The organism is Stenotrophomonas sp. NPDC078853, from assembly GCF_044901215.1.
Taxonomy (GTDB): Bacteria; Pseudomonadota; Gammaproteobacteria; order Xanthomonadales; family Xanthomonadaceae; genus Stenotrophomonas; species Stenotrophomonas lacuserhaii.
In genome coordinates this window covers 56430-112847 of record NZ_JBJDOQ010000009.1, presented here as the reverse complement: position 1 = coordinate 112847, position 56418 = coordinate 56430, and the positions used below count along the sequence as shown (strand labels likewise).

Annotated in this window: 49 protein-coding genes (2 of these 49 running past the window's edge); 21 read left to right on the top strand and 28 right to left on the bottom strand. The window is 66.8% G+C overall.

The features are described from left to right. Nucleotides 1-114 carry the 3' portion of a TIGR03571 family LLM class oxidoreductase gene (locus ACI2JH_RS11210; RefSeq protein WP_404736217.1) on the top strand. The gene continues 852 nt to the left of window position 1, outside the view, so the window shows 114 of its 966 coding nt (coding positions 853-966); its start codon lies beyond the left edge, outside the window; the stop codon is at nucleotides 112-114. On the opposite strand, the gene ACI2JH_RS11205 is transcribed toward ACI2JH_RS11210, so the two are convergent. Next, on the bottom strand, nucleotides 80-1219 hold the full coding sequence (locus ACI2JH_RS11205; RefSeq protein ID WP_404736216.1) for a metallophosphoesterase: 1140 nt from the start codon (nucleotides 1217-1219) through the stop codon (nucleotides 80-82). The two genes, ACI2JH_RS11210 and ACI2JH_RS11205, sit on opposite strands and share 35 nt — an antisense overlap. Nucleotides 1220-1754: 535 nt before the next feature. On the opposite strand from ACI2JH_RS11205, the gene ACI2JH_RS11200 reads away from it, so the two are divergent. Then, on the top strand, nucleotides 1755-2597 hold the full coding sequence (locus ACI2JH_RS11200) for an oxaloacetate decarboxylase (protein WP_101098250.1): 843 nt from the start codon (nucleotides 1755-1757) through the stop codon (nucleotides 2595-2597). A 26-nt stretch (nucleotides 2598-2623) separates the two neighbouring features. On the opposite strand, the gene ACI2JH_RS11195 is transcribed toward ACI2JH_RS11200, so the two are convergent. From ACI2JH_RS11195 to ACI2JH_RS11150, 10 genes are all read right to left on the bottom strand, one after another. Continuing rightward, nucleotides 2624-3328 (bottom strand): MOSC domain-containing protein, encoded by a 705-nt coding sequence (locus ACI2JH_RS11195; RefSeq protein WP_182655877.1) that lies wholly within the window; start codon nucleotides 3326-3328, stop codon nucleotides 2624-2626. Continuing rightward, nucleotides 3325-4032, bottom strand: a complete 708-nt coding sequence (locus ACI2JH_RS11190) for a FadR/GntR family transcriptional regulator (protein ID WP_101098248.1) — start codon at nucleotides 4030-4032, stop codon at nucleotides 3325-3327. The genes ACI2JH_RS11195 and ACI2JH_RS11190 overlap by 4 nt, the downstream gene beginning before the upstream one ends. A gap of 82 nt (nucleotides 4033-4114) precedes the next feature. Beyond that, nucleotides 4115-5962: an NPCBM/NEW2 domain-containing protein gene (locus tag ACI2JH_RS11185; protein WP_404736215.1), complete on the bottom strand. Its 1848-nt coding sequence runs from the start codon at nucleotides 5960-5962 to the stop codon at nucleotides 4115-4117. Between the two features lie 11 nt (nucleotides 5963-5973). Then, entirely contained in the window at nucleotides 5974-7536 is a 1563-nt protein-coding gene (locus tag ACI2JH_RS11180) for a sodium/sugar symporter (RefSeq protein ID WP_101098246.1), read from the bottom strand. Between the two features lie 82 nt (nucleotides 7537-7618). Then, the gene (locus tag ACI2JH_RS11175; RefSeq protein WP_404736214.1) at nucleotides 7619-8497 is read right to left on the bottom strand and encodes a 2-dehydro-3-deoxygalactonokinase; all 879 of its coding nucleotides are present in this window, start codon (nucleotides 8495-8497) and stop codon (nucleotides 7619-7621) included. Next, nucleotides 8494-9411: an SMP-30/gluconolactonase/LRE family protein gene (locus tag ACI2JH_RS11170; protein ID WP_404736213.1), complete on the bottom strand. Its 918-nt coding sequence runs from the start codon at nucleotides 9409-9411 to the stop codon at nucleotides 8494-8496. Before ACI2JH_RS11170 ends, ACI2JH_RS11175 begins: the two co-directional genes overlap by 4 nt. Nucleotides 9412-9413: 2 nt before the next feature. After that, nucleotides 9414-10562 carry a galactonate dehydratase gene (dgoD, locus tag ACI2JH_RS11165; protein ID WP_404736212.1) on the bottom strand — a complete coding sequence of 383 codons (1149 nt, stop codon included), beginning with the start codon at nucleotides 10560-10562 and terminating at the stop codon, nucleotides 9414-9416. After that, on the bottom strand, nucleotides 10559-11173 hold the full coding sequence (locus tag ACI2JH_RS11160; RefSeq protein WP_319274786.1) for a 2-dehydro-3-deoxy-6-phosphogalactonate aldolase: 615 nt from the start codon (nucleotides 11171-11173) through the stop codon (nucleotides 10559-10561). The genes dgoD and ACI2JH_RS11160 overlap by 4 nt, the downstream gene beginning before the upstream one ends. Nucleotides 11174-11180: 7 nt before the next feature. Further along, nucleotides 11181-11948 carry an SDR family oxidoreductase gene (locus ACI2JH_RS11155; RefSeq protein WP_404736211.1) on the bottom strand — a complete coding sequence of 256 codons (768 nt, stop codon included), beginning with the start codon at nucleotides 11946-11948 and terminating at the stop codon, nucleotides 11181-11183. Then, a complete protein-coding gene (locus tag ACI2JH_RS11150; RefSeq protein ID WP_404736210.1) occupies nucleotides 11945-12952 on the bottom strand; it encodes an aldose epimerase family protein in 1008 nt (335 codons plus the stop codon). The genes ACI2JH_RS11155 and ACI2JH_RS11150 overlap by 4 nt, the downstream gene beginning before the upstream one ends. Nucleotides 12953-13383: 431 nt before the next feature. Between ACI2JH_RS11150 and ACI2JH_RS11145 the strand changes: the two genes are divergently transcribed. After that, nucleotides 13384-14922, top strand: a complete 1539-nt coding sequence (locus ACI2JH_RS11145) for a M4 family metallopeptidase (protein ID WP_404736209.1) — start codon at nucleotides 13384-13386, stop codon at nucleotides 14920-14922. 73 nt (nucleotides 14923-14995) lie between these two features. Here the strand turns inward: ACI2JH_RS11145 and ACI2JH_RS11140 are convergent, their stop codons facing one another. Continuing rightward, nucleotides 14996-16000, bottom strand: coding sequence for a LacI family DNA-binding transcriptional regulator (locus ACI2JH_RS11140; RefSeq protein WP_404736237.1), 1005 nt, complete (start codon nucleotides 15998-16000; stop codon nucleotides 14996-14998). A gap of 97 nt (nucleotides 16001-16097) precedes the next feature. Between ACI2JH_RS11140 and ACI2JH_RS11135 the strand changes: the two genes are divergently transcribed. The 5 genes from ACI2JH_RS11135 to ACI2JH_RS11115 are packed head-to-tail and all read left to right on the top strand — an operon-like array spanning nucleotide 16098 to nucleotide 20730. Next, entirely contained in the window at nucleotides 16098-17150 is a 1053-nt protein-coding gene (locus tag ACI2JH_RS11135; protein ID WP_349999146.1) for a sugar phosphate isomerase/epimerase family protein, read from the top strand. Between the two features lie 27 nt (nucleotides 17151-17177). Then, the gene (locus ACI2JH_RS11130; RefSeq protein ID WP_404736208.1) at nucleotides 17178-18395 is read left to right on the top strand and encodes a nucleoside permease; all 1218 of its coding nucleotides are present in this window, start codon (nucleotides 17178-17180) and stop codon (nucleotides 18393-18395) included. A gap of 12 nt (nucleotides 18396-18407) precedes the next feature. Beyond that, the gene (locus tag ACI2JH_RS11125; RefSeq protein WP_404736207.1) at nucleotides 18408-19532 is read left to right on the top strand and encodes a Gfo/Idh/MocA family protein; all 1125 of its coding nucleotides are present in this window, start codon (nucleotides 18408-18410) and stop codon (nucleotides 19530-19532) included. 19 nt (nucleotides 19533-19551) lie between these two features. Further along, nucleotides 19552-20415 carry a sugar phosphate isomerase/epimerase family protein gene (locus ACI2JH_RS11120; RefSeq protein WP_404736206.1) on the top strand — a complete coding sequence of 288 codons (864 nt, stop codon included), beginning with the start codon at nucleotides 19552-19554 and terminating at the stop codon, nucleotides 20413-20415. An 18-nt stretch (nucleotides 20416-20433) separates the two neighbouring features. Next, complete coding sequence (locus tag ACI2JH_RS11115) at nucleotides 20434-20730, top strand: c-type cytochrome (protein WP_404736205.1); 297 nt, start codon at nucleotides 20434-20436, stop codon at nucleotides 20728-20730. Nucleotides 20731-20759: 29 nt separating this feature from the next. Here the strand turns inward: ACI2JH_RS11115 and ACI2JH_RS11110 are convergent, their stop codons facing one another. From ACI2JH_RS11110 to ACI2JH_RS11090, 5 genes are all read right to left on the bottom strand, one after another. Continuing rightward, nucleotides 20760-21503: a DUF1080 domain-containing protein gene (locus tag ACI2JH_RS11110; RefSeq protein ID WP_404736204.1), complete on the bottom strand. Its 744-nt coding sequence runs from the start codon at nucleotides 21501-21503 to the stop codon at nucleotides 20760-20762. 11 nt (nucleotides 21504-21514) lie between these two features. Further along, complete coding sequence (locus tag ACI2JH_RS11105; protein WP_101098233.1) at nucleotides 21515-22090, bottom strand: gluconate 2-dehydrogenase subunit 3 family protein; 576 nt, start codon at nucleotides 22088-22090, stop codon at nucleotides 21515-21517. Beyond that, complete coding sequence (locus ACI2JH_RS11100; protein WP_404736203.1) at nucleotides 22090-23778, bottom strand: GMC oxidoreductase; 1689 nt, start codon at nucleotides 23776-23778, stop codon at nucleotides 22090-22092. Before ACI2JH_RS11100 ends, ACI2JH_RS11105 begins: the two co-directional genes overlap by 1 nt. Nucleotides 23779-23808: 30 nt before the next feature. Continuing rightward, nucleotides 23809-24651, bottom strand: a complete 843-nt coding sequence (locus ACI2JH_RS11095; RefSeq protein ID WP_404736236.1) for a hydroxypyruvate isomerase family protein — start codon at nucleotides 24649-24651, stop codon at nucleotides 23809-23811. Between the two features lie 293 nt (nucleotides 24652-24944). Next, nucleotides 24945-25499 carry a single-stranded DNA-binding protein gene (locus ACI2JH_RS11090; RefSeq protein WP_404736202.1) on the bottom strand — a complete coding sequence of 185 codons (555 nt, stop codon included), beginning with the start codon at nucleotides 25497-25499 and terminating at the stop codon, nucleotides 24945-24947. Nucleotides 25500-26202: 703 nt separating this feature from the next. Between ACI2JH_RS11090 and ACI2JH_RS11085 the strand changes: the two genes are divergently transcribed. Beyond that, complete coding sequence (locus tag ACI2JH_RS11085) at nucleotides 26203-27231, top strand: LacI family DNA-binding transcriptional regulator (RefSeq protein WP_182655859.1); 1029 nt, start codon at nucleotides 26203-26205, stop codon at nucleotides 27229-27231. A gap of 96 nt (nucleotides 27232-27327) precedes the next feature. Here the strand turns inward: ACI2JH_RS11085 and ACI2JH_RS11080 are convergent, their stop codons facing one another. From ACI2JH_RS11080 to ACI2JH_RS11065, 4 genes are all read right to left on the bottom strand, one after another. Beyond that, nucleotides 27328-27708: an SseB family protein gene (locus ACI2JH_RS11080; RefSeq protein WP_101098255.1), complete on the bottom strand. Its 381-nt coding sequence runs from the start codon at nucleotides 27706-27708 to the stop codon at nucleotides 27328-27330. 263 nt (nucleotides 27709-27971) lie between these two features. Beyond that, nucleotides 27972-29690 (bottom strand): alpha-amylase family glycosyl hydrolase, encoded by a 1719-nt coding sequence (locus ACI2JH_RS11075; RefSeq protein ID WP_404736201.1) that lies wholly within the window; start codon nucleotides 29688-29690, stop codon nucleotides 27972-27974. Then, entirely contained in the window at nucleotides 29690-31189 is a 1500-nt protein-coding gene (locus tag ACI2JH_RS11070) for an MFS transporter (RefSeq protein ID WP_404736200.1), read from the bottom strand. The genes ACI2JH_RS11075 and ACI2JH_RS11070 overlap by 1 nt, the downstream gene beginning before the upstream one ends. Next, nucleotides 31186-33390 (bottom strand): Six-hairpin glycosidase-like protein, encoded by a 2205-nt coding sequence (locus ACI2JH_RS11065; RefSeq protein ID WP_404736199.1) that lies wholly within the window; start codon nucleotides 33388-33390, stop codon nucleotides 31186-31188. Before ACI2JH_RS11065 ends, ACI2JH_RS11070 begins: the two co-directional genes overlap by 4 nt. A 237-nt stretch (nucleotides 33391-33627) precedes the next feature. On the opposite strand from ACI2JH_RS11065, the gene ACI2JH_RS11060 reads away from it, so the two are divergent. Both ACI2JH_RS11060 and ACI2JH_RS11055 read left to right on the top strand, forming a co-directional pair. Then, on the top strand, nucleotides 33628-35703 hold the full coding sequence (locus ACI2JH_RS11060; RefSeq protein ID WP_404736198.1) for a glycoside hydrolase family 97 protein: 2076 nt from the start codon (nucleotides 33628-33630) through the stop codon (nucleotides 35701-35703). A gap of 190 nt (nucleotides 35704-35893) precedes the next feature. Next, nucleotides 35894-38659, top strand: a complete 2766-nt coding sequence (locus ACI2JH_RS11055; protein WP_404736197.1) for a TonB-dependent receptor — start codon at nucleotides 35894-35896, stop codon at nucleotides 38657-38659. A gap of 376 nt (nucleotides 38660-39035) precedes the next feature. Here the strand turns inward: ACI2JH_RS11055 and ACI2JH_RS11050 are convergent, their stop codons facing one another. Beyond that, nucleotides 39036-40652 carry an alpha-glucosidase family protein gene (locus tag ACI2JH_RS11050; protein WP_349999083.1) on the bottom strand — a complete coding sequence of 539 codons (1617 nt, stop codon included), beginning with the start codon at nucleotides 40650-40652 and terminating at the stop codon, nucleotides 39036-39038. 227 nt (nucleotides 40653-40879) lie between these two features. On the opposite strand from ACI2JH_RS11050, the gene ACI2JH_RS11045 reads away from it, so the two are divergent. After that, nucleotides 40880-41878, top strand: a complete 999-nt coding sequence (locus ACI2JH_RS11045; protein ID WP_042612709.1) for a polyprenyl synthetase family protein — start codon at nucleotides 40880-40882, stop codon at nucleotides 41876-41878. Nucleotides 41879-41962: 84 nt separating this feature from the next. Here ACI2JH_RS11045 and murD read toward each other — a convergent pair whose 3' ends face one another. The 3 genes from murD to ACI2JH_RS11030 form a co-directional block, all read right to left on the bottom strand. Then, nucleotides 41963-43369 carry a UDP-N-acetylmuramoyl-L-alanine--D-glutamate ligase gene (murD, locus tag ACI2JH_RS11040; protein WP_404736196.1) on the bottom strand — a complete coding sequence of 469 codons (1407 nt, stop codon included), beginning with the start codon at nucleotides 43367-43369 and terminating at the stop codon, nucleotides 41963-41965. Continuing rightward, nucleotides 43350-44702 (bottom strand): UDP-N-acetyl-alpha-D-muramoyl-L-alanyl-L-glutamate epimerase, encoded by a 1353-nt coding sequence (gene murL, locus ACI2JH_RS11035; RefSeq protein ID WP_101098263.1) that lies wholly within the window; start codon nucleotides 44700-44702, stop codon nucleotides 43350-43352. The genes murD and murL overlap by 20 nt, the downstream gene beginning before the upstream one ends. Nucleotides 44703-44800: 98 nt before the next feature. Beyond that, on the bottom strand, nucleotides 44801-47395 hold the full coding sequence (locus ACI2JH_RS11030; RefSeq protein WP_182655848.1) for a bifunctional aspartate kinase/diaminopimelate decarboxylase: 2595 nt from the start codon (nucleotides 47393-47395) through the stop codon (nucleotides 44801-44803). A gap of 75 nt (nucleotides 47396-47470) precedes the next feature. Between ACI2JH_RS11030 and ACI2JH_RS11025 the strand changes: the two genes are divergently transcribed. Beyond that, nucleotides 47471-48343 carry a PhzF family phenazine biosynthesis protein gene (locus ACI2JH_RS11025; RefSeq protein ID WP_404736195.1) on the top strand — a complete coding sequence of 291 codons (873 nt, stop codon included), beginning with the start codon at nucleotides 47471-47473 and terminating at the stop codon, nucleotides 48341-48343. A gap of 29 nt (nucleotides 48344-48372) precedes the next feature. After that, on the top strand, nucleotides 48373-49248 hold the full coding sequence (locus ACI2JH_RS11020; protein ID WP_404736194.1) for a PhzF family phenazine biosynthesis protein: 876 nt from the start codon (nucleotides 48373-48375) through the stop codon (nucleotides 49246-49248). 66 nt (nucleotides 49249-49314) lie between these two features. Here the strand turns inward: ACI2JH_RS11020 and ACI2JH_RS11015 are convergent, their stop codons facing one another. Then, complete coding sequence (locus ACI2JH_RS11015; protein ID WP_042612715.1) at nucleotides 49315-49746, bottom strand: OsmC family protein; 432 nt, start codon at nucleotides 49744-49746, stop codon at nucleotides 49315-49317. A gap of 350 nt (nucleotides 49747-50096) precedes the next feature. Here ACI2JH_RS11015 and ACI2JH_RS11010 point away from each other — a divergent pair, with 350 nt between their 5' ends. The 4 genes from ACI2JH_RS11010 to ACI2JH_RS10995 all read left to right on the top strand — a co-directional run bounded on the left by ACI2JH_RS11010 (nucleotide 50097) and on the right by ACI2JH_RS10995 (nucleotide 52622). Continuing rightward, on the top strand, nucleotides 50097-50495 hold the full coding sequence (locus ACI2JH_RS11010) for an HU family DNA-binding protein (protein WP_042612716.1): 399 nt from the start codon (nucleotides 50097-50099) through the stop codon (nucleotides 50493-50495). 266 nt (nucleotides 50496-50761) lie between these two features. Further along, complete coding sequence (locus ACI2JH_RS11005) at nucleotides 50762-51070, top strand: DUF3861 family protein (protein ID WP_101100786.1); 309 nt, start codon at nucleotides 50762-50764, stop codon at nucleotides 51068-51070. Between the two features lie 350 nt (nucleotides 51071-51420). Then, nucleotides 51421-51948: a hypothetical protein gene (locus ACI2JH_RS11000; protein ID WP_404736193.1), complete on the top strand. Its 528-nt coding sequence runs from the start codon at nucleotides 51421-51423 to the stop codon at nucleotides 51946-51948. A gap of 77 nt (nucleotides 51949-52025) precedes the next feature. After that, on the top strand, nucleotides 52026-52622 hold the full coding sequence (locus ACI2JH_RS10995; RefSeq protein WP_101100942.1) for a DUF1439 domain-containing protein: 597 nt from the start codon (nucleotides 52026-52028) through the stop codon (nucleotides 52620-52622). A 94-nt stretch (nucleotides 52623-52716) separates the two neighbouring features. Here the strand turns inward: ACI2JH_RS10995 and ACI2JH_RS10990 are convergent, their stop codons facing one another. Both ACI2JH_RS10990 and ACI2JH_RS10985 read right to left on the bottom strand, forming a co-directional pair. Next, entirely contained in the window at nucleotides 52717-53259 is a 543-nt protein-coding gene (locus ACI2JH_RS10990) for a type 1 glutamine amidotransferase domain-containing protein (RefSeq protein WP_101100788.1), read from the bottom strand. Between the two features lie 87 nt (nucleotides 53260-53346). Further along, nucleotides 53347-53814 (bottom strand): SET domain-containing protein-lysine N-methyltransferase, encoded by a 468-nt coding sequence (locus tag ACI2JH_RS10985; protein ID WP_346591076.1) that lies wholly within the window; start codon nucleotides 53812-53814, stop codon nucleotides 53347-53349. A 195-nt stretch (nucleotides 53815-54009) separates the two neighbouring features. Here ACI2JH_RS10985 and ACI2JH_RS10980 point away from each other — a divergent pair, with 195 nt between their 5' ends. The 3 genes from ACI2JH_RS10980 to sufC form a co-directional block, all read left to right on the top strand. Next, nucleotides 54010-54465 carry an SUF system Fe-S cluster assembly regulator gene (locus ACI2JH_RS10980; protein WP_042615235.1) on the top strand — a complete coding sequence of 152 codons (456 nt, stop codon included), beginning with the start codon at nucleotides 54010-54012 and terminating at the stop codon, nucleotides 54463-54465. Between the two features lie 16 nt (nucleotides 54466-54481). Then, the gene (sufB, locus tag ACI2JH_RS10975) at nucleotides 54482-55957 is read left to right on the top strand and encodes a Fe-S cluster assembly protein SufB (protein WP_182655843.1); all 1476 of its coding nucleotides are present in this window, start codon (nucleotides 54482-54484) and stop codon (nucleotides 55955-55957) included. A gap of 81 nt (nucleotides 55958-56038) precedes the next feature. Then, nucleotides 56039-56418, top strand: the beginning of a protein-coding gene (gene sufC, locus ACI2JH_RS10970) for a Fe-S cluster assembly ATPase SufC (RefSeq protein WP_404736192.1). Its footprint extends 385 nt past the window's final position; the window shows 380 of its 765 coding nt (coding positions 1-380); the start codon lies at nucleotides 56039-56041; the stop codon falls past the right edge of the window.

The window sequence follows — 56418 nt, the reverse complement described above, 5'->3', positions numbered from 1 at the left end:
CTCGGCGTGGACCACGTGATGTTCAACCTCAGCGGCAGCCGGCCCGCCGCCGAGGTCATCGAACAGATCGGTGCGGAGATCATTCCCGCGCTTTCGGCGCAGCCTTCAGGGTGATCAGGGTGATCTCCGAAGGCACGCCGATGCGCGCGGCGAAGCCCGGCCACAGGCCCGCACCGTTGCTCACGTACAGGGTCATGTCGCCCACCTGGTAGCGGCCGGACACATAGCCGCCATTGGCCCGCTTCACCAGCTGGTCCATGCCGATGATGTGGCCGCCATGGGTGTGGCCGGACAACTGCAGCTTCACCCCCAGCGCCGCGTTGGCCTGCGCCTCGCGCGGACGATGGTCGAGCAGGATCACCGGCGCCTGCGGATCGGCGCCCTGCAGGGCGGCTGCCAGGTCCGGCTGCGGCAGGTCGTAGCGCTGTGCCACCGGGTCGGTGACACCGGCGATGGTCAGCGCCGCATCGCCGCGGCGCACCTCGGTATGGGTGTTTTCCAGCACCTGCATGCCCAACGCGCGGAAGGCCTGCATCCATTCGGTGTACTGGGCGTAGTACTCGTGGTTGCCGGTGATGGCGATGACGCCGTCCGGTGCCTGCAGCTCACCCAGCGGAAGGAAATCACCTGCACGGGCAGTGACCGTGCCATCGATCAGGTCACCGGTGATGACGATCAGGTCCGGCTTCAACGCGTTGCTTTCGGCCACGACCCTGCGCACCCAGTCGCCGGTCAGGAGGCGGCTGGCATGGATGTCGGTCAGCTGCAGCACGCGATAGCCATCGAAGCTGGCTGGCAGTCCGGCGATCTCCACCTCGATGCTGCGCGGCTTGGGCACCGCCATGCCTTGGCTGACACCGAAGATGCCCAGCACCAGCGCGGTGAGGCCGGCCGCCGGCCGCAGCCAGCGCGCGCGCAATGCAGCGGTGGCCCTGGCCGAGCGCAGCAGGCGCGCAAGCAGCAGCGCGGCATCCAGCAGCAGCAGGAACAGTGCCCCCAGCAGCAGGGCGGTGAAGCCGGTGGCGAGCACGGCGATGGCCATCTTCGGGATTTCCGGCGATGCCATGGTGCCGGCGAACTGGGCGACGATGCGATGGTGCAGGGCCATGCCGAACACCAGCATGGCAAGGAAAAGGCGCGCGGCCAGTGGCAGGCGCAGGGGCCAGACCAGGCGCAGCACGATGTACAGCGCGAGAACGGAAGCGATGACACTCAGCACGATGGGGGTTCCAGGGGGAGCAGTGGGGAGGTTGGCCGTGCATCGTGACTGATTTCGTATCCGGGGTTCCAGTGCGGGAAGCAGTGTTCTGCGGCGAACGGCTGCGCCCCTCGCGGGCGGCGTTTTGCGCTGGGTCTGGGGTGGGGGGCCGGGCGGGTGGGGTTGGCAGGACACGCCGCAAGTACATCCTTGTAGCTCTTCGCGGCTCCTGCCGCTCAAGGTCCCGCACAGCCTCCCCGCCCGGCCCCTGACAGGTTCCGGAGGCCGCCCGCCCCGTATGAAAAAGAGAAAAAAGCGGTAGCGCCGACCCATGGTCGGCGAGCGCAGCGGGCCGTTGGCTGGAACATTCCGCCGACCATGGGTCGGCGCTACCGAAGGTTCCATCGCCGCCATGGACCTGTCGAAGGTGGGGCGGGGTGGGTTGGCGCGGGCGATCATCGAGCTGACCGCGGGCACCACGCCGGTAGGCGATGCGCTGCACTATCTTGCTCCGCAGTCCTGACACCTCCCTCCACCGCCCACCGGGACTCCATCCATGCCCACGCCAGATACCAGCGAACGCCGCCGACAGTTCCGCGCGCTGCACCAGCACGGTTGCTTCGTACTTCCCAATCCGTGGGATGCCGGCAGCGCGCGCTACCTGCAGAGCGCCGGCTTCAAGGCACTGGCATCGACCAGTTCCGGCCATGCCTGGAGCCAGGGCAAGGCCGATGGGGCTGAGGACCTGGAGCAGGTACTGGCGCATCTGCGCGACATGGCCGATGCCACGTCGCTGCCGTTGAATGCGGACTTCGGCGATGGCTTCGGCGCGACGCCGGCCGATGTCGAACGCGCCGTCCTGCGCGCGATCGACACCGGCGTGGCAGGCCTGTCCATCGAAGATGCCAGCCCGGATCCCTTCCAGCCGCTGCGGCCCTTGGATGAAGCACTGGCCCGGTTGCGCGCCGCGCGCGTGGCGATCGACCATTCGGGTGCGGACGTGATGTTGATCGGTCGTGCCGAGAATTTCTTCGTCGGCCAACCTGACATAGACGACACCCTGCTGCGCCTGCGCGCGTACGCTGATGCGGGCGCGGACTGCCTGTATGCGCCCGGCATCGTGCAACGTGCGCACATCGAGGCGGTGGTGGCCGCAGTGGCGCCGAAGCCGGTCAACCTGCTGGTCGGCGGCCCCAGTGCGTTCACCCTGCAGGACATCGCCGCGATGGGCGTACGGCGGGTCAGCCTGGGCGGCGCACTGGCACGCGCGGCCTGGGGCGGTTTCATGCAGGCCACCCAGCAGCTGCAGGAACAGGGGAGCTTCGCCGGACTGGAAGGTGCGACGTCGGGGGCTACGTTGAACGCACTGTTCGAGCGGCCCATGCAGCGCGATGCCTGATGCAAGCCGCCGAGCATGGCGTGGCGCTACCGGGTTTCAGGCCCCTGCAACCGTGACTGCCAGGATTCCACTTCGTTGCGCTGCAGCCGGTTGGACAGCAGCTTCTTCCACGATTCGGTCAGCGGCAGTTGGCTGGCTTCCTCCAGCACGCTGCGCTCCAGGGTACGGTCGAACAGCACATGGCCGAGCCGGCGCAACGACCAGTCCGGGCACAGCCGCTCCACCACGGTCATCGCATCGCCCGGCGCCACACGGCCACCTTCCAGCACGCGGTAGTACCAGCCGGTGCGGCCGCTGGACTGCATGCTGCGCGCCATGTCCGGCAGGCCGAAGCGGTCGTTGAGTTTCCAGCAGGGCTGGCGGCCCTGCGACACCTGCAGCGTGGCCGTGCCGACCCGGATCACGTCGGCCAGGTGGATCGTATCTTCACTCCACCCCGTGCTGGAGAAGTTTTCGCCGAAGGCGCCGCTCGCCGCCAGCAGAGGATGCGGATGTCCTTGGCGCCAGAAGGCATAGTGGTCGAACGGATAGTGGTGGATGGCTTTTTCCGGGCCGCCGTGCACCCGGCGGTCGCCCTGTTCATCACCTTCGATGCCTTCGGCATGGATGCGCACCGGCCCGCTTACCGGCACTTTGGCGATCGCGCTGCAGCTTCCCGGCCGCGTGTACGGCACCGCGCGTCCGGTATGGATCGCAGCCAGTGCCACCGCAGGCGGAATCGCGCAGATCATGGAGAGGTCGCCTCGCTGCGCAGGTTGCTGCGGGAGTCGGCAATCATCTCCAGCATCGCCTGGCGGGCCTGCTCGGGCTGCTGCGCCGCGATGGCCTCATGCACGCGCGCATGTCGCGGCAGCGAATACTTGAAGTCCGCATCGGCCTTGCGCGCGGACAGCAGCAGGTAACTGCCCAGTGCGGTTTCGATCACGCTGAACAACGGCCGCAGCAGCGCATTGCCGGTCGCGTCCAGCACGGCGTGGTGGAAGCGCAGGTCCGCCGCCGCCCAGGCCTCCATGTCCTCTGCCGCTGCCATCGCGCCGTACGCCTGGCCGATACGCGCCAACTGTGCATCGGTACGCCGCTGCGCGGCCAAGGCGGCCGCTGGCGGCTCGATCAGTTCGCGCATCTCGGCCAGTTGTTCGACGAAGGCCAGCGTGGGCAACGCCGCGCCGTGCCAGGACAGCACGTCCGGATCCAGCAGGTTCCAGTGTTCGGACTCCCGCACCCGCGTGCCGATCTTCTGGCGGGTTTCGATCAGCCCCTTGGACCCCAGCACACGCAGTGATTCGCGAAGCGCGGTGCGGCTGACCTGCAGCTGCACCGCCAACCGTTCTTCGCGCGGCAGTATTTCCCCGGGCTTGTACTGGCCGGCCACGATCAGCTTGCCGAGCTCGTGCACGATCTGCCCATGCAGGCTACGACTGGACGTCGCCATCATGTCCGGACCTGGTCGGGAGCGCGTGGTGGTTGCATGGCGCAAGTATAGACCGCCCCCGTACGCGCCCCCTGCAGGCCTCTGGTCACTGCAGGCTTCCGCCGGCCCAGGCCACCACCGGCGTGCGCGCGCCTTCTCCCGCGGTGGCCTCTTCGGCCACCAGTTCCAGCACCTGCACGCCCTGCACTGCTACCTCGATCCGTGCCGGCGCCTGCCCGCGTCGCAGCGGCGCGCTGGTGAACAACGGCTTGCCGTCCCCATAGACCTTGAACACCACGCTGCCGGACGCAGCCGCCGCACTGTCGTCCACGCCCGCCAGCGCGGTGAAACGCTTGAAATCGCGCGATGCCAGCACTTCGAGCCGCGAGTTGGCGTGGATGCCGATACCCCGCGGGTATGCCGTGCCGGCGATGCGCAACGGCCCGCCCTGCGGTGTGCGGTCCACCCGCGGGGTGCCCGATACCTCGGCCGGCCGGGCGCTGTAACCGGGCAGGCCGTCCACCGCCACATGGATGCGGCCGGTGATCTCGCCCAGTGACGTGCCGCCGCCCGTATCCGGCGTCCCGCTGACCTTCAACAGCACCGCGCCGTGGGCTGGCAGGGTGAATGCCAGCGCGCCTCCGGTGGCTGTGACGTCGCGTTGTTCCCACAGATCGCGCGCCCGGATCGGGGCGGCGTCGCTGAGCAGCATCTGCGCGGCGCTCACCCGTGCCTCCACCGTTGCTTCGCCCCGGTTGAACAACAGCACGCCGCGTTCGCCACGGGTGGACAACGGTTTGACCAGCACCTGCAGCGGCCCCTCGCTGGCGACGATCCGGCCCTGGTTGCCGGCCGGATCCTGGTTCAGTGCGATCACCTCCGGATTGGACAGCAGCGCCACCTGCGCCGGGGTGGCGTGGTTCAGGTCGAAGCCCACCAGCAGCGGCGCCGCCAGGATGGCCCACATCGAAAAATGGGTGCGCGCTTCGGTCATGTGGTCGGCACCGAATTCGCCCAGTCCCACCGCCAGCATGTCCGGATCATTCCAGCGCCCCGGACCGGCATACAGTTCCCGGCGCGATGCGGTATCGAAGTTGTGCAGCATGCTTTCCCAGGTCATTTCGATGTCCGGGCTGGTGCGCCACAGGTTGCCGTGGCGGCCGCCCCAGTTGCCCACGCCGGCCTCTCCCCATGGGCAGATCGACAGCACGAAGTCGTTGTCCGGGTTGACCTGTGCCAGCAGCCTGCCGACCCGCGCATACGCGCCTTCGACCTTGTCCGCATCGGTGGCCTGGGCATCGGCACGCACGATCAACGGACGCCCTTCGCGGTAGGTCGCGCTCGCCAACGCCTTGCTGCCCTGGCCGAAGTCGGCCAGGCCACAGGCATCGACCTTGATGTAGTCGAACCCCCATTCCCCGAACATCGTGGCCAGGTCGCTGGCCTCGAAGCCTTCCAGGCCGATCTCGCGCTGCGCCGTCGTGCCCACCGGCAGGTTGGGGCTGTGCGCATCATGCGCCTGCGAGCAGGCGTTGCGTCCGACGTCGGTGTACAGCCCGGCCTTGAAGCCCATCGCATGCAGGTGGTCGGTCCACGGCCGCAGGCTGGGCACGCCGCTGCGGCTGGCCGCCATCGGGAACATGCTGGTGCGGATCTGGATGCCGCCGTCGGCGCGGCGCTGCAGCCACCAGCCATCGTCGATGTTGATATAGCGGTAGCCGGCCTGCTGCATGCCATTGCGCTTGATGGTTTCGGCCACCGACAGGATCTTGTCCTGGGTGACTTCGGTACGGAATGCGTTCCACGGGTTCCAGCCCATCGGCGGCGTCGCAGCAGCACCATGCCCATAGACGCTGAAGCGCCCGCTGGGTTGCAGGTCTTCGCGGGGCTCGGCGGCGATGCCGGACAACGGAGCCAACGCCAGGGCGACGGCAAGCAGGGTCTTGCGGGTCATGCTCTCTCTCCTCACCAGAACAGGGTGTACAGGGCAACCAGGATCGCGACGACCGCCATGGCCCCCACGTTGAAGGACGTGCGTGTTGCGTACTGCACGTCGTCGGTGCGCACCACGTCCTTGGCCGGCGCTGCTGGCGTGGCCAGCGATACGCCCACCGCCAGCAGCAGCGCCAGCAGGAACACCAGGCCGACGCGATCGATGAACGGCAAGGAAGGCCACGCCAGCTTCAGCACCACCGACAGCACGAACGAGCCCACCGCCGCCGCCAGCGCACCGGCTTCGTTGGCCCGCTTCCAGAACAGGCCCAGCAGGAAGATCACCACGATGCCCGGGGTGAAGAAGCCGGTGTACTCCTGGATGTACTGGAAGGCCTGGTCGAAGCTGCCCAGCAACGGCTTGGCGGCCAGGATGCCCAGCACCACCGTGACCACGGCGGCGATGCGGCCCACGCGTACCAGCGTGGCCTGGTCGTGCGGGCCCTTGCGCTGGGCGTAGAAATCCAGCGTGAAGATGGTCGCAACCGAATTGATCTTGGACGCGAGCGAGGCCACGATCGCCGCTACCAGTGCGGCGAACACCAGTCCGAGGATGCCGGTAGGCAGCAACCGCATCATGGTCGGGTAGGCCTGGTCCGGCGCGTCCAGGCCCGGCGCCAGCATCACCGCGGCGATGCCCGGGACCACCACGATGACCGGCATCAGCAGCTTCAGGAAAGCAGCGAACAGCACGCCCTTCTGCGCCTCGCCGATGTCCTTGGCGGCCAGCGCGCGCTGGATGATGTACTGGTTGAAGCCCCAGTAACTGATGTTCATGATCCACAGCCCACCCACCAGCACGCTGATGCCTGGCAGGTCCTTGTAGAACGGGTTGTCCTTGCTCAGGATCATCTCGAAGTGGCCCGGATGGGCTTCCCACAGGCGCTGGAAGCCGGCCACGATGCCTGCGCCCTCGCCCAGCTGGCTGAGCGTCAGCCCGGTCACCAGCAGCCCGCCCAGCACCAGCAGCGAGACCTGCACGATGTCGGTCAGCGCCACCGCCTTCAGGCCGCCGTAGAGCTGGTACAGCAGCGCGAACACGCCGATCAGCACCACCGCCAGCATCTGGTCCATGCCAGTGACCTGGCTGACCGCGATCGCGCCCAGCCACAGGATGGAGGTGACGTTGACGAACACATACAGGCCCAGCCAGAACACTGCCATCAGCGTACGGATGCGGGTGCCATAACGCTGCTCAAGGAACTGCGGCATGGTGTAGATGCCATTGCGCAGGAAGATGGGCAGGAACCACTTGCCGACGATCAGCAGGGTCAAGGCGGCCATCCACTCATAGGAGGCAATGGCCAACCCGATGGCATAGCCCGAACCGGACATGCCGATGATCTGCTCGGCGGAGATGTTGGCGGCGATCAGCGAAGCCCCCACCGCCCACCACGGCAGCGACTTGCTGGCCAGGAAATAGTCCTTGGCATCCTTGGTGTGGCCGGCCTTTTCCCGCGAAACCCACTGCGCCAGCACGAATACAGCAGCCAGGTAGACCAGTACGATGGAGGTATCGAGCAGCGAAAGTTGCATGTCCTGCTTCCTTGAGGCGGGTGCCGGGATCTGTCACCGGCGTTCGGAGTGGAAAGAAGTAACCGTTGCGCCTGGCTTCCGCTTACATCGGCAGCTCACGTGCACGCGCGAGCAGGTACAGGCCCTGCGCCACGCTGTCTTCGGCGTGCCGCGTTGCCGGTCGCCCCAGCAGTGCCAGCGCGGAGATATAGGCATCGGCCAGGCCATCGGCGGCCATCACGTGCAGCGGGCCGCCCTCTGCATCGATGTCCTGCAGTTCACTGCCGATCAACAGGCCGGACAGATAGCTGGCCAACTGCGCAGGCTGCAACTGGTCGAACAGCGCGCGGGTGCGCACGCTGAACAGCCGATGCAGCAGGCTGCCTTGGCGCCCGGCCAGTGCGATGCCCTCGGCAAAGGCGGCGGCATCATCCGGCGCCTCCACCATCATCCGGCCGAGCAGGCTGTGCTGGCGCAGCACCGCGAACAGCTCACCGGTCATGAACGTGCTGAACCGCTCGATGCGCCCGTCCACCACGTGTGCGTGCTTGCTATGCGTGCCCGGCAGCACGACACGGTGCGTGCCCGGGCCCAGCAATGGCAGCAGTGCGCACAGCTGGGTCTCTTCGCCGCGCATGACGTCCGGTACGCCGTGCACATCCACGCAGCTGAGGCCCGGCACCAGCCACAGCTCGCGCTCGATGGCAGCATCGTTCAACCGCTGCATTCCCGCCGCGATCTCATGCAGCCCTGCCGGGGCCTGCACATAAGGCACCTCCCTCCAGCCCTGGCGGCTGCCCACCATCCCCGCCATCACCACCAGCGCATCGTCCCAGTCGTGGATCAGTGCCTGCAGCACCTCGGCAAACCGACCATTGGCGTTCAGCAGCCCCTGGTCGGAGCGCCGGCTGTCCACTATCTGTCCTTTACGGTCCAACCAGAACGCGCGCAGGCTGGAGCTGCCCCAGTCGATGGCGATCATGCGTCTGCGAACCGGGGTTCGGACAGGCCGCGCACGCCTTCCAGCGCGGCCCGGAACACACCTCCGCTGGCCGGCAGCGCGTGCAGTGCGGCAGCGTCCAGTCCATCCCGCGCGGAGGTGACATACAACGTGCCCAGGTCGTCGCCGGCAAATGCCACGCAGGTCGGTTGCGATGCAGGCACAGGCACGCGCAGTTCGACCTCACCGGCGGCGGAGTAACGCACCACCTGCCCCGCCCCCCATTGCGCACCCCACACGCGGCCTTCGGCATCGACCGCTGCTCCATCCGGCTCGGCGTCCCCTGCAATCAGCGCGAACACGCGCGCGTCAGTGATCGTGGCGGTGGCTGCATCGTAGCGGGCATGCATGATGCTTCGCTGCAGCGAATCGCAGTAGTACATGCCCTGCCCGTCGGGATCGAAGCCGATACCGTTGGCGATGGCCACCGGCGCGATGTCCAGCGCACGCAGGCCCTGCCCGAGCGAGTACTGATGGAAGCGCGCCGTCCGCGCATGCGCGGGATCTTCGTTGATGCAGCCGAAAACGAAGTTGCCGCTCCGGTCCAGGCGGCCATCGTTGATGCGCATGGCCGTCCCCTCCATCGGCACGTCGGCCAGGTGCTCACAGGACAGACCGGTGCCGGCAGCGTGGCGGGTGGGATCAACGAAGTACAGTGCGTCCTCCATCCCCAGCAGCAACCGGCCCGACTCACACAGCGCAAGCGACCCTACCCGCCCCGGCGTGCTCCACCACTGGGTGCTGCCCGCCTCCGGGCTGCCGCGCCAGATACGCCGGCCCTTGATGTCGGTCCACCACAGCACACGTTCGCGCGCGCACCAGACAATGCTTTCGCCCAGCGTGCAGCGGCTGTCGAAGGCCAGCGCAGCGGTCGGCAGGGTGCGGCCCTCGCCCATGCTTACCATTCGGCCACGCTCCCGTCTTCGTGACGCCACAATGGGTTGCGCCACTCACCGGCGCTACGCGCGCGTTCGACCACCACCTCTTCGTCGATCTCAACGCCCAGGCCCGGCTGGGTGAAAGGCAGGATCGAACCGCCGTGCATGGTGAAGGCGTCCTTGTTCTTGACGTAGTCCAGCAGCTCGCCGTCGGCGTTGTAATGGATGCCGATGCTCTGTTCCTGCAGTACTGCGTTCCAGCTGGCGAAGTCCACGTGCAGGCAGGCCGCCAGTGCTACCGGCCCAAGCGGGCAATGCGGGGCCAGGGCCACGTCATGGGCTTCGGCCATCGCGGCGATCTTCATGCATTCGGTGATGCCACCGGCATGCGACAGGTCCGGCTGCACGATCGACAGGCCGCCGGCGGCGAACACGCTCTTGAACTCGGTGCGCGAGAACATCCGCTCGCCGGCCGCCAGCGGAATGGCGGTGTGTGCGGCCAGGCGCGGATAGTATTCGGCCTGTTCGGCCAGCACCGGTTCTTCGATGAACAACGGGCGGTACGGCTCCAGTTCGCGGATCAGCGTCTTGGCCATCGGCCAGCCCACGCGGCCGTGGAAATCCAGCCCGAACTCGATGCTCTGGCCGAACGCCTCGCGGATTCCGGCCACCTTGGCTATGGCCGCATCGATGGTGCGGCTGGGCGCCAGCAGCGGCATTTCCTCGCAGGCGTTGAGCTTGAAGGTGTCATAGCCCAGCGCCACCCGTGCCCGGATCTGTTCGATGATGTCCGCTGGCCGGTCCCCGCCCACCCAGCAATAGGTCTTCATGCGGTCACGCACCAGCCCGCCCAGCAGCTGGTACACCGGCACGCCCAGCGTCTTGCCCTTGATGTCCCACAGTGCCTGGTCGATGCCGGCCAGCGCGCTCATGAACACCGCACCGCCGCGGTAGAAGCCACCGCGGTACATCACCTGCCAATGGTCGTTGATGCGCGCCGGATCCTTGCCGATCAACTGCTCGCCCAGCTCATGCACGGCGGCTTCGACCGTGCGCGCACGGCCTTCGACGACCGGCTCGCCCCATCCGGCCACGCCTTCGTCGGTCTCGATCTTCAGGAACATCCAGCGTGGCGCCACGCGGTAGGTGCTCAGGCGGGTGATCTTCATGCGTTCGCACTCCGCAGGGCGGCAACGAAGGCATCCGCATGGCGCGCCGTGGTGGCTGCATCCTGGCCCGGGCGATACAGCTCACCGCCCAGCCCGGCACCGGCGCAGCCGGCCTGCAGGAACGCGGCCAGGTTCTCCGTCCCGATGCCCCCTACCGCATACAGCGGCACGTCTGCAGGCAGTACGGCTTTCAGCGCACGCACATAGGCAGGACCAAACTGTGCCGCAGGGAAAAGCTTCAAACGCTGTGCACCGGCGGCCAACGCCGCGAAGGCCTCGCTGGCGGTGGCAAACCCGGCGGCGATGTCCAGTCCGCGCGAACGCGCATGCGCGATCACCTGCGGGTCGGTGTTCGGCGTCACCATCAGCCGCGCGCCGCTGTCCGCCAGGCGGTCCACATCGGCGATGTCCAGCACCGTGCCGGCGCCCACCTCGGCGTGGCCGTCGGCTTCCTGCAGGGCCAGCTGCACGCTGCCCAGCCAGTCCGGGGAGTTGGTGGGTATTTCGATCTGGGTGATGCCGGCATCGATCAACACGCGCACGTGCGCGCGCACCTCGGCCGGGGTGATGCCGCGCAGGATGGCGATCAGCGGAAGGGGGGAATGGGTCATGGCGGGCTCAGTAATAGAGTTGGCTGCGGCCGCCATCGATCAGGATGTCGGCGGCGTTGATGAAACGGGCTTCGTCACTGGCCAGGAACAACGCGGTCTGCGCGACTTCCGACGCTTCGCCGATGCGTTTGGGTGGCAGCAGTGCTTCCTGTTCCAGGCGCGCCTGGGCAGGATCGGGCTGTGATTCGAACCAGCGTTCGATGCGGTCCACCAGGATCAGCCCGGGCGATATGGAGTTGAACCGGATGCCCTTGTCGGCGTACTCCAACCCGAGCGCCTTGGTCAGGCCGATCAAGGCGTGCTTGGCCACGTTGTACGGGAAGGCGCCCTGGATGATGCGATGGCCGTGCACCGAGGCGATGTTGACCACCGATCCGCTGCCCTGCGCCAGCATGCAGGGCAGCACCGCGCGGGCGAAGTTCCAGTGGCCGCCGAGGTTGACGTCCAGGTTGCGTTGCCAGGTCAGCGAAGACAGCTCCAGCGGTGCGGAAAACACATCCATGCCCGCATTGCTGACCAGCACGTCAACCTGGCCGTGGGCTGCCACCACGCGTTCAACGAAGGCTGCCACCGCATCGGCATCACTGACATCGCCCTGCTGGAAGAGCGCGCACACCGTATCCCCGGCGCAGGGCGCGGCCTGGTCGTAGCCGGCCACGAGGGCACCGTGCGCCTGGAACAGTCCGGCGATGGCACGGCCGATGCCGTTGGCCGCACCGGTGACGATGGCCACTTTGCCGGCCAGCCGCTGTGCGGGGTCAGTCACTGCACTCATTGGGTGTCCTTGCTGAAGCGATAACGGATGCGATTGCGGTACACCGCGCCGGGCTGCAGCGTGATGTCAGGAAAGGCGGGCTGGTTCATCGCATCGGGATAGGCCTGCGGTTCGATGCAGAGGGCAGCACGTGCCTGGTACGGCCTCCCCGATGCGCCCTGCAGGCTGCCATCCAGGAAGTTTCCCGAATACACCTGCACGCCGGGCTGATCGCTCAGCACGTCCAGCACGCGGCCGGAATGCGGCTCATGCAGGCGCGCCGCCGGGCGCACGCCGGCGTCTGCCGGGGCATCGAGAATCCAGTAATGATCCAGGCCCCCGGCGACCTGCAACTGGGCATCGCCAGCGGCTGACAGCGCGTGGCCGATCGCGCGTGCGCGGCGGAAGTCGAAGGCGCTGGCGGCCACCTCCGGGCGTTGTCCGGTGGGCGTGAGCGCTGCGCCCAGCGCCACCATGCGCGATGCAGGCAGCGTCAGAAGATGCGCGTCCACCACGCCCGCCCCTTCGCCGGCCAGGTTCCAGAACGGATGATGGGTCAGGTTGACCACCGTGGGGCGGTCGCAGGTGGCGGCGTAGTCCACGTGCAGGGTGTCGGTATCATCCAACCGATAGTCCACGGTGACCGTCAGCGCGCCCGGGAAACCCTGATCGCCATGCGGGCTGACCAGTTGCAGCCGCGCGCGGTCACGGCGCACGCCCAGCCATTGCCAGTCACGGGCATCGAAGCCGTCCGGTCCGCCGTGGTGGGCGGTGAGGCCATCGACCGAATCGAGCCGATGATGCTGGCCGTCGAGCACGAAGCCAGCGGTGCTGATGCGTCCAGCTACCCGGCCGATGCTGGCACCAAAGAATGACCGACCCGACGTCCGCTGGCTCTGCTCGGCATGGCCGAGCACCACATCTGCGAACTGCCCGTCACGGTCCGGCACCCACATGCCCGCCAGGGCGGCGCCGCGCTGCGCGATCTCTGCCCGCAGCCCATGGGCGTTTTCCAGCATCACCATGCAATCCACGCTCCACGCCAGGGAACTCCAAGGGCACCACGATTCCACAGTTCGGAGGCGGTGCGACGCGGCCATCGGCCTGGATTTCAATTAAACAAATAATACTACAATTGAAAAGTTGCACTGCAGCATGGTCTGCGCGCTGCATGCCTGCCTTTCCTGGCCTCCCGAACACCCCAGCCAGGCCTCCGGATTTGCTGTCCCGCAGGTCAGGCATTCAAGTACACGAGGGTAGGGAAAAACGAGAATCACGCCGGGCCTGGAGGCCGATCCCTCCTGTCACGGGGCGGCGCAGGCCCGGCCGTCGCATCCTCCGCCGTTGCTGCAGCGCTCACCCCGAACCACGGTGTCCTCGCCGGCGGTGCCTCCCCTGGAAGCGCGATCTTCCTGCAGGGCTACCGCTCCGGCATCCATCCAGCGAGGAACCACCCATGATCCGCCTGCCATCCCGCAGCCTGCTGTCCCTCACCCTGCTTTCCGCCGCGATACTCGCCGCACCTGCGGGCGCCGCCGAGCGCATTGCGCTGCATCGACTCGACCGCGTGGCGATCGCGGCGTTCGCCACCGGCAACGCCGGTGCCTCTGCATCGCCGTCGCTGCTCGGGCTGGATGCCGGTTCCAGCTTGCGACTGCTGTCCAGCCATGTCGACCGCAACGGCGTGCAGCATCAACGCTTCGAGCAGTTGCACCAGGGCGTACCCGTGTTTGGTGAACATGTGGTGGTCGCCACCGCCGCCAGGGGCCAGGTGCGGAGCCTGTTCGGTACCGCAGTCGCCGCACTGCAGCCGGAGGTTCCCGACGTGGCACCCCGCATCGACGGCGCGCGTGCTGCGGCCATCGCCAAGGCCAGTGCCCCCGGGATGCGTGCCGGCGGCATGCAGATACAGAACCAGAACCAGCGGCTGATGATCCATCTCGATGCACACTCGGTCGCACGGCTGGCCTGGGTGGTGGATTTCCTGGCCGAGGGCGAGGGCCACGCGTCCAGCAGGCCGTTCACCATCGTCGACGCGATGAACGGCGACGTGCTGGAGCAATGGGAGGGCCTGGCCACGGCGAAGATCGGCATCGGTCCCGGCGGCAATGAAAAAACCGGCCAGATCGCCTACGGCGCGACTGCTCCCTATTTCGACATCACCGCTGATGGCGCAACCTGCACGCTGGAGAACGAGAACGTAAAAACCATCAACCTGGACCACGGCCGATCAGGCTCGGTCACGGCAGCACACAGCTTCAGCTGCCCGCAGAACACAGTCAAAGCCATCAATGGTGCCTACTCCCCATTGAACGATGCGCACGCCGCTGGCGGCGCCGTGTTCGACATGTACCGCGACTGGCTGGGCACCGCACCGCTGCGGTTCCAGCTGGTGCTGCAGGTCCATTACGGAACGGGTGTCGAGAACGCAGGCTGGGATGGCCGCACCATGTCGTTCGGCGATGGGATGTTCGAGTTTTATCCGCTTGTTGCACTGGATGTAGTCGGTCATGAGGTCTCCCATGGTTTTACCGAACAGAACTCCGGGCTGATCTACAACTCGCTGCACTCCGGCGGCATGAACGAGGCGTTCTCGGATATCGCAGGCGAAGCCGCCGAGTATTACCTGAAAGGCAGCAACGACTTCCTCGTGGGTGCCGAGATCATCAAGGGTGACGGTGCGCATCGCTACTTCGAAGACCCGACGCGCGACGGCAGTTCGATCGGCCACGCGCGCGATTTCCGTCCGGGCATGGACAATCATTACTCGTCCGGCGTCTATAACAGGGCCTTCTACCTGCTTTCCCATCGCGAGGGCTGGGATATCCGCAAGGCGTTCACTGCGATGGCGACGGCCAACCAGAACTACTGGACGCCAAGCAGCACGTTCGAAAGCGGCGCCTGCGGCGTCATTGCCGCCGCACGGGACCTGGATTACCCGGTCGAAGACGTGGTGATCGCATTCGATGAGGTCGGCGTGCGCTGCGATGCCTGAGCGCGCCGTGGCGTGATGCAGGCAACCGGATCCGGCAGGCATCGCGCCTGCCGGGCCATCCCCACGCCCGTCATCACTTCGTTGGCGCACTCGTCGAGCCGCGCACCATCAGGCTGAAATCCAGCGTCTGCTGAAGCGGCACATCCCGACCTTCGATGATGGCCAGCAACAGGTTGACCGCGCAGGCGCCGATTTCCCGCATCGGTTGCCTGACGGTCGTCAACGCCGGCGTCAGGTAGCGGGACGAGGCCAGGTCGTCGAAGCCCACGATGGACAGGTCATCGGGCACACGGACGCCCAGGTCCCGGCAGGCCGCCAACGCCCCCAGCGCCATCTGGTCGCTGACGCAGAAGATCGCCGTGGGTGCGGGCGTGCGGGCCAACAACGCCAGCGCCGCCGCATGGCCGGATTCCACGGAAAAGTCGCCCGGCTCGACGGTAAGTTGGCGCAGACGACCGTGCGCCTTGCCAGCCGCACGCACGCCTTCCAGCCGTTGCTGGTGCAACGGATTGCCGGGCGGCCCACCGATGACCGCGATCCGCTCGTGGCCCAGTGCATACAGGTGTTCCATCACCGCCCGCGCGGCGGCCGCGTTATCGATGTGGACGCTGGGGATGCCCAACGCGGGATCGAACTCGCAGCCATTCACCACCGGCGCGCCGGCACCCCGTTGCTGCACGATCGCGCGCGCCGTCGGCGGCAGGCGATGCCCCAGCACGATCAGGCCGTCGGCCTCGTTGCGCCGGAGCATCTGCGCATAGCGCTCCTCGCGATCGGGCTGATGCTGCGTGTCGCCCAGCAGCACGGCGTAGCCGATCGCCTGCGCCGCCTCCTCCGCGCCCTGCAGGATCTGCGCGAAGAACGGATTGGCGATATCCGGAACGGTGACCAGGATCTTGCCGCTGCGCTGGGTCTTCAACGTCCGGGCCACCGTGTTGGGCACATAGCCCAGGGCGGCGGCGGCCTGTTCGATGCGGCTGCGCGTGGCCGGCAGGACCTTGTCCGGCCGGGAAAGCGCGCGCGACACCGTTCCGGCGGAGACGCCGACGTGTTTTGCGATGTCGTAGATGGTGGCCATGGTTTTTTGGTCTTCGGTGCCGCTGTGCACTGCACAACAGCTCCTGCAGGAGGCCCTGCTAGGATAATGCAATCGATTGCATCGAGGGCGAATCACCTTGAAGACGGTCAAAGGTCCCGCGCTGTTCCTGGCGCAGTTCATCGGTGACACCCCCCCGTTCGATCAGCTGGACACGCTGGCCGGATGGGCCGCAGGGCTGGGCTATTCCGGCCTGCAGGTACCGACCAGCGATCCGCGTCTGTTTGATCTGGCCGAGGCGGCGCGCAGCCAGGCGTACTGCGATGACATCGCCGGCACGCTGGCCGCGCAGGGCGTGCAGGTCACCGAGTTGTCCACCCATCTGCAAGGGCAACTGGTCGCCGTCCATCCCGCCTACGACAGCCTGTTCGACGGCTTCGCGCCACCGGACAAGCGCGGCGATCCGCCCGCGCGCCAGGCCTGGGCAGTAGAGCAGCTGCTGCTGGCCGCCAAGGCCAGCCAGCGGCTGGGTCTGAAGGCGCATGCCACGTTCTCCGGCGCGCTGGCCTGGCCCTACTTCTATCCGTGGCCACAGCGTCCGCCCGGGCTGGTGGAAGAAGCCTTCGCCGAACTCGGCCGTCGCTGGCGCCCCATCCTGGATGCCTTCGATGCCTGCGGGGTGGACCTGTGCTTCGAAATCCACCCGGGCGAGGACCTGCACGATGGCGCGACCTTCGAGCGCTTCCTCGACGTGGTGGACCACCATCCGCGCGCGAAAATCCTGTACGACCCCAGCCACCTGCTGCTGCAGCAGATCGACTACCTCGGCTTCATCGACCGTTATCACGCACGCATCGGCATCTTCCACGTCAAGGACGCGGAGTTTCGCCCCAGCGCGCGCAGTGGCGTGTATGGCGGCTACCAGGACTGGATCGATCGTCCTGGGCGGTTCCGCTCGCTCGGCGACGGCCAGATCGACTTCAAGGCGATTTTCTCGAAGTTCGCCCAGTACGATTTTCCGGGCTGGGCGGTGCTGGAGTGGGAATGCTGCCTGAAGCACCCGGAAGACGGAGCGCGGGAGGGCGCCGCCTTCATCGGCGACCACATCATCCGCGTGACCGAGCGCGCCTTCGACGACTTCGCCGACAGCGGCGCGGATACGCAGTCACTGCATCGCATGCTGGGGATCTGAGCCACCACCGCCCTGGGAGGGGTAGCCATGACGTACGCCATGTCGCGCTTGGGCGCGATGATGTTCCTGCAGTTCTTCATCTGGGGCGCATGGTTCGTGACCCTCGGTACTTACCTGGTGCAGGGCCCGCTGCAGGCCAGCGCCAGCCAGGTGGCGACGGCCTTCCTCAGCCAGTCCATCGGCGCCATCGTGGCGCCCTTCCTGGTCGGCCTGGTTGCCGACCGCTACTTCGCCGCCCAGCGCATCCTCGCGGTGCTGCACCTGGCCGGCGCGGTGCTGATGTGGATGGCCTCCACGGCGACCGACTTCGGCACGTTCTCCGCCTGCGTCATGGGCTACATGCTGCTGTTCATGCCGACCCTGGCGCTGGCCAACAGCGTGGCGATGCGGCACATGCAGTCGCCCGAAAAGCAGTTTCCGCCCGTGCGTGTCGCCGGCAGCGTCGGCTGGATCGTGGCGGGCGTGCTGATCGGCTGGCTGGGCTGGGAGCAGGCACATCGTCTCGAGCTGACCTTCCAGATGGCGGCCATCGCCTCGCTGGTGCTGGGCCTGTACGCCTTCACGCTGCCGCACACGCCGCCGCTGGCCCGGCAACGCGACGCCGGGCTGGGGCAGATCCTGGGGCTGGATTCGCTGCGGCTGCTGAAGTCGCGCTCCTACCTGGTGTTCTTCCTGGCTTCCATCGCCATCTGCATCCCGCTGGCGTTTTACTACAACTTCACCAACCCCTACCTCAACGACCTGGGCGTGCGCGGCGCGGCGGGCCTGCAATCGCTGGGCCAGGTATCCGAAGTGCTGCTGATGCTGGCGATGCCGTTCCTGTTCGTGCGGCTGGGCGTCAAGGCGATGCTGGCCGTGGGCATGGCCGCGTGGGTGCTGCGCTACGTCATGTTCGCCTTCGGCGATGCAGGCGGCGGCTTCACCCTGCTGGTGATCGGCATCGTGCTGCATGGCATCTGCTACGACTTCTTCTTCGTCACCGGGCAGATCTACACCGATGCCCATGCCGGCCCCGCCGCGCGCAGCAGCGCGCTGGGTTACAACCCCCTCCCCACCTACGGCGTGGGCATGCTGATCGGCACCTTCCTGTCCGGCGCGGTGGTGGAGCACTACACCACCGCGGCCGGTCCGGACTGGCAGAAGATCTGGCTGTTCCCCGCAGGCGTCGCGCTGGTCGTGCTGGTCGCCTTCCTGCTGCTGTTCCGCGACCGGCCGGTGGTCGCGGCCGCCCCTTCCACACCCTGAGGAGCACAGACGATGCGCACGCTTGGAATCGCCATTGTCGGCACCGGCATGATCGGCGCGGTGCACCGTCGCGCGGCCCTGCTCGCCGGTGCCACGGTACGCGGCGTGGCCGCCTCATCGCCGCAGCGCGCACACGAAGTGGCGCAGTCGTGGAATGTCCCGCGCGCCTACCGCGATATCGACGAAGTCCTCGCTGATCCGCAGGTCCAGGTGGTGCACGTCTGCACGCCCAACCACCTGCACCGCCGCATGGCGCAGGCGGCACTGGAAGCGGGCAAGCACGTGATCTGCGAGAAGCCGCTGGCGACCACGCTGGAAGACGCGCAGGCGTTGGCCGCAGTGGCCGCTTCGAGCGGGCTGGTCGCCACGGTGCCCTTCGTCTACCGCTACCACCCGGTGGTGCGCGAGGCGCGCGCACGCGTCGCCCAGGGCGAACTGGGCCCGCTGCACCTGATCCACGGCAGCTATCTGCAGGACTGGCTGCTGGATCCGGCCAGCAACAACTGGCGCGTGGACCCGGCACTGGGCGGCGCCTCACGCGTCTTCGCCGACATCGGCTCGCACTGGTGCGACCTGGTGGAATGGGTCGGCGGCGAGCGGTTCGTCGACGTCAGCGCGGCGTTCGCCACGGTGATAGGCGAGCGCGGCACCCTGGCCGGGCAGAGCTTCAGCACACCGGCGGCGGGCGGCGCGATGCAGCCGGTGGCGAGCGAAGACGTGGCCGCGGCGATGTTCAGGACCAGCGCCGGCGCCCTCGCCTCGCTGACGGTCAGCCAGGTCTCGGCGGGCCGCCACAATCGTCTCTGGTTCGAGATTGATGGCGCCAAGGCGAGCGTGGCGTTCAACCAGGAAGATGCCGAGCGGCTGTGGATCGGCCTGCCCGACCAGCGCGAAGAAATCTTCGTGCGTGGGCCGGGCGCCGGCAGTGCCGAACAACGCCGGCTGTCGGCCTTGCCGGCCGGCCACGCGCAGGGCTACGGCACCTGTTTCGAAGCCTTTGTCGCCGATACCTATCAGGCCATCGAAGGCGAGCAACCGCAGGGCCTGCCCACCTTCGAAGACGGCCTGCGCTCGGCGTTGATCGTCGACCGCGTCATCGCATCGGCCAGGACGCGCGCCTGGGCCCCCATCGGTTGAATCCCCGGAGGATCTGTTGATGAACATCGCCGCACGCACCGCCCCTCTTGTCCTGCTGTTGTGCGCTGTCCTGCCCGCCTTCGCCGGCGAAGCCGCCGCCCCGCAGAAGCCCATCGCGGTGCAGATGTACACGCTGCGCGACGCCGGCACGCTGGACCAGCAGTTGCAGATCGTCCACGACGCCGGGGTACACGCGGTGGAGACCGTCGGCACGCAGAACGTAAGCGCGGCCGAACTCAAGCAGCTGCTGGACCGGTATGCCATCAAGGTGGTGTCCTCGCACGTGCAGCTGGCAGAGCTGCGCAACGACCTGGACAGCGTGATCGCCTTCAACCGCTCCATCGGCAACACGACGCTGGTGGTCCCGTACCTGGACGAGAAGGAACGCCCGACCGACGCCGTCGGCTGGACCGCACTCGGCCAGGAACTGGGCCGCATCGCCAAGCGGGCGCGCGCCAAGGGCATGCGCATGGCCTACCACAACCACGATTTCGAACTGGTCGACTTCGACGGCACGACCGGCCTGGAGCTGCTGTTCGCCGCGGCCGGGCCCGATCTGCAGACCGAGCTGGACCTGGCCTGGGTAGCGCGTGCCGGCCATGACCCGGCGCTCATGCTCGGGAAGTTCCGCGGCCGGGTGTTCGCGGTGCACGCCAAGGACAATGCGCCCAAGGCGCAGGCCGAAGACGAAGGCGGTTTCGCGGCGGTCGGCCAGGGCGTGCTGGACTGGAACACGATCCTGCCCGCTGCGGCGTCTGCCGGCGTGCAGTGGTACATCCTCGAGCACGACCATCCGCGCGATCCGGCCACCGTCATCCAGACCGGCGCGGACTATCTGCGCAACCACCTGACCGCCACCCTGCCAGCCAGCGCAGCGCGCTAGCACGCCAAGGAAACCCACTTGAAAAAGATCCTGACAACCGCCGTGGTTCTATCGGCGGCGACCTTTGCGAACGCGGCCTGGTCCAAGGACGACCCTGCCGCCGGCGAGAAACTCTACGCAACCCACTGCACGGCCTGCCATGGCGCCGATCGTGCGGGCATGCCGGGCGCGTTTCCCGCGCTCACCGACGTCGGCAAGCGCCTGCAACCGGCGCAGATCAAGGAAAAGATCAGCAAGGGCGGCGGCCTGATGCCGCCCTTCTCGCAGCTTTCCCAACAGGAGATCGACGACATCACCAGCTTCCTGGCGAAGTAGGATCGCCGCGACGGGATGGCGCCGTGCGCTTACAGTTCGCGCACCCAAATGTTGCGGTAGCTGACCGCCGAATCGTGTTCCTGCAGGGAGATCGGCGCGCAGTCATGCGGCGCATATGAAGGCGCCCCGATGTACTCGGTCTTCCCCGCCAGCACCGTGTCATCCTGCACCAGCACGCCGTTGTGCAGCACGGTGATGCGCGCGGGCGAGGTCAGCCCGCCGCCCTGCGAAAAGCGCGGCGCCTTCCAGATGATGTCGTAGGCCTGCCACTGGCCCGGCGCCCGCGAGGCATTCACCAGCGGCATGGCCTGCTTGTAGATCGAGCCGGCCTGGCCGTTTGCGTAGGTCGGGTTGTCGTGACTGTCCAGCACCTGCAGTTCGTACAGCTCCTGCAGGAAGATGCCGCTGTTGCCGCGGTCCTGGCCGTCGAAGCCGGCCGTTGCGCTGGGCGAGCGCCATTCAACGTGCAGCTGCATATCGCAGAACCGCTGCCGGGTGCGGATGCCCTTGCTGCCCGGCACCACCGTCAGCGCGCCATCGTCGACGCGCCATGGCACGCGTCCGCCCTGCTCGGATTCCCACGCGGAGACATCCTTGCCATCGAAGAGCACGATTGCATCGGAGGGCGCGCCGCCGATGGGGGTGGCCACGCTCGCAGGCACCGGTTTCCACACCTCGGTCCTGGTGGGATCGCGCGCGGGGTCGCCGCTGGCCTGCGAGAACACGGGCGCGGTGGCCAGCAGGCAGGCGGCAGCCAGCAGCGGTCTGGTCATTATGTTTTTCATCAGCTGGTCGCCCACGCGGGCGTGCCGGGCACATAGGCGAGATCGCCCTCATAACGGCCCGGTACGGCGACGTACTTCAGGACTTCGGTCGCGCCGACCTTCGAGGTGAAAAAGCCGAAGATGGTCAACTGCTTGAACATCGTGAAGTAGTGCGGCACCGCGTCGGTGGCTTCTGCGGCGCCCGTGTCATCCACCTCGACGATGCGTTTCCCGGCCTCCGCATCCAGCGTGCGCAGCAGTTCGGTGCGGTCCTGCGCGGTGAGCGCCACGAAGCGGCCACCGGCGCGTTTGTCGATATCGGCCAGGCCGGCGCGGAACGCCGCCTGCTGCGCGGCGGTGTAGCAGTCGCTGACGAATGTCGCCATGAACGCGCCTGCGCCGGCGTCCTTCGCCCCCGGCGTGCCGGTGCGCGGCAGGATGGTCTCGGCGATCTCGTCCAGCGTGGCGACATCGGCGGCGGAGAAGGCGCTCTTCGAGCCCGTGGAGGGCACCTGTCCGTTGGCCAGCGCAGGCACGCCGACCATCGCCGCACCGGTGGCGGCAACGATCATCTTCAGCAGTTCGCGGCGGTCCATCAGAGATTCCCCGCTTTCAGTTCACGCACCGCGTGGTCGGCAGCCCGCGCGGTCAGGGCCATGTAGGTCAGCGAAGGATTCACGCAGGCGCTGGAGGTCATGCAGGCGCCGTCGGTTACATAGACATTGGGCGCATCCCAGACCTGGTTGTGCTGGTTCAGCACCGAACTGCTGCGCTCCCGGCCCATGCGCGCGGTACCCATTTCGTGGATGCCCTTGCCCGGGGCGTAGTCGTTGTCGTGCATCTTCACGTCCTTCACGCCAGCGGCCTCCAGCATCTCGGCGGCGTCTGCGGCCATGTCCTTGCGCATCGCCGTTTCATTCGCGCGCAGGGAAACGTCCATCGCCAGCACCGGCAGCCCCCACTTGTCTTTCTTGTCGCTGTCCAGGCGGATCGTATTGTCATGGTGCGGCAGCATTTCCCCGAACCCGGTCATGCCGATACGCCAGTCGCCCGGCACGGTCAGCGCTTCCTTCAGATCGGCGCCGATGTTCATTTCGGCGATCTCGCGCGACCAGCCGTTACGGCTTGCACCGCCCTGGTAACCGAAACCGCGGGAATAGCCACGCTTGTCATCGGTGCTGACATTGCGGAAACGCGGGACGTAGAAGCCGCAGGGGCGGCGACCGAAGTAATACTTGTCATCGTAGCCTTCGACCCGGCCGGAGGCCCCCGCGCCGAAATGATGGTCCATTACGTTGTGCCCAAGCTCACCGGACGAAGACCCCAGCCCGCCTTCCCAGACATCGGTGGCCGAGTTCATCAGAAGCCAGGTCGAGTTGAACGAGGAGGCATTGAGGAAGATGACGTTGGCGGTGTACTGGTACGTCTGTCCGTTTTCCGCGTCTATTATCTCCACCCCGCGCGCCCGCTTGCGGTCCTTGTCGTACAGCACTTCCTTGACGATCGAGAACGGCCGCAAGGTCAGGTTGCCGGTCTTCATCGCCGCCGGCAGCGTCGCCGACTGCGTCGAAAAATACGCGCCGAACGGACAGCCCAGGATGCACTTGTTGCGGTACTGGCAGTTGACGCGGCCCTGTTCGACCTTCGGCTGGGTGATGTTCGCGGTGCGCGAGTGGATCATGTGGCGGGTACCACCGAATGCCTTCTCGATCCGCGCGGCCACGTCCTTCTCGACGATGTTCAACGGGATCGGCGGCAGGAACTCGCCATCCGGCAATACGTCCAGTCCCTCGCGCGTGCCGGCGATGCCGGCGAACTTTTCCACGTGGTCATACCAGGGCGCGATGTCGGCGTAACGGATCGGCCAGTCGGTGGCGATGCCGTCCTTCAGGTTCGCCTCGAAATCCAGGTCCGACAAGCGATAACTCTGCCGGCCCCACATCAGCGAGCGACCACCGACGTGATAGCCGCGGAACCAGTCGAACCGTTTGGTCTCGATGTAAGGCGAGTCTTTCTCGTTGGCCCACATGCCCTCGAGATTCTCGGCAAGGCCGTAATCACGCATCAGCACCGGGAAGTCCGCCTTCATCGCCTGCGTGGGCCGGTTGCGATGCGGGAAATCCCATGCCTCCTTCATCGCGTTGACATAGCCCTTGACGTGCTCGATGTTGCGTCCGCGTTCGAGCATCAGCACCTTCAGGCCTTTTTCGGTCAGTTCCTTTGCCGCCCAACCGCCACTGATTCCGGAGCCGACGACGATCGCGTCGTAATGATTGTCTGCCATGGGTTCTGCTTCACCTTGGTGGATATCGTTTCAGACGTCGCAGAGGCGTATCGCCTCGCGCAGCGAGCCAACGGGATCGGGCGCTGCAGGCATGAATTCCTGCGCCAGATACCCATCGAAGCCGGTGTCGCGGATCGCGCGACAGATGGCGGGGTAATGCAGTTCCTGCTGGTCTCCTATCTCGTGTCGGCCAGGCACGCCTGCGGTGTGGTAATGCTTGAACCACGCGTGATGCCTGCCGATGGTGGCGATGATGTCGCCCTCCATGATCTGCATGTGGTAAATGTCGTAGAGCAGGCCGAAATGCGCCGAACCGATCCGCTGGCACAGGTCCACGCCCCAGGCGGAGTGGTCGCACAGATAATCCGGATGATCGACCCTGGAGTTCAGCAGCTCCATCACCAGCACTACGCCGCGCTTCTCGGCGTGCCGGAGGATGCGCTTGAGGCCAGCCTCGGCATTGGCCATGCCCTCCTGCGTATCCATGCCGTTGCGGTTGCCGGAAAAACAGATCAGGTTGCGATAGCCGGCATCGGCCACCAGATCGATGTGCCGCGTGTAGCGCGCCACCAGTTCATCGTGGAACCGGCGATCGGCGAAGCCCTTTTCCAGGCTGATCTCCGCGCCGTTGCACATGGAGCTGTCCACGCCGTGGGCCTTCAGCGTGGGCCAGTCGTTCGGGCCGACCAGGTCGATGGCGGAAAAGCCGAGGTCCTTGACCGTCTGGCAGAGCTGGGCGACCGACTGCTGCGGGAACGTCCAGCGGGCGACGGAATGCTTGAGGTTGCCCTTCAGCGATGTGCTGGCGGTGTCTGCGGCGCGCGCGGGCAGGATGCTGGCAGCGCCGAGGCCGACGCTTCCGGCGACGGCCATGCGCAGGGCGTCACGTCGCGTCAGCATTCGGCCTTGGATCGATCCAGTCGGATGGCTGGGCATCTGCTTTCCGGCCTCCCAACCGGTATCAAACGCAACGATTCATCTAAATGCAATCGATTGCACCATAGGACAGGCCATCGTTTTTTTGCAAGACGCAGTGCACGAAAATGGATGCTGCAAGGCACAACGCGGCGCATGCCGGACGGCTCTGGCCGGTCCGTCGGCCACAAAAAAGCCCCGTCGGAACGGGGCTCTTTCAAACGTCTCGAAAGCTGGCAGCAGACGCTGCGTCAGAACGGAATATCGTCGTCAGCGAAGTCGTCCATCGGCGGCGCCTGCTGCGGCTGCTGCTGCGGACGCTGCTGGCCGTAGCCGCCGCCCTGACCACCCTGGCCGCCCTGGCGCTGACCGCCGCCGCCGCCGCCGTATTCCTGGCGCGGGGCCTGCTGGCGCTGCGGACGATCGCCGCCGTAGTTGCCACCGCCCGCGCCGCCACCGCCGCCGCCTTCACCGCGGCCGCCGAGCATCTGCATTTCATCGGCGATGATGTCGGTCGAATACTTTTCCACACCGTCCTGGCCGGTGTACTTGTCGTAACGCAGGCTGCCTTCGACGTACACCGAGCTGCCCTTGCGCAGGTATTCACCGGCGATCTCGCCGAGCTTGCCGAAGAACACCACGCGGTGCCATTCGGTCCGCTCCTGCTGGTTGCCATCCTTGTCCTTGCGGACGCTGGTGGTGGCCAGGCTGATACGGGTGATGGCCATGCCGCCCTGGGTGTACTTCACGTCCGGGTCGTTGCCGAGGTTGCCGACCAGGATGACTTTGTTGATGCCACGCGCCATAGGAGTGTTCTTCCGTTGTCCGGGGACGGTCCGGGCGGGCCTTGGGGGCGCCGGCGCGGGACCGCCCCAGTGAATTGGGGGGATTGCAGAACGCCCCATGTTACCACCGGACGGGCGCTGGACTCGGGCGGGATTGGGTCTTGCGGGGTCGGGTTCTGCCCGTGTGGGGGCCGGGCGAGCGGGGTTTGGCGGTTTGGGGTTTCCGGGGGCCGGCGGGGATGTCGGCCTGCGGGGGGATCCCGCCGAGCGTGGCTCGGCGCTACCGGTTTATGAGGGCGGCAGGATCATGGGGACGGCAGGGGCGCGCGGGCGGCTGGGGTCGGTAGCGCCGAGCCGTGCTCGGCGGCGCACCTGCAGATTGCAGCTTTGCCCATGGCCGCTCGGGGCCGTCCTGCGCAGGATGGCGGCGCTGGTCCAGCGAGGCCCGCGGGGATCACAGTCCCCACTTGAGCAACACCCCCCGCGCTTTGCCCATGCTTCTTGGCGTCCGGGCAGAGAATGCATCGTCCCGTCGGTTCCATGGCGGGCGGTGCGCGGGGATCTTCGGATCCACCGGGAAAATAGCGGGGTAGCGTCCCCGGTACTGTGACCCGCACCGTCCGCCACCTCGTGCTCCGGCGCAGGTGGCCTTCCGGCGTGGCTCAAACCAGCGACCTGCGACAGCCCGTGGCATCATGAAGACCGTCACCCCAGCGCCGCGTTCATGACCATCAAAGGCAAAGCCACGTCCCTGGACATCGCCCACCTGGCCGGGGTTTCCCAGCCCACGGTGTCGCGTGCCCTGCGTGGCAGCCCGATGGTCAATGCCGAGACCCGCCAGCGCATCATCGCCATCGCCCGCGAGCTGAACTACAAGGTCGACAAGAACGCCTCCAGCCTGCGCCTGCGCAATGCCGGCACGCTGGCGCTGCTGTTCTTCGAAGACCCCACCACGGACGATTCGCTGATCAATCCGTTCTTCCACGCCATGCTGGGCTCGATCACCCGCGCCTGTGCCCTGCACGGCCGCGACCTGCTGGTGTCGTTCCAGCAGCTGTCCACCGATTGGCATACCGATTACGAAGACAGCAACAAGGCCGACGGCATCATCCTGTTGGGCTATGGCGACTACCACGAATCGCTGACCCGCCTGCAGCGACTGGTCGAGCAAGGCACGCACTTCGTGCGCTGGGGCGCCGCCCTGCCCGGCCAGCCCGGCGTATCAATCGGCAGCGACAACTACCAGGGCGGCTTCGACATCACCGCGCACCTGCTGGACCAGGGCTGCACGCGCATCGCCTTCCTCGGCCATGCCTCCAGCCATTATCCGGAGTTCCAGGAGCGTTACCGCGGGCACGTGGCGGCGTTGGAAGCACGCGGCCTGGCGGCCGATCCGCAGCTGCAGGTCGACGCCATCACCACCGAGGAATACGGGCAGACCGCCTGCGAGCTGCTGCTGACACGCGGCGTGCCATTCGATGCCATCTGCGCGGCCAGTGACCTGATCGCCATCGGCGCGCTGCGCGCCCTGCGCGAACACGGCCTGCGCGTACCGCAGGATGTGCGCGTCACCGGGTTTGATGATATTCCGTTGGCCGCTTCGGTATCGCCGCCGCTGACCACCGTGGCGCAGGACACCAAGCAAGCCGGCCAGCTGTTGGTGGAGAAACTGCTGGCGCTGGTGGCCGGCGAAACCGCCGAAGGGATGAGCATTCCGGTGAAACTGGTGCTGCGGGAGTCATCGCAGCGCTAGCGATCGTTCACTGGTATCGAGCAAGCTCAATACTACCCAAGCTCCAGACGCGCCCGTGCACTCGAAGTGTCGAGCTTGCTCGACACCTACCATGCGTCAAGCGAAATCCTTCAGGATCTCGCCCACGCCGGCCGGTGAAATCTCAAAGCCCAGCGTGGTGCCGGGATTGATCACCACACCGTAGCCGCCCGGTACGCGGCGCAGCACGTCCAGCATCAGCCAGCGGATCTGGTGCGGGGCCTGTTCGGAATGGAAGCCGACGCGCGCCGGATCGGTGAACACGGCGACGTGCAGCACGCCTTGCTTGTCGAACAGCAGGGGATCGAAGCCGCTGCCGTCGGGAGTGACCAGGCTGCCGGTGAGCAGCAGCACCTCGGAGGCAACGAAAGCCTGCATGAAGGCTTTGATCGGCAGTTGGCCGGCCATGGCGGTCTGCAGCAGGGTCTCGATCGGGGTCTGGGGCGGGAGGTCGGTCATGGCGGGTGGAGCGCGGCGGGCGGAAGCGTGATTGTACCTGCGGTAGTGAGGGCCGCTGGCGCGCTGTGGTGGGTGACGACCGTTGGTCGTCACGCTCTTGATTCAAGGGCAACAGCGTGACGACCAACGGTCGTCACCCACCGGAGCAGGAGCAGGAGCGTGACGACCAACGGTCGTCACCCACCGGCGCAGGAGCAGATGCATGACGGCCAGCGGCCGTCACTACCGAAGCGTAGGCACCCACAGACGCCGGTGCGGGGTGGTCAGGGGGTGGCGAGTCTGTGGGTGCGGGCGTGCTGGTCGGACATGGCGCGGTCGAGTTCGGCGCGCAGGGCGTCCTGCTGCACTGGGGCATCCAGTACGAACACCCTGATGCCGTGCGCGGGGACGTCGGCCTGAAGGGCGCCGGAGACCTTCACGCTGCCGCCGTCCAGGGCGTCGCGCCAGCTACCGGGCTGCACGTAACGTTTCACTTCGATGCGCGTTGCTGCATCGCCCTTGTTCAACAGCACCAGCGCGGTCTGGCTGACCCCGCCATGCTGCAGCACGCGGAAGAACACCGCTTCGTTGCCCTGCAGGCGCTCGTTGACCTGCAGCCCGCGCTGCAGCGCCGGGGTGGCTTTCCGCAGTTTCGCCACGCGCTGCAGCGGGGCGAAGATCGGGCTCTGCGGAGCGGCGTCCACGCGCTGCTGGCCGAAATACGCACGGTTGCCGGCGTGCTCGGCGCGGCCGCGCATGAAGCCGGTTTCCGATCCGTAGTACAGCACCGGGATGCCGCGCGCGGTGAACAGCCAGTTGTTCGCATCGATGAAGCCGGCATCGCTGGCATCCAGCCGCGGCATGTCATGGTTGTCGTAGAAACTCATCAGCTCATACGGGTTGGCATACGGCCCACCCAGCAGGTGCAGCGGCTCGGCCAGCGTCTCGAAACCCTTCTGCTTCAGGCCGAAGGTTTCTTCCATTGCCCCGCGCGAGGGGAAATCCAGCACGCTGACATTGGCGTTCGCCGGCCAGGTGTGCTCGGCGATCTTCGCCGCGTCGTAGTCGAACGCTTCGCCGAACATGAACATGCCCGGATGCTCGGCACGCACGCGGCGCACGAACGCGTTCCACCACGGGTGCGGCAGCCAGCCGATGGTATCGATGCGCAGCGCGTCCACGCCCTGCGCGGTCCACTGCAGGTAGGCACCGACCAGGTAATCCATCACTGCCGGGTTGTGTTCGTTGAAGTCGCCGAGCTCGGCCAGGTTGCCATCGAAAATCGAGCCCGTGGACGAATCCACCGGGCCGATGTTGTTATAGAACGCGTGCAGCGGGTTGTGCTTCGAATCCAGCTGCTGCGGCGCCAGGTTCTCGTGGTCGGCGATCAGCCTGCCGTCCTTGTCGAAGATCTGCCCGAATTGCGGCTGGCGCACCGGCATGGTCCACGAAGGCGAGCCGTGGTTGCCGACGATATCCAGCACTACTTTCAGCTTGGCTGCATGCAGGCCCTTGGTGAAGTCGGCGAACTGCAGGCCGGCGCTGGGCAGGTGTTCGTCCACCTTGTAGAAATTAGTGCCCCAGTACCCGTGGTAACCGGTCTTGCCGCGGTCGGTGAGGGTGCTGGTGCAGCTGATTTCCTTGCTGCCGGTGAACGCCTGGTCCGGGTTGTCGATGATGGGGGTGATCCACACCGCACCGAAGCCGAGGTTGCGGATGTAGTCCGCGTTGTCCAGCACGCCCTTGAAGTCACCGCCGAGGTAGCCGATGTTGCCGTCCACCTTGTCCGGGCACGGCACCGGGATGTCGAACGTGCGGTGCTTTCCACCCTGGTCTCGGTGATCGTTGGACGGGTCGCCGTTGACGAAGCGGTCGGTGACCACGAAGTACACCGCGTCACTGGCGAATGGTTCGGTGGTGCCCACGTACTCCGGGCGCGGGGCGGCGAGCGCCTGGCCAGCGAACAGGGCGAAACCTACAGCAACAGAGAGACGCACACGCATCACACCACCTCCGGACGGGACGGAACACGCAGCACGCACACGCCGGCCACGAGCAGGCTGCAGCCGCCCAGCACCAGCACCTGCATCGGCTGGCCACCCAGCCATGCGCGCAGGGCAAAGCCAAGCGCGCTGGCGGCCACCAGCTGCGGGATCACGATGAAGAAATTGAAGATGCCCATGTACACCCCCATCTTCGCCGCCGGCACGCTGTCCGACAGCAGGGCGTAAGGCAGGGACAGGATGGAGGCCCAGGCAAAGCCCACGCCCACCATCGACAGCAGCAGCCAGTGCGGATCGTCGATGAACATCATCGACACCAACCCCGCCCCGCCCAGCCACAGGTTGACCAGGTGGCTCCAGCGCAGCCCGATGGCGCGCACCATCAGCGGGATCAGCAATGCGGCCAGCGCGGCGAAGCCGTTGTACGCACCGAACAGCACGCCGACCCAGTTGGCGCCTTCGTTGTAGGCGGCCGATTGCGGATCGGTGGAACCAAAGTGGGTCCCGGCCACCGCGGCGGTGGTGTAGATCCACATCGCGAACAGCGCGAACCAGGAGAAGAACTGCACCCACGCCAGCCGTCGCATGGTGCCCGGCATGTTGCGCAGGTCATCGACGATGGTGGCCAGCATGTGCGTGCCGGGCAGCACGCGCGCCACGCCCAGCAGGATGCCGTAGGCCGCGCACAGGCCGGCCAGCACGTACAGCATCTTGTCCCCGCCCTGCCAGGCGATCAGAGCCGCCAGTACGATGCCCACCAGCAGCCACAGCACGATCTGCGCCCACGGTGGCACGCCGCGCGCGCCAACCGCATGGGCATGTGGCGGCTCCGCGTCGGCGAAGCCGGCCAACTCGGCCGGTGAGTATTCGCGCGTGCTGAGCACGGTCCAGGTGATCGCCGCCAGCAGCACCACCGCGCCGAAGTAGAACGCATAGCGCACGGTGTCCGGCACTTCGCCCGGCGCTGCGGTATTGGCCACGCCGAAGTGGGCCAGGATGAAGGGCAGGAAGCTGGCCACGATGGCACCCACGCCGATGAAGAAGCTCTGCATGGCAAAGCCGGTCGGCCGCTGGCGCGGCGCCAGCTGGTCACCGACGAAGGCACGGAACGGCTCCATCGATACGTTGATGGACGCATCCAGCACCCACAGCGTGCCCGCCGCGATCCACAACGTGGGCGAGTTCGGCATCACCAGCAGGGCCAGCGTGGTCAGTACCGCGCCGATCATGAAGAACGGGCGGCGACGGCCCCAGCGCGTCCAGGTGCGGTCGGACAGATAGCCGACGATGGGCTGCACCAGCAGGCCGGTCAGCGGTGCGGCGATCCACAACCCGGGCACCGCGTCCATCGACGCGCCGAGCGTTTCGAAGATGCGGCTGGCGTTGGCGTTCTGCAGCGCGAAGCCGAACTGGATGCCGAGGAAACCGAGGCACATGTTCCAGATCTGCCAGAACGACAGCTGCGGTTTGTCGGGCCGGGCGACGGCAGGACGGCTCATGGGCGATCCCCTGCAAGCGGGGCGATCGGTGCCAGCAGCAGCGCCTTGACGTCCGCCTCGTTGAGCAGGCCCGCGCGGCCGCCCTTGCCGCCGGTGTAGTGCGAAAAGTGCTGCAGCGCGCTCATGTTGAAGCCGTCCTGCAGCTGGAACGTGCAGGTGCCCGCAGGCAGGTCGAACTCGGCGGCAGTGGATTCCTGCACCGCCACGCTGTGCGGCATCACCATCGTATGCGACTGCGCGGGCTGTGCAGCGCAGCTGGCGACGAGCTGCTTCACCGCCGCCGTGACCCCGGTATTGATGGGTCCGTTGGGGTTGTTGAACTGCAGGCGCACGCGCACGCGACCGGCCGCGGGTTGCGTCCACGACCAGCGCTGCGCGCCAGGCAGGCGCTGCTGCGGGCCGATGCAGGTGGTTAGGCTGTGCAGCGATTCCAGCGTGCCTTCGCGGCGGGTCAGGCTGAGGCAGTGCTGCAGGCCGTCGTCGGCGATACGGACTGCGCCGTCATGCGCGTCGACAGCGGCACCGTCGCGCCACAGCACATGCTGGACTGGCACCGCGATGGCCCAGCCATTGCGCTCTTTTGTTGCGACCGGTGCCGCGGGCGTTGCCGGTGCGTAGGCAGAGGCAGGCGGGTGACCTGATACGCTGCTGGCCGGGGTGTGACCCCTTTCCGGCACCAACTGCACGATCGTGGTGTCACCGTCGCGCTGCACTTTTCCGGCCACCAGCAGCTCACCCTGCAGCACCTCAGGCTTCAGCAGGACATAGCGCCGGCCGTCCATCTGCAGGCTGATGCGATCACGCTTACCGAACAGCTGCGGCACCAGCGCGACCGGCAGTTTCGGCTGCACCCGGCCATCGGCTTCCACGCCGAACACGCCCTGCAGCACCATGTCCAAATAGCCGGCGACCGACCACAGCTGGCGCTCGGAGTTCACCACCGGGCCACTCAGCGCGCCTTCGTCGACATGGATCTTCTGCGTCAGCAGCTCGTAGTTTTCCATGTTGGAACCGGCCAGCGCAGCACCGCGCATCAGCGACTGGACTTCGCCGGTGATGCGCGGCGCATCGTCCAGCAGGCGCGCGGCGCGCAGCGAATACGCACTGACGAACGGCCAGATTGCGCGGTTGTGGTAGACCGGCTGGTTGCCTTCCTGCGGCCACACCACCGGGCTGCCTGCCGTACTCGCTGGATACGCAGCCAGCGCGCGGCGTGCGCGCTCGGTCGGCAGCACGCCGGCCAGTACACCCAGCGAGGTCGCCAGCAGATCGTACTTGGCGTAGGGCACCGGGTGCGCGGCTTCGCCGATGTAGCTCATGTACTGGCCGGCATCTTCGCGCCAGAAGCGCGCATCGATCTGCGGGCCCAGCGCATCGGCCCACGCCTTGTACTGCGCCGCGCGCGTGGCATCGCCGCGTTGACCCGCCAACTGCTCGCCAAGCCGCAGGGCCTGATAGTGCAGCACATTGGTGGACAGCGCGAAGGACTCGCCGATGAAGCGCACGTCCTCGCGGGTCCAGTCTGGATAGGTCTGCTCACGCCAATCCAGGAACGAGGTTTCGCCCCGGTACAGGCCGCTCGCCGCGTCGAACACCATCGCCCGGTCCTGCGCCAGCGTGCCCTGCAGCGCCTGCCAGACCTGCTCGGCGAAGGCGGTGTCATCCAACAGGTGGCGCGCGGCCAGGAACCACACGATGCGATCACTGCTGATCGGCCAGCTGCCGCCGGAGCCGGTGTCCTGCGCCACGAACAGGCCGGAGGTATGGCCATCGCGCGCTTCGGACAACTTGAACTGCAGCGACTGCCGGGTGCGCTGCGGATCCAGCCGCGCCAGCGCCAGGTCAGCGGCGAAGCTGACATCGCGCGTCCAGACATACGGCCAGTTGGCGCCGGTCTTGAAACATTCGCACGGCACCGGGCGGCCCCCGTCGAAGGAGGGATCGCGGATCGCCTCCACGCGGTCCTGGTCCAGTTCCTGCTGCGCAAGCGCGAACAGGGCATCGAACATCGCGCTGGCGGTATCGCTGCGCATCGCCTGCGCAGCAATGCGCACCTGGCGATCCGGCGTGTGCAGCACGAAGCCGCCACCGGCCACGGATTCGGCGCGCGCCGTGCGGCCAGCGAATTCCAGGTCGGCGGCATGCGCGGCCGAACCCAGCGTCGTCGCGATGGCGACGGTCAGGCAGATCATCTTCAGCATCGAAGCGGACGACCGGCTTGCGCCCGTCACCCTCCCTCCCTCTTTGCATGTTGTAGGTCCCTGCCTGCCAAGCGGCCGGCGGGGGCGCAACGCCTCCCTCAAGGCATCGTGCGGACATGGTAGACGGCAGGCGCCGGGGGCGGTCTGCCTGCATACGTATTCATGGCCTGTCGGGTCAGGCGGCCGTACCGGCTGGGCTATGGTCGGCGCAGTTCCTGCATCACCCTGGGAGGGGAAATGTCGCTGTTTTCGTTGTTGCTGCGTGGGCGCAGCAGGCCGTGGCTGGGCCTGGCCCTGCTGTTCGCCAGCCCGGTCCTGATGGCTGCCACCACTCCTTCGGCCAGCGTCGAATCGCCGGGGAAGATCCTGAAAGTGACGCTGCAGGTGGACGGCGGGACGGCCCGCTACCAGGTGCAGCGACTCGGCGATGCGGTGGTGGACGCATCCAAGCTGGGCTTCGAACTGCGTGATGGCCGGCTGGACCGCGACTTTGAAATCACCGGCAGCAGCACCCGCGCCTTCGATGAAACCTGGGAGCAGCCGTGGGGCGAGCGTCGACTGACCCGCAACCACTACAACGAACTGACCGTTTCCCTGCGCCAGACCACCGGCGACAAGCGCCGGCTGGAGGTGGTGTTCCGGGTGTTCGATGACGGCGTGGGCTTTCGCTACGTGTTTCCGCAGCAGCCGGGACTGGCCGAGGCGATCATCGATGAGGAGCTGACCGAGTTCGCCATCGCCCAGCCGTCCACGGCCTGGTGGATCCCGGCCGGCGAGCCGATCCATTATGAATACCTCTATGCGCGCACGCCGCTGCAGGAAGTGCCGCTGGCGCATACGCCGATCACCCTGCGCAGCGACGCCGGACTGCACGTGGCCATCCACGAAGCCGCGCTGGTGGACTATGCCGGCATGTGGCTGCGCCGCACCGAAGGCCAGCGCCTGCGCGCGCAGTTGTCACCGTCCGCCGATGGCTGGAAGGTGCGCCGTGCCCTGCCCTTCAGCACGCCGTGGCGCACGCTGCAGATCGCCGACCGCGCGGGTGGACTGGTCGAATCGGACCTGATCCTCAACCTCAACGAACCCAATGCGCTGGGCGATGTCAGCTGGGTCAAGCCATCGAAGTATCTCGGGGTGTGGTGGTCGATGCACCTGGACGAGGAAAGCTGGGCCACCGGCCGGCGCCACGCCGCCACCACCGCTAAGACGAAGAAAGTGATTGATTTCGCCGCCGCAAACGGCTTCCGTGGCGTGCTGGTGGAAGGCTGGAATCCCGGCTGGGACGGCAACTGGGTGGGCAACGGGTATGACTTCGACTTCATCCGCGCGACGCCGGACTTCGATATCGAGGCGCTGTCCGCCTACGGTGCGAGCAAGGGCGTGCACCTGGTGGGTCACCATGAAACCGGCTGCGCCATCGACCATTACGAGGACCAGCTGGGCGCGGCGCTCGATCTGTATGCGCGCTTGGGCGTGGATTCGTTCAAGACCGGCTACGTCTGCGATGACGGCCAGGTGGACCGACGCAACCCGGCCGGTGGCCCGCTGCTGCGCGAATGGCATGACGGCCAGTTCATGGCCCGCCACCACCTGAAGGTAGTACAGGAAGCGGCCGCACGCAGGCTCGCGGTCAACCCGCACGAACCGATCAAGGACACCGGCCTGCGCCGCACCTATCCGAACTGGATATCGCGCGAAGGCGCACGCGGCATGGAGTACAACGCGTGGGGCCAGCCGCCCAATCCGCCCGAGCACGAGGTCAACCTGGTGTTCACCCGGATGCTGTCCGGGCCGATGGATTACACCCCCGGGGTGCTGTCATTGAAGGGCCGCCATGGGCAGGCGATTCCCAGCACGTTGGCCCGCCAGCTGGCGCTGTACGTGGTGCTGTACAGCCCGATCCAGATGGCCGCCGACCTGCCCGGGCATTATCAGCAGCACCTGGACGCGTTCCAGTTCATCAAGGACGTGGCGGTGGACTGGGAACAGACCCGCGTGCTGGACGGTGAGGTCGGCGACTTCGTCACCATCGTCCGCCGCGACCGCAACAGCAGCGACTGGTTCCTGGGCAGCATCACCGACGAACACGGCCGCGTGCTGCCGATATCACTGGGCTTCCTGGAACCGGGCGTGCGCTACCGCGCGGAGATCTACCGCGACGGCGACGGTGCGGATTTCCGCAGCAACCCGTTCGCGTTCGTGCGCGAGACGCGCGAAGTGACCAGCGCCGACCAGCTGACCCTGGTGCTGGGGCCCGGCGGCGGCCAGGCGATCCGCTTCAAAAAGGGGACGGAGGGAATTAATTCAAATTAATTCCCTCCGCCCCCTTTTTGTAATCGCTTACACCGCACGTCGTCGCATTGAATACGTATGCAGGCTGATTCCAGCGCGCGGCGCGCTGCATACCATAGCGTCGCAGTCAGCGGCCACCGTGCCGCGACCCGTATCGGCAGTGCCGGCGCGGACCACAACTAGATTCGGCAACATTGCCTGGGAGGGGAAAATGTCGAACCACAAGCGCAACGCGCTGTCATTGGCGCTGGCCGTCGCACTGTCACCGGTACTCGCATTCGCGCAGTCCACCACGTCCACCACCGCCACCGGCCAGACCGGTTCTGCGGCGACCAACCTGGATGCGGTGCAGGTCACCGGCATCCGCCGCGGCATCGAGAACGCCATCGCGGTGAAGCAGGACGCCACCTCGGTGGTGGAAGTCATTTCCGCCGAAGACATCGGCAAGCTGCCCGATGTCAGCATCGCTGAATCACTTGCGCGCCTGCCCGGCCTGGCCGCCCAGCGCGTGGCCGGCCGCGCCCAGGTGATCAGCGTGCGTGGCCTGTCGCCGGACTTCGCCACCACCCTGCTCAATGGCCGCGAAGTGGTCAGCACCGGTGACAACCGCAGCGTCGAGTTCGACCAGTACCCGTCCGAACTGGTCAACGGCGTGACCGTGTACAAGACCCCCGATGCGGCGCTGGTCGGCCAGGGTCTGTCGGGCACCATCGACATGCAGACCGCCCGTCCGCTGAGCTTCCCGGACCGCGTGATCGCAGTCAGCGGGCGCTACCAGAAGAGCTCGCTGGGCGAAGCCGCTGGCGTGGACGAGTTCGGCAACCGCTTCAGCGCCAGCTACATCGACCAGTTCCTGGACAAGACGCTGGGCATTGCCATCGGTTACGCGCACAGCGACAACCCGATCCAGGAAAACCAGGTCGGTCTGTACGAGCCGTGGACCACCGAACACACCGACAACGGCAACCGGCCGGGGCTGGCCCCGGGCGTTGCCTTCAGCGATGGCATCAAGGCGCTGCGCCGTACCGGCAACAACAAGCGCGACGGCGTGATGGCCACCGTGCAGTTCCGGCCGTCCAACAGTTGGACCAGCACGCTGGATGCCTTCCACACCGAAGCCGAACAGATCGACACCGCCAACCAGTTCGAGGTCAACCTCAGCAACTTCAACGGTGGCTACACGCCGGGCCTGCTGATCAGCAATCCGCAGGTGAATGCCGATGGCACCTTCGCAGGCGGCACCGCCAGCGGTGTCTACCCGCTGGTGCGTGGCATGTATAACAAGCGCGAAGACAAGATCGATGCGTTCGGCTGGAACAACGAGTTCACCTTCGGCAACGGCGTCAAGCTGGTGGCCGACGTGAACTACTCCAAGGCCACCCGCGATGAGCTGAACCTGGAAAACAACCTGCAGCTGACCCCGATGCCGCAGCTGGATACCATCGGTCTGGTGGTCAACCCTAACGGTTTCTCGCAGATCACCCCGGGGCTGGACTACTCCAATCCCGATGCGTTGTTCCTGACCAACACCATCTACGGCTCCGGCTACGGCAAGGTGCCCACGGTGGAAGACCGCCTGAAGGGCGCGCGCGTGGCACTCACCCTGCCGGCGCCGGAAGGCCTTTCCCCGGTGTTCGCCGACTTCGACATCGGCGTCAACTACGCCGACCGCCAGAAGGACAAGACCCAGGCCGAGGGCAACATCCTGCTCGGTGCACAGGGCGATGCGAATATTGCCGCGGACCTGCAGCGTGACCGGGTCAACCTGGGCTTCGCCGGCATCGGCTACATCCCGGCCTGGAACGTGCCGGCCGCGGTCGAGCGCTACATGGAGTTCAACCCGGTCACCGATCTCGATTACCTGATTCCCAAGTCGTGGACGGTGCAGGAGAAGATCACCACCGCCTGGCTGCGCGCCAACATCAACACCGATATCGGCGTGGTCGGCGTGCGCGGCAACATCGGCGTGCAGATGCAGCACGCCGACCAGAGTTCGCAGTCCAACTACTTCGATCGCTCGCGTCCGGCCGGCCAGAACGTGCTGCCGATCGACGCCGGCAAGACCTACAACGACTGGCTGCCGAGCTTGAACCTGGCCTTCATGTTCCCGCACCAGCAGACCCTGCGCTTCGCCGCGGCCAAGCAGGTGGCGCGCCCGCGCGTGGACCAGATGCGTGCCGGCCTGGAGTTCGGCGTGGACACCGCCACCGGGCGTCCCGGCGGCAGTGGCGGCAACCCGCTGCTGGATCCATGGCGTGCCACCGCGCTCGACCTGTCCTACGAAAAGTACTTCGGTGAACGCGCCTACGTGGCGGCTGCGGTGTTCTACAAGGACCTGAAGAGCTACGTGTACACCCAGTCGGTGGACGACTACGACTTCTCCGATCTGCTGGCCAGCTACGTGCCGCCGCCGGGCATGGTGGCACCGGTGCTGCAGACCGGAACGTTCTCTTCGCCGCAGAACGGCAAGGGCGGTACCCTGCGCGGCCTTGAACTGACCGCTTCGCTGCCGCTGGACATGTTCACCGATGCCCTGCGTGGCTTCGGCGTGCAGGCCAGCGCGACCTTCAACGACAGCGACATCGAGATCCTGGATCCGGAAAGCGCCTCCAGCGTGGGCAGCGATCCGATCGCCCTGCCCGGCCTGTCCGACCGCGTGTACAACTTCACCGCCTACTTCGAACGCAATGGGTTTGAAGCACGCGTGAGCCAGCGCCGTCGTTCGGACTTCATCGGTGAAATCGGCAACTTCAACGGCAACCGCACGCTGCGTTACGTGGTGGGCGAGAACGTGACCGACGCGCAGGTGAGCTACACCTTCAGCGACAGCAGCACGATGGCCGGCCTGACCCTGCTGCTGCAGGGCACCAACCTGACCAACGAACCGTACCGCACCTATGCGGGCACCACCGATCGCCCGCTGGAATACGTGGAATGGGGCCGCACCTACATGCTGGGCGTGAACTACAAGTTCTGACCCTGCCTCTGCGGGACTGAGCAGAATGGCGCCCTCATGGGCGCCATTTTTTTTCCGGCGTGTGGCAAGCACCCGTCGTGCCCGGTTCACCGGCCCGCTCAGCCAGGGCAGCCAGGGCAGCCAGCTACCAGCCTGCCATCGTTGTTACAGACGTGGCGGTCGTGTCGCAGGCTGCACCGGGCAGCGCACACATCACCGTGACTGTCGCGGGATGGTGTTCATGTCGGTTCCGTTCTGTGGCGGGAGCCTGCAATCTGCCTTGCCGCTCTGACGCTGTCGTCCAGCACAGTTCGCTTCACGCCTTGGAACCCGACCAAAAAAAGGGGCGCGGCTCCTCGGCCGCACCCCTTCAACTACCACCAACGGAGAAAAACGATCAGTCGATGCGACGTGCGCAGTACACCGCGTGCGCAGGAAGCACCATGTCCACGCCATCGATCGCGCCCGCATCCGGACCCGGCACCTCCACTGCCCGCCACGCCCCTGCGGGTAGCGGGTGGCGTACCGGCTGGGAGGACAGATTGAAGGCCAGCAGCAGCCGTTCTTCGCCCAGCGTGCGTTCGAACAGCAGCACCGGCTCGGCACTGTCCAGGAACTGGATGGCACCGTGCATCAGCACCGGCTGCGTGCGTCGCCAGGCCAGGAAGCGACGGAAAGCAGACAGCACCGAATCCGGCTGGGCTTCCTGCACGGCGACCGCGCGCGACTGATGGTCGGCCGGGATCGGCAACCATGGCGTGCCTGTGGTGAAACCAGCCAACGGCGCATCGCGCCACGGCAATGGGGTCCGGCAGCCGTCGCGGCCCTTGAAGTTCGGCCAGAAGGTGATGCCGTAGGGGTCCTGCAGCGCCTCGAACGGGACATCGGCCTCGCCCAGGCCGAGCTCCTCGCCCTGGTACAGGCAGATGGAACCGCGCAGCGAACAGAGCATCGCCACCAGCATCCGGGCCAGGCGCGGATCGGCCGGATGCCCGCCCCAGCGGGTCACCGCGCGCTCCACGTCATGGTTGGAGATGGCCCAACACGGCCAGCCCTCGGTCATCGCGGTTTCCAGGCGCGATACCGTATCGCGGATATAGGCCGCGCTGTAATCATCCACCAGCAGCTCGAAGCTGTAACCCATGTGCAGGCGCTTGGCGGTGGTGTATTCGGCGGTGGTGGCCAGTGAATCCTCCGAGGAGATTTCGCCCAGGCTGACCGCACCCGGATACTGGTCCAGCAACGCGCGCAGTTCTTCCAGGAACGGCAGGTTCTCCGGCTGGGTATTGTTGAAGTAGTGGTACTGGTAGGCGTACGGATTGTCCGGACTGAAACCCCGTCCGACGCGCTTGTCCGCCGGCTTCGGCGGATTGTCACGCAGCTGCCGGTCATGGAAGCAGAAATTGATCGCGTCCAGGCGGAATCCATCCACCCCGCGATCCAGCCAGAACCGCACGTTGTCCAGCGTGGCCTTCTGCACCGCCGGATTATGGAAATTCAGGTCCGGCTGGTCGGCCAGGAAGTTGTGCAGGAAGTATTGCTCGCGCCGCGGCTCCCACTGCCACGCCACGCCACCGAACAGTGACATCCAGTTGTTGGGCGCGGTGCCGTCCTCGCGCGGGTCGGCCCAGACATACCAGTCCGCCTTCGGATTGGTGCGGTCCTGGCGGCTCTCGCGGAACCAGTCGTGTTCGATCGAGGTATGGCTCAGCACCTGGTCGATCATCACCTTCAGGCCCAGCGCATGCGCCTTGGCCAGCAGCCGGTCGAAATCGTCGAGGTTGCCGAACAGCGGATCCACGTCGCGGTAATCGGCGATGTCATAGCCGAAGTCGGCCATCGGCGATCTGAAGAACGGCGAGATCCAGATTGCGTCCACGCCGAGCGCGGCGATGTAGTCCAGGCGGTCGATGATGCCGGGCAGGTCGCCGACTCCATCGCCATTGGCATCGAGGAAACTGCGCGGGTAGATCTGGTAGATGACGGCGCCGCGCCACCATGGCGTATTGGACATCAGGCCCCCCTCCGGGCTCTGTTGGCCCCTGCGGAAACACGGGCCGGAATGCAGCGATGGAAGCTTAGCCTCGGGCCCTGTGGCGTGGTGCTGCCTGCATACGTATTCACGGCAACCGGTGCCTTCACTCGTCCATCCAGCGGCCACCAGCGCCGTGTCCGGGCCGGCATGCGCCCGAATTCACGGCCAGCGCCTATAATCGGCGGCGAGCCTTGAAGCCAGACCGCATGACCATCATCGAAGACACCCGTGCCGCCCTGGGCCTGCCCCAGATCCAGACGCTTGCCGCCGACGACATGGCCGCCGTCGATGCCCTGATCCGGCGCCGGCTTGCTTCGGACGTGGTGCTGATCAACCAGATCGCCGACCACATCATTTCCGCCGGCGGCAAGCGCCTGCGCCCGATGCTGGTGATGCTGGCCGGCCGCGCGGTCGGCGGCGCCGGCCCGGAACACCACCAGCTGGCGGCGATCATCGAGTTCATCCACACCTCCACGCTGCTGCACGATGACGTGGTTGACGAATCCAGCCTGCGCCGTGGTCGCAGCACCGCCAACGCGCTGTGGGGCAACGCGCCCAGCGTGCTGGTGGGTGATTTCCTGTATTCGCGCAGCTTCCAGCTGATGGTGGAACTGGACCGCATGCCGGTCATGCGGATCCTGGCCGACACCACCAACCGCATCGCCGAAGGTGAAGTGCTGCAGCTGCTGCACGTACATAACCCCGATACCGACGAGGCCGCCTACCTGCGCGTGATCGAGCGCAAGACCGCGGTGCTGTTCGCCGCCGGCACCCGCCTGGGCGCGCTGGCCAGCGGGGTGGACGAGGCCACCCAGCAGGCGCTGTACGACTATGGCATGGCGCTGGGCTACGCGTTCCAGATTGCCGATGATGTGCTGGATTACTCGGCCAACGCCGAAGAACTCGGCAAGAACCTCGGCGATGACCTGGCCGAAGGCAAAGCCACCCTGCCGCTCATCCACGCCATGGCCCATTCGGACGAGGCGACCCGCCAGCGCCTGCGCAGCATCGTGCAGGACGGTGATGCCAGCGCGATGCCCGAGGTGCTGGCCGCGATCCACGCCACCGGCGGGCTGGCCTACAGCCGCAACCGCGCCGAGGAATACGCCGCAGCCGCCGAGCGGGCACTGGACGGCCTGGCCGACAACGATGCGGTAGCCGCCCTGCGCGGCCTGGCCCGCTACGCCGTCAGCCGCAGCCACTAATGTTCAAAAAAGGGGACGGAGGGGATTAAGTCGCAATTGGCCGCCTTGTGGCCAATTGCGACTTAATCCCCTCCGTCCCCTTTTTTACAGGCCGATACCGGGAATGGCGCTGATCAGGTCCGGGTCGAAACCGGCGAGCTCGGCGAAGTGACGGCCACGGGCGACGTAATCGCGGTACACGCCATAGCTGGGTGCGCCGGGTGACAGCAGCACCACCCCGCCCGCATCGCCGAGTGCAGCGCGTGCCAGCGTCATCGCCTCGGCAAGGTCCGCGGCGACGTGCAGGCCGAAGCGGCCGGCATCGGCCAGCGGCTGCAGCAACGCGTTGATGCGCGGCCCGTTGGCGCCCATGGTGATGATCTCCAGCGGCGGTTGGTCGTGTGCCATGTGCTGGACGAAGTCACTCCAGTCCAGCCCGCGGTCGTGCCCGCCCACCAGCAGCGCGATGCGTTGCCCGGCAAAACAGTCCAGCGCGGCCAGGCTGGCGTGCGGGGTGGTGCTGATCGAATCGTTGACGTAGACCACGCCCTCGCGCGCACCGATGCGCTGCAGCCGGTTGGGCAACGGCCGGAACGACTGCACCGCCGGCGCCAGCGCCACCGCGTCCAGCCCCAGCGCCTCGATGGCCGCCAGCACCGCGCACAGGTTGCCGCGGTTGTGCCGCCCCGGCAGCGGCGTATCGCTGCTGTCGAACACCGGCTGTCCGCCGCGGTGCACGATGTCGCCGCGCATGTGCCAGCCGCTCGGCTGGTTGAACCAGATCACCTCGCTGTCCGGCAGGGACAGTGCAGCAAGATGCGGATCAGCCGCGTTCAGCACCGCGATGCGCGGCGCGCCTTCGGTGACCAGCGCCAGCTTGTCCTGGAGGTAACGCTGTTCGCTGCCATGCCAGTCCAGATGCTCCGGGAACAGGTTCAGCACCACCGCGACCTGCGGGTGCGCTCCGCTGCGGGCGACCTCGCGAGTCTGGTAACTGGACAGTTCCACTGCCCAGTAATCCGGTGCCGGCTGCGGATCCAGCACCTCCAGCAGCGGCAGCCCGATGTTGCCCACCAGCCCGGTGCGATGCCCCGCAGCGCGCAACAGGTGCGCCAGCAGCGAAGTTGTCGTGCTCTTGCCCTTGGTGCCGGTGACGCAGATCGCATTGCCCACCGTGCCATCGTCCGCCGCATGTTCGGCGAACCACAGCGCGGTGCCGCCGATGAACTGCGTGCCCTGCGCCAGTGCGGCCTGTGCCACCGGCAGGTACGGGCTGATGCCGGGCGATTTGATCACCACCTCGAAGCCGGCCAGCAGCTCCGCGCTGGGCTCCCCGCGGACATCCAGCGTGCCGCCGGCCTCTGCCCGCGCCGCATCCACTTCGGCGGCCGGGCAGAACAGGGTAAGCGGCAGCGCCGGCAATCGCGCGCGCAGTACGGCATGCGCCGCACGTCCCTCACGGCCCCAGCCCCACAAGGCGACCCGCCTTCCCTCAAGCTGCGAAATCTTCACGCACCCGCTCCCACAACGCGGCCGGGATGCGATGCTCGCCCTGCAGTTCCAGCATCGGCTCCAGCGCCAGCTCGGCCAGATCCAGCTGCGGCAGGATCTCGTTGCAGAAGCGCTTCACCAGCGCGTCTTCCTTCCAGTCCGGACGGCTGGCCAGGGTGGCCATTGCCGCGCGCGACTCCTTGCCCTCGCCCACGCATTCAAACGGCTTGTGGTCCTGGAATTCCAGCAGGGCATCGAAGCCACCGGCCTGGTCCAGGTCATCCAGCAGGTTGCGTCCAAAGATGCGCACCAGCCGCGCCTTGGACATGAATGGTGCGAGCGCCAGGAACACGAAGTGGCACTTCGGGCATACGCCACACCAGCGGTTGACCGGGCGCTCGCCAAGGATGTGGAAGTTGCGGTTGCAGCTGGAGAAATGCGCGTCGTAGAAATCGGTCTTGGCGAACTGCCGCGCCACGGCCAGCTCGGACATCGGCCGCAGCAGCGAGTAATACTGCAGGTCGGCGGCGACGTAGCGCTGCACGTGGCGGCCGAAGGCCTGTTCAAAGGCCCAGCCCTTGGACCACTGATGGTTGACCTCGCCGGTACCGGGGATCTGGCTGCCATAGCTGGCCGAACGTTCATTGGAAAACACCACCTGGTCCACGCCCTGCAGCAACGCGGCCAGCACCATGATGGCCGAGTTCACCGCGGTCACCGGGATGTGCCCGTTCCAAGCACCCTGGCGGTTGAGCTCGAACAGTTCCGGTGCCAGCGCGCGGCCGAGGTTGAGGGTCGGCAGGCCGGTACGCTCGGCGCAGGCGCGGATCAACTGCGAGCCGCCGATCCAGGTGACCGTCTCGTCCACGCCGGCACGGCGCAGCGCTTCGATGCTGACCAGCGAATCCTTGCCGCCGCCGATAGCCACCAGCGCATGGGACTGCAGGCCCAGCGTCGGCGCCGGCGAGACCTCGCCGGCCACCGGCAGGCGGAAGCGCCCGCGCAGGTTCAGGCCGTTGCGGTAGGCGAACTCGCCGAGTCCGTGCAGGTAGATGCTTTCCACCAGCGCTGCGGTTTCCGCGTCGATCGCGTAGCCCTCGATGGCCACCGTGTCCGGCACGCCCGCCTTGTAGTAACTCACCCCGGCGATCAGGTGCAGCAGCTGCAGCGCGCGTTGCACGGCCGCGGCGCGTTCCGGCGACAGATTGAACGGGGCGCCGGGCACGGTGATGGTTTCCACCATCTCCGGGCCGTGGTCGAAGGCGTAGACCAGGCGCGCCACGCCGGTGTCGGCTGCGAAATCGCAGCGCACGAAGCGGAAGCAGGCAACCTGGTGTTTATCGAAAGCAGTCATGGGGTATCCGGATCAGGCACGTTTGCGTGCAGGCACGCAGGCGGTGTTGGCAGGCGGGTGATGCACGGCGCTGTGCGCCAGCGCGGAGAAAACGGTCCTCATTCCAGGATGTCCTCGCGCGGCATCGCACGCTGGTTGTAGGTACTGGCCATCACGTAGCCGTAGGCACCGGCGTCGGCCACCACCATCACATCATCCGGTGCGGTGGTCGCCGGCAGCTTGCGGCGCTTGCCGAACACATCGCTGGACTCGCAGATCGGCCCGACCACGTCGAACGCGGCTTCGGCGTAGCCGCCCTGCCGGCTCAGGTTTTCGATGTCATGCCAGGCGTCGTACAGCGCCGGACGGATCAGCGTGTTCATGCCGGCATCCAGGCCGACGCGGCGCACGCCTTCCTTCTCCACCACCTGGGTGCAGCGGGTCAGCAGCACGCCCGATTCGGCCACAAGATAACGGCCCGGTTCGATCGCCAGGCGGAAGGCTGGATGCACCGCCTTGACCTCGGCCAGGCCTTCGGCCCAGGCCTCCAGGTCGAACGGCTCGTCTTCCTCGCTGTACGGAATCGGCATGCCGCCGCCGATGTCGATGGTCTGCACGGTGCCGATGCGGCGGGCGAAACCGGCCAGTTCATCGCACATCAGGCGCCAGTGCTGCGCCGTTTCCACGCCGCTGCCCAGGTGAGCGTGCAGGCCGACGATGGTGGTGCCCAGCTCGGTGGCCACGCGCACGAACTCATCCACGCGTGCCATCGGCAGGCCGAACTTGGATTCCTTGCCGCCAGTGCGCACCTTGGCGTGGTGGCCTTCGCCACGACCCAGGTCCACGCGCAGCCACAGTTCACGGTTGCGGAACAGGTCCGGCCAGCGCTGCAGGGCTTCCACGTTGTCCACGGTGACGGTAACGCCGAGCGCGAACGCCGCTTCAAATTCCTCGCGCGGGCAGAAGCTGGGGGTGAACAGCACGCGCCGGGGCGACAGTCCGGGCAGCACGTTGAACACGTGCTTCAGCTCACCGTGGGATACGCACTCCAGGCCGAAGCCCTCCGCTTCCAGCGTTTCCAGGATGGCAGGATGGCTGTTGGCCTTGATCGCGTAATAACGCTGGTCGATCGGGGTGATCGCGGCCAGTGCGCGGGCACGGGCGCGCACCGTGGGCAGATGGTAGACATAGCGCGGTGTGCCGGCTTCGGCCAACTGCAGCAGGTGCGCACGCTGGCCCCGCCACCACGGCGTGCCGCGCGGACGCACGGTGCCGGCGATCTCGCGCCAGCGCGGACCGAACACCGCGGTTTCTTCCACCGGCATCGCACCGCTGTCGATCAGCTCGGCGTGCAGGATCGGCAGCAGCCCGTCAGCGTCAGCCTCATCGATGACGAAGGTCAGGTTGAGGTCGTTGGACGACTGCGAAATCATGTGCACGCGCTCGCGGCCGAACGTCGCCCACACATCGGAAAGCTTGTGCAGCAGCGAGCGCATGCCGCGGCCGACCAGGGTGATCGCCGCGCAGGGCACGATGATCTTGACCTTGCAGATCTGCGACAGGTCGGCCGACAGCGCTGACAACACATCGGTGTTGACCAGGTTCTCGGACGGATCCAGCGACACGGTCACGTTGGTTTCGGCCGAACCGATCAGGTCCACCGAGAGCCCATGCTTCTTGAACAGGCCGAACACATCGGCCAGGAAGCCGACCTGCTGCCACATGCCGATGCCTTCCATCGACACCAGCACGATGCCATTGCGGCGGCTGATCGCCTTCACCCCCGGCACCGGCGCGGCGCTGCCGTCGATGCTGGTACCCGGCAGTTCGGGGCGCTCGGTATCCAGGATAGCCATCGGCACGCCGGCATCGCGGCACGGCTTGATCGAGCGCGGATGCAGCACCTTGGCGCCGGTGGTGGCGATTTCCTGCGCTTCGTAATAGTCCAGCCGGGTCAGCAGGCGGGCGTCGGGCACATCCTTCGGATTGGCGCTGAACATGCCGGGGACGTCGGTCCAGATCTCCACGCGGCTGGCGCCGAGCAGCGCACCGAAGTACGCCGCCGAGGTATCCGAACCGCCCCGGCCGAGGATCGCGGTGCCGCCGTCGGCGTGGCGCGCGATGAAGCCCTGGGTGATCAGCAGGCGGGTCGGCTGCGCACGGAAGCGCTGCGCCCACGCGTCATCGGATTTCCACTGGCAGTTCACCGAAAGACGCTGCGACCACGGGCTCTGGTTGGGCAGCGGCGGCAGCGCATCCAGCCACTGCCGCGCATCCATCCAGCCCATGTCCAGGCCGTTCTGGTGCAGGTAGGCGGCACCGATGCTGGACGACAACAGTTCGCCCTGGCCCAGCACTTCGGCCTGCCAGTCCAGCGTGCGTGCAGCGCAGCGCGCATCGTCGAGCAGCGCCTGCAGCGCCGCCAGGCGCTCGGCCAGCACCGCGCGCGGCAGCTCCAGTTCGTCCAGGAAGGCCTGGTGGCGTTCGACCAGCGCGGCCACGCGCTCACGGCTGTCGGCCGCGCCATCGGCGATGGCGGTCAGTTCGTTGGTGACCCCGGACAGCGCCGAGACCACCACCAGCACGCGCGAGCCGGTCTCTTCCGCACGTTTTTTCGCCAGTTTCCCGATCGTGTCCCAGCGATGGCGACGCGACACCGAAGTGCCGCCGAACTTGAGGACGATCCAGCGATCGACAGGGGAAGAAACTGGCATGTAAGTATTCTGGTTATGGTGGGGAGGCCGCCCGCAAGGAGCGGAACCCCCGATTCTAAGCCCAAGACGCCACCCATGACCGCTCACCGCTACCTTCAGCTCGATGTCTTCGCCCCCCGCCCCGGCACCGGCAACCCGCTCGGGGTGGTGTTCGACGCCGACAACCTGTCCCCCGGGGCCATGCAGGCCCTCGCCGCGTGGCTGAACCTGTCCGAGACGGTGTTCTTCGTGGCCCCCACCGCGCCGGGTGCGGATTACCACATCCGCATCTTCACCCCCGCCAGCGAGCTGCCCTTCGCCGGCCATCCCAGCGTGGGTGCGGCCTGGGCGGCGGTGACCGGCGGCCTGGCGATTCCGCGCAATGGCGCGCTGCTGCAGCAGTGCGCGGCCGGCCTGCTGCCGGTGCGGGTGGAGGGGCCGCACACGGCGCCGACCATCCACTTGGCCAGCCCCACCGCCCGCCGCTGCGTGGTGGACCCCGGTGAGCTGCCAGCCAGCCTGCACGCCCTGGGCGGACCGGCGCAGACCGCGGAACTGTGGGACAACGGTCCGCGCTGGTGGCTGCTGGCTGCGCGCGACGCCGCTGCCGTGCGTGGCCTGCGGCCGGACATGGGCGAGCTGCGCGACTGGACCAACGCCACCGAGGCCACGGGCGTGGCGATATACGCGCCGGAGCACGCTGACGGCCACGACCTGGTGGTGCGCGCGTTCTGTCCTGGCGATGCGGTGAACGTGCCCGAAGACCCGGTGACCGGCAGCGCCAATGCACTGATTGCCAGCGTACTGGCCCAACGCCGCCATCTGCCCGGCCGCGATGGCCGCTACATCGCCAGCCAGGGCCGCGAGGTCGGCCGCGACGGTCGCGTGCACCTGTACGTGGACGACGCCGGGGTGGCCTGGATCGGCGGGCAGGTGCAGCCGGTCATCGACGGCACGGTGCACTGGTAAGCTGCGCGACCCCGTTACGGAGCCCGCCGATGACCACCCGCCGTTTCCTGCAGCTGGACGTATTTTCGCCTTCGCCGGGTGCCGGCAATCCGCTTGCCGTGGTGCTGGATGCGCAGGGCCTGGACGACGCCAGCATGCAGGCCATCGCCCGCTGGACCCGGCTGCCGGAGACCACCTTCGTGTTCCCATCGCAGGATGCAGCGAGCAGCTATCGCCTGCGGATGTTCAGCCCGCAGAAGGAAGTCCCGTTCGCTGGCCACCCCAGCATCGGCACCGCACATGCGGTGCTGGAAGCGGCACTGGCCGTGCCTGTGGACGGGCTGCTGGTGCAGGAGGGGATTGCCGGGATGCTGCCGCTGCGCGTGGAAGGCGATGGCCTGCACCGCACGATCGCCATCCGTACGCCGCGCGCTTCGGTCGCCGAGGTCGTCGAGCCCACCGATCGGCGTCTGACCAGCGCCCTGCAGGGATGGCCACTGGGCACCCTCCCGCCCGCCCGCATGCAGGGCGGGCGCAGCTGGTGGGTGGTCGAGTTGAGCGACGAAACATCGCTGCGCGCGCTGCAGCCCGACTGGAACGCGGTTGCGGCACTGGCGGAGTCCACTGACAGCATGGGCGTGTTCGCGTATGCGCGCTGCAGCGCACAGCCCTGGCATCTGGCCGTGCGTGCCTTCGTCGGCAACGGCAGGCGCTTCGAGGATGCCGCCTCCGGTGCGGCCAACGCAGTGCTGGCGGCATGGCTGGACGAGCGTGGCGCACTGCCCGGCGGACGTCGTGACTATGTGGTCAGCCAGGGCCGCGAGGTCGGCCACGATGCGCGCCTGCACCTGCATGTGGATGCAGAAGGCGAAGTGTGGTCCGGTGGCCAGATACAGACGGTCATCCGCGGCACGATCGATTGGTAGGCGGAAACAGGCGATCGACAGGCGGAAACGGGACGGCCAGCGGCCGTCCCTACCGCGTCTGCTACGTCAGAGCAGGGTGGCTTCCAGTGTTACCGGTACCGCGCTGAGTGCCTTGGACACCGGGCAGTTCTGCTTGGCATCGTCGGCGATGGCGCGGAACTTCTCCGCCTCGATTCCCGGCACCTTGGCCTTGACCTTCAGCGTGATCTGCGAAAGCTGCGGGCCGCCTTCCATCGACAGGTCGACCTGCGCTTCGGTGTCCAACGCCTCCGGCGGGAAGCCGGCTTCGGTCAGCTTGGCCGACAGCGCCATGGTGAAGCAGCCGGCGTGCGCGGCGGCGATCAGTTCTTCCGGGTTGGTGCCCTTCTCATCACCGAAGCGACTGCTGAAGGCGTAGCGGGTGTTGTCCAGCAGGCCGCTCTGCGGCGTGCTCAACTGTCCCTTGCCGGTCTTCAGGTCACCTTCCCAGTGCGCGGTGGCGCGGCGTGAAATACCCATTGTGCAGCTCCTTCGGTTGAGTTCGGGACTTACCGTACGCAGGCCCGCGTTAGCGTCGCGTCGCTCTGCTGCGACGCGATGGCGCACGCCGTTCCGACGAACGGCCAGCATCCGCTCGCGCATTCCCCGACATGGGCGGAAAAGCGGATTTTTCCCTTCCAATTCCACGGCTTCAGTGCAACGAGCGTGGCCGAGCTGGGCGCCACGCCCCCGACAAAGGTCGAGTGACAGCGAAAAAAGCAGGCTTTTCCGCGTATAACCTATTGGCGGCGCGGTGTAGTTGCCCTACATTGCGCTTGCCGACGGGGTCGGCACGACCAAACAACCAACCGTTCACGGAACAGGAAACCATGGCAAAGACCGCTAAGAAGGCTGCCCCGAAGAAGGCAGTAAAGAAAGTCGCTACCAAGGCAGCCGCCAAGCCGGCCGCGCCGAAGCCGATCAAGGACGTGCTGACCAAGTCCGGCCTGGTTGCACACATCGCTGAAGCGTCCGGCGTGGTCGCCAAGGACGTGCGCGCGGTACTGGCCTCGCTGGAAACCGCCGTTGCCTCTTCGGTGCACAAGAAGGGCGCGGGCAGCTTCACCCTGCCGGGCCTGCTGAAGATCACCACCGTCAGCGTCGCCGCCAAGCCGAAGCGCAAGGGCATCAACCCCTTCACCAAGGAAGAGCAGTGGTTCGCCGCCAAGCCGGCCACCACCAAGCTCAAGGTGCGCCCGCTGAAGAAGCTCAAGGACGCCGCGCTCTGATCGCGTAGGCATACCGGGTTTCACATCGCGAACGGGACGGCTGATGGCCGTCCCGTTCGTTTTTGCGGCCTCGCGTGCGGGCCGCAACACAGTGTGCCGTTGCCCGCCGATATCGCGCAGCCGCGCGTCAGGCGCTGCCCTGCAACGCGCCGCAGCCGGTTGCAGCGGCCCACCTGCGGGACAATGGAACACTGCGTGCAGCCGGCCTGGTCGTAGTCCCTGCGTAGCAGCCCTATGGTGGATGCATCCCCCAACGGACGCCCGCCATGGCCAGCCCTTCCACCCGCTACCGCCTCACCGTCACGCCGATCGAAAAAGACGGCTTGCCGTGCAGCGGCCGCTGCACCATCGAAGTGGAGCATCGCGCACAGCGTGACTGGATGCGCCTGCTCGAAGGTGCTCCGCGGCTGGCTGGCTTCAGTGGCGACGAACGTGCGGCGGTGTTGATCGCCGCACAGATCCTGCGCGATGTCGTGCAGCGCCACGCCGACGAACCCAACCATCCGCTGGCCGCCCACGCGGTGAAGCTCAACACGGCGCTGGACGCCTTGGACAGCCTGCACGGCGCGGCGTGAGGTGTTTTGGCAACGGCAACAGCTGCAGGGTTGTTTGTGGGCGGGACGGGGCGGGTTGGCGGGAATCGCCGTGAATCCGTGCATGGAGGCTCGCCATCCGCTTGCTCGCCGGCGCAGTCCTGCACAGGCGGCAAGACCCGCGCTGGGCTCCTGCCCAGCCCGTCCGGCGCATGCGCCGGACCCATGCGGATGAGCGTTGCCGCCAACCCACCCCGCCCCACCTTCGACAGGTCCATGGTGGCCATCTGGTAGCGCCGACCCATGGTCGGTGGCTTTTGGCAGGGAGCCTGATGGTGTCCGCCTCCATGCCGTGGCTACACTCAGGGCTTCTGTCCCGACGAGTGCGACCGATGCGCGTTGCCTGCTGGTTGTTCCCGATGCTGATGCTGCTGGGTGGGTGCCAGCGCGTGCCGGATGTCCCGCCCGCAGCAGACGGTGCGGTGGCCGAGCCACCTGCGGCCGCCCCGACGCGTGTGGCCGATTCCACTGCCGATGGCGCCGACGCGCTGCCGCTGCTGGCGGCAGTCGCCGCAGACGCGCCGGATCCGGGTGCAGTGGTGCGCACCTATGCCGTCCACCTGCTGCGCCGCGAGTTCGACAAGGCCGATGCCAACTGGATGATCGCCCCGCCGCCGGGCCGTGCCGACGATGCCGCATTGCGCGGACTGCGCGAGGTGCGCGATCTGAAAATCAACACCGACGCGCCCGTGCCGCGTGACCGGCAGCAGCCCACCCATCTCATCGAAGTGCCTGTGCGGATACGCGTCACTACCGCCACCACCACCCTGCGCTACGACGGCTGGTACCGGCTTGTGCCCGATCCGCAGCGCAGTGCCTGGCTGATCCAGTCAGCCAACCTGCAGCCGGTGCTGGGCTGACCGGTCCACCACCATGCACGCGCGGTTCAGTGCAACCGGCTATCTTCTGCATGTCCTTACTTCAGATGGTCACGACCATGCGTCTTCGTCCGTTCTTCACCCGATTGGGCGCCGCCACGGTGCTGGTGGCCGCCGCCATTGGCGCACAGGCCGCGCCGTCCATCGAGGGTCGCCAGTTGTCGGTGGGTGCCGGCGATGTGCAGCAGTACCTGGAAGGCAGCTTCCCACGCACCCAGGATGCGCTGGGCGGATTGATCGCCCTGACCATGAGCCACCCGCAGCTGACCCTGCCGGCCGGCGAACGCCTGAACCTGGGAATGGATATCGCCTTGGCGACCGCCGGTGGCGCCCCGGCCAAGCTGGGCACGGTGAAGCTGAGCAGTGGCCTGCGCTACGACCAGCAGACCCAGGGCTTCCACCTGCAGCAGCCGACGATGGAAGACTTCGTACCGGCACAACAGGGCGCACGCCTGGATTCGCGTACCAAATCGCTGCTCAATGCATGGCTGGGCGATTACGCGCAGCGCGAGCCGATCTACCGCATCGACCCGGCCGTGGCGGGCCTGCTGGGCACGCTGCAGGTGCAGTCGGCGCAGGTGAAGAACGGCCGCCTGCAGGTCACCTTCAACCAGGATCTCGGCACGATGGTGCCGCCGGGGTTGCTGGGTAACTGATGGGGCCGGGTATCCGGCTGCGATGGGGGTAACGCCGAGCATGCCCCGGCGCTACCCGGCGGCCGGGTTCTCCGGCCGCGGATGGTCGCCGGCGTCAGGCTTCCAGCGCCTTCGCCAGTGCTTCGCTGAAGGCCGGGATGTCGTCGGGCTTGCGGCTGGTGATGAGGGTGCCGTCAACCACCGCTTCCTCATCGCGCCACTGCGCACCGGCATTTTCAAGATCCCGGCGCACCGATGGCCAGGACGTCACCTGCCGGCCCTTGGCCAGGCCCGTATCGATCAACAGCCACGGGCCGTGGCAGATCGCCGCGACCGGCTTGCCGGCCTTGCCGAAGGCTTCGATGAAGGCCAGCGCCGACGCATCGATGCGCAGGGTATCGGGGTTCATCTGCCCGCCGGGCAGCAACAGCGCATCGAAATCATCCGCATTGGCGTCCGCCAGCGGCTGGTCGACGGTTACTTCCTCGCCCCAGTCTTTCTCCTTCCAGCCCTTGATGCTGCCTTCCTTCGCCGGGGAGACCACGCGGGTGGTCGCGCCCCAGCCTTCGAGCAGTTTCTTCGGATCGGTCAGTTCGGACTGCTCGAAACCGTGGGTGGCGAGGATGGCGATCTTCTTGCCTTCAAGACGCTGTGCCATGGGGATGCTCCGATTGGTAAAGGAACACCCAGCATCACCGCTTGTCCATGTTCCGGCGGTGATACCGATGTGGACAGCGCGTGCAACTCAGCGCTTGGGCTGCAGCATGGTCCCGGTGCATTTCTTCGAACCGCAGCGGCACTCCCAGACCTTCTTCAGACGGGCGGTGTGGCGCTCGGCCAGCGTGATGCCGTAGTTGTAGACCAGCTCCTCGCCGGGCGCGATATCGCGCAGGGTTTCAATGAACACCTTGTCCTCACGCGGGTTGCCGTCCTCGCTTTCTTCGATCAGCGCCTCGCAGTTGGGCTCGCAGCTGTGGTTCATCCAGCGCGCTTCGTTGCCCTTGTAATTGGCATCGATCACATAGTCGTCGTTCAGGGTGAACAGGAAGGTGTGGCCACTTTCCACGTCGCCGCTGTCATCGGCGTCGACGTCGGCGTGGCTGCGCAGCAGGCCCTTGTACTGGATCACCCGCTCACCCTTCTTCAGGGGTGCGATGGCGAACACGCCGTTGCCGTGGATGGCGGATTTGCGGGCTTTGATCTTCTTCGGCATGGGCGCAGGGGCGTTCTGGAAAGAGGAGCGTTGATTCTCCCTTAATCTTCGTGATTGCCAAAATCATGGCCAGGCCGCACCATTGCGCGCTCGCCGCGCCCCCCATGGGCCGGCGCCCTGGAAAGGTCCGGCTTGGACGCGGGCGCATAAAAGCGTACAATTTCGGTCCGCTTTGCAATCCAGCTGCAGACCCCCATGCTCCGCGTCACCAAGCTTACCGATTACGCCACCGTGGTACTGACCGTGCTCGCCGCTCGCCCGGCCGAGGTGCTCAGTGCGACCGAGCTGGCCGAGTTCACCGGCCTGGAACCGCCCACCGTCAGCAAGGTGCTCAAGCCGCTGGCGCAGGCCGGGCTGGTCGAAGGCCTGCGCGGCGTCCGCGGCGGCTACCGGCTGACCCGCGCGCCCGGCGAAATCTCGCTGTTCGAGGTGGTCGAGGCCATGGAAGGTCCGCTGGCGCTGACCGAATGCAGCCATGACAACCACCAGTGCAACATGGCGCCCAAGTGCGGTGCACGCAGCAGTTGGCGGCTGATCAACGACGTGGTGTCCGAGGCACTGCGTGCGGTCACCCTCGCCCAGATCCTCTCCCCCCTTCCCCTTGTTGACGACTCCCAGCGCCGCGCCATCGCGGCCGCTGTCGTCTCCTGATCCACAGGCAGCCCCCATGGCCACCGACATCATCGATACCGTCGTCACCGACGACACCCCCAACCGCGAGATCCACGAGCAGCTTGGCCGCAAGTATTCGGCCGGCTTCATCACGGACATCGAATCGGATTCCCTGCCGCCGGGCCTGGACGAGGACACCATCCGCGCCCTGTCGGCCAAGAAGGACGAGCCCGAGTGGATGACCGAGTGGCGCCTGCAGGCGTACCGCCATTTCCTCACCATGGCGATGCCGGACTGGGCCAAGCTGAAGATCGCACCGATCGACCTGCAGGGCCTGAGTTACTACTCCGCGCCGAAGGGCCCGAAGTACGCCTCGCTGGACGACGTGCCCAAGGAACTGCTGGATACCTACGACAAGCTGGGCGTACCGCTGCACGAGCGCGCCAAACTGGCCGGCGTGGCCGTGGATGCGGTGTTCGATTCGGTCTCCGTCGGTACCACCTTCCGCAAGGAGCTGGCCGAGAAGGGCGTGATCTTCTGCTCCATGTCCGAAGCGATCAAGGAGCACCCGGAACTGGTCAGGCAGTACCTGGGCACCGTGGTGCCGGTGGGCGACAACTACTTTGCCGCGCTCAATTCGGCGGTGTTCTCCGATGGCAGCTTCGTGTTCATCCCCAAGGGCGTGCGCTGCCCGATGGAACTGAGCACCTATTTCCGCATCAACGCCGGGCATACCGGACAGTTCGAACGCACGCTGATCATCTGCGAAGACAAGGCGTACGTTTCCTACCTGGAAGGCTGCACCGCGCCGATGCGCGATGAGAACCAGCTGCATGCCGCCGTGGTGGAACTGGTCACGCTGGAAGATGCGGAAATCAAGTATTCGACGGTGCAGAACTGGTACCCGGGCGATGAGAACGGCGTCGGTGGCATCTACAACTTCGTCACCAAGCGTGCCGAATGCCGTGGTGCGCGCAGCAAGGTCACCTGGACCCAGGTGGAGACCGGTTCGGCGATCACCTGGAAGTACCCGTCCTGCGTCCTGCTGGGCGACGATTCGGTGGGCGAGTTCCACTCGGTGGCGTTGACCCATCACCGCCAGCAGGCCGACACCGGCACCAAGATGATCCACGTCGGCAAGCGCACCAAGAGCAAGATCATCAGCAAGGGCATCAGCGCCGGCCGCGGCCAGAACACCTACCGTGGCCTGGTGAAGATCGAACGCGGCGCCGAAGGCGCGCGCAACTACACCCAGTGCGATTCGCTGCTGATCGGCAAGAAGTGCGGTGCGCACACCTTCCCGTACATCGAGGTCAAGAACCCCGGCGCGACGGTGGAACACGAAGCGACCACCTCGAAGATCTCCGACGACCAGCTGTTCTACTGCCGCGCGCGTGGCATCAGCCAGGAAGACGCGGTGTCGTTGATCGTGGACGGCTTCTGCAAGCAGGTCTTCCGCGAACTGCCGATGGAATTCGCGGTGGAAGCCAAGAAGCTGCTCGACGTCTCGCTGGAAGGCTCGGTGGGCTGACACCCACCCTGCCCCCGCGCACTGCATTCGAACCAAAACATCATTGGCGGGCCCCGGGCCCGCACCACGGAACCCCCCACCATGCTGAAGATCGACAACCTCCACGCACGCATCGGCGACAAGGAAATCCTCAAGGGCCTGTCGCTGGACGTCAAGCCCGGCCAGGTGCACGCCATCATGGGCCCCAACGGTGCCGGCAAGTCCACGCTGGGCAACGTGCTGTCCGGCCGTGAAGGCTACGACGTGAGCGAAGGCAGCGTGCAGTTCGAAGACGCCGACCTGCTGCAGTTGTCGCCGGAAGAACGCGCGGCCGCTGGCCTGTTCCTGGCCTTCCAGTACCCGGTGGAAATCCCCGGCGTCAACAACACCTATTTCCTGCGTGCCGCGCTGAACGCACAGCGCAAGGCGCGCGGCCAGGAGGAACTGGATTCGATGCAGTTCCTGAAGCTGGTGCGGCAGAA

What these genes read in the sequence shown, in the direction of transcription:
- ACI2JH_RS11085 (WP_182655859.1), top strand. Translation starts at nt 26,203, where the DNA reads ATGACCATCAAAGGCAAAGCCACGTCCCTGGACATCGCCCACCTGGCC.
- ACI2JH_RS11140 (WP_404736237.1), bottom strand. Translation starts at nt 16,000, where the DNA reads ATGGCCACCATCTACGACATCGCAAAACACGTCGGCGTCTCCGCCGGA.
- ACI2JH_RS11160 (WP_319274786.1), bottom strand. Translation starts at nt 11,173, where the DNA reads ATGACCCATTCCCCCCTTCCGCTGATCGCCATCCTGCGCGGCATCACC.
- ACI2JH_RS11150 (WP_404736210.1), bottom strand. Translation starts at nt 12,952, where the DNA reads ATGGTGATGCTGGAAAACGCCCATGGGCTGCGGGCAGAGATCGCGCAG.
- ACI2JH_RS11180 (WP_101098246.1), bottom strand. Translation starts at nt 7,536, where the DNA reads ATGCAACTTTCGCTGCTCGATACCTCCATCGTACTGGTCTACCTGGCT.
- ACI2JH_RS11025 (WP_404736195.1), top strand. Translation starts at nt 47,471, where the DNA reads ATGACCGCTCACCGCTACCTTCAGCTCGATGTCTTCGCCCCCCGCCCC.
- ACI2JH_RS11200 (WP_101098250.1), top strand. Translation starts at nt 1,755, where the DNA reads ATGCCCACGCCAGATACCAGCGAACGCCGCCGACAGTTCCGCGCGCTG.
- ACI2JH_RS11185 (WP_404736215.1), bottom strand. Translation starts at nt 5,962, where the DNA reads ATGACCCGCAAGACCCTGCTTGCCGTCGCCCTGGCGTTGGCTCCGTTG.
- ACI2JH_RS11075 (WP_404736201.1), bottom strand. Translation starts at nt 29,690, where the DNA reads ATGCGTGTGCGTCTCTCTGTTGCTGTAGGTTTCGCCCTGTTCGCTGGC.
- ACI2JH_RS10995 (WP_101100942.1), top strand. Translation starts at nt 52,026, where the DNA reads ATGCGTCTTCGTCCGTTCTTCACCCGATTGGGCGCCGCCACGGTGCTG.
- ACI2JH_RS11020 (WP_404736194.1), top strand. Translation starts at nt 48,373, where the DNA reads ATGACCACCCGCCGTTTCCTGCAGCTGGACGTATTTTCGCCTTCGCCG.
- ACI2JH_RS11090 (WP_404736202.1), bottom strand. Translation starts at nt 25,499, where the DNA reads ATGGCGCGTGGCATCAACAAAGTCATCCTGGTCGGCAACCTCGGCAAC.
- ACI2JH_RS11055 (WP_404736197.1), top strand. Translation starts at nt 35,894, where the DNA reads ATGTCGAACCACAAGCGCAACGCGCTGTCATTGGCGCTGGCCGTCGCA.
- ACI2JH_RS11070 (WP_404736200.1), bottom strand. Translation starts at nt 31,189, where the DNA reads ATGAGCCGTCCTGCCGTCGCCCGGCCCGACAAACCGCAGCTGTCGTTC.
- ACI2JH_RS11030 (WP_182655848.1), bottom strand. Translation starts at nt 47,395, where the DNA reads ATGCCAGTTTCTTCCCCTGTCGATCGCTGGATCGTCCTCAAGTTCGGC.
- ACI2JH_RS11080 (WP_101098255.1), bottom strand. Translation starts at nt 27,708, where the DNA reads ATGACCGACCTCCCGCCCCAGACCCCGATCGAGACCCTGCTGCAGACC.
- ACI2JH_RS11120 (WP_404736206.1), top strand. Translation starts at nt 19,552, where the DNA reads ATGAACATCGCCGCACGCACCGCCCCTCTTGTCCTGCTGTTGTGCGCT.
- ACI2JH_RS11130 (WP_404736208.1), top strand. Translation starts at nt 17,178, where the DNA reads ATGACGTACGCCATGTCGCGCTTGGGCGCGATGATGTTCCTGCAGTTC.
- ACI2JH_RS11010 (WP_042612716.1), top strand. Translation starts at nt 50,097, where the DNA reads ATGGCAAAGACCGCTAAGAAGGCTGCCCCGAAGAAGGCAGTAAAGAAA.
- murL (WP_101098263.1), bottom strand. Translation starts at nt 44,702, where the DNA reads ATGACTGCTTTCGATAAACACCAGGTTGCCTGCTTCCGCTTCGTGCGC.
- ACI2JH_RS11015 (WP_042612715.1), bottom strand. Translation starts at nt 49,746, where the DNA reads ATGGGTATTTCACGCCGCGCCACCGCGCACTGGGAAGGTGACCTGAAG.
- dgoD (WP_404736212.1), bottom strand. Translation starts at nt 10,562, where the DNA reads ATGAAGATCACCCGCCTGAGCACCTACCGCGTGGCGCCACGCTGGATG.
- ACI2JH_RS11000 (WP_404736193.1), top strand. Translation starts at nt 51,421, where the DNA reads ATGCGCGTTGCCTGCTGGTTGTTCCCGATGCTGATGCTGCTGGGTGGG.
- ACI2JH_RS11045 (WP_042612709.1), top strand. Translation starts at nt 40,880, where the DNA reads ATGACCATCATCGAAGACACCCGTGCCGCCCTGGGCCTGCCCCAGATC.
- ACI2JH_RS11005 (WP_101100786.1), top strand. Translation starts at nt 50,762, where the DNA reads ATGGCCAGCCCTTCCACCCGCTACCGCCTCACCGTCACGCCGATCGAA.
- ACI2JH_RS11110 (WP_404736204.1), bottom strand. Translation starts at nt 21,503, where the DNA reads ATGACCAGACCGCTGCTGGCTGCCGCCTGCCTGCTGGCCACCGCGCCC.
- ACI2JH_RS11105 (WP_101098233.1), bottom strand. Translation starts at nt 22,090, where the DNA reads ATGGACCGCCGCGAACTGCTGAAGATGATCGTTGCCGCCACCGGTGCG.
- ACI2JH_RS11190 (WP_101098248.1), bottom strand. Translation starts at nt 4,032, where the DNA reads ATGATGGCGACGTCCAGTCGTAGCCTGCATGGGCAGATCGTGCACGAG.
- ACI2JH_RS11125 (WP_404736207.1), top strand. Translation starts at nt 18,408, where the DNA reads ATGCGCACGCTTGGAATCGCCATTGTCGGCACCGGCATGATCGGCGCG.
- ACI2JH_RS11050 (WP_349999083.1), bottom strand. Translation starts at nt 40,652, where the DNA reads ATGTCCAATACGCCATGGTGGCGCGGCGCCGTCATCTACCAGATCTAC.
- ACI2JH_RS10985 (WP_346591076.1), bottom strand. Translation starts at nt 53,814, where the DNA reads ATGCCGAAGAAGATCAAAGCCCGCAAATCCGCCATCCACGGCAACGGC.
- ACI2JH_RS10980 (WP_042615235.1), top strand. Translation starts at nt 54,010, where the DNA reads ATGCTCCGCGTCACCAAGCTTACCGATTACGCCACCGTGGTACTGACC.
- ACI2JH_RS11095 (WP_404736236.1), bottom strand. Translation starts at nt 24,651, where the DNA reads ATGGCCGTCGCCGGAAGCGTCGGCCTCGGCGCTGCCAGCATCCTGCCC.
- ACI2JH_RS11060 (WP_404736198.1), top strand. Translation starts at nt 33,628, where the DNA reads ATGTCGCTGTTTTCGTTGTTGCTGCGTGGGCGCAGCAGGCCGTGGCTG.
- ACI2JH_RS11065 (WP_404736199.1), bottom strand. Translation starts at nt 33,390, where the DNA reads ATGCTGAAGATGATCTGCCTGACCGTCGCCATCGCGACGACGCTGGGT.
- ACI2JH_RS11170 (WP_404736213.1), bottom strand. Translation starts at nt 9,411, where the DNA reads ATGGGCGAGGGCCGCACCCTGCCGACCGCTGCGCTGGCCTTCGACAGC.
- ACI2JH_RS10990 (WP_101100788.1), bottom strand. Translation starts at nt 53,259, where the DNA reads ATGGCACAGCGTCTTGAAGGCAAGAAGATCGCCATCCTCGCCACCCAC.
- ACI2JH_RS11175 (WP_404736214.1), bottom strand. Translation starts at nt 8,497, where the DNA reads ATGATCGCCATCGACTGGGGCAGCTCCAGCCTGCGCGCGTTCTGGTTG.
- ACI2JH_RS11195 (WP_182655877.1), bottom strand. Translation starts at nt 3,328, where the DNA reads ATGATCTGCGCGATTCCGCCTGCGGTGGCACTGGCTGCGATCCATACC.
- sufB (WP_182655843.1), top strand. Translation starts at nt 54,482, where the DNA reads ATGGCCACCGACATCATCGATACCGTCGTCACCGACGACACCCCCAAC.
- ACI2JH_RS11100 (WP_404736203.1), bottom strand. Translation starts at nt 23,778, where the DNA reads ATGGCAGACAATCATTACGACGCGATCGTCGTCGGCTCCGGAATCAGT.
- ACI2JH_RS11145 (WP_404736209.1), top strand. Translation starts at nt 13,384, where the DNA reads ATGATCCGCCTGCCATCCCGCAGCCTGCTGTCCCTCACCCTGCTTTCC.
- ACI2JH_RS11155 (WP_404736211.1), bottom strand. Translation starts at nt 11,948, where the DNA reads ATGAGTGCAGTGACTGACCCCGCACAGCGGCTGGCCGGCAAAGTGGCC.